At 40.9% G+C, this 47,966-nt stretch carries 59 protein-coding genes; 42 read left to right on the top strand and 17 right to left on the bottom strand.

Going from position 1 to position 47,966, the window contains the following annotated elements:
* Positions 1–138: 138 nt before the first annotated feature.
* Positions 139–1,437, bottom strand: a complete 1,299-nt coding sequence (gene hemL, locus A0J48_RS12640) for a glutamate-1-semialdehyde 2,1-aminomutase (protein ID WP_200323546.1) — start codon at positions 1,435–1,437, stop codon at positions 139–141.
* 273 nt (positions 1,438–1,710) lie between these two features.
* On the opposite strand from hemL, the gene hisIE reads away from it, so the two are divergent.
* Positions 1,711–2,382, top strand: a complete 672-nt coding sequence (hisIE, locus tag A0J48_RS12635; protein ID WP_200323545.1) for a bifunctional phosphoribosyl-AMP cyclohydrolase/phosphoribosyl-ATP diphosphatase HisIE — start codon at positions 1,711–1,713, stop codon at positions 2,380–2,382.
* Between the two features lie 81 nt (positions 2,383–2,463).
* Here hisIE and A0J48_RS12630 read toward each other — a convergent pair whose 3' ends face one another.
* Positions 2,464–4,227, bottom strand: coding sequence for an iron uptake porin (locus tag A0J48_RS12630; protein ID WP_200323544.1), 1,764 nt, complete (start codon positions 4,225–4,227; stop codon positions 2,464–2,466).
* 804 nt (positions 4,228–5,031) lie between these two features.
* Between A0J48_RS12630 and A0J48_RS12625 the strand changes: the two genes are divergently transcribed.
* Positions 5,032–5,229, top strand: a complete 198-nt coding sequence (locus A0J48_RS12625; protein ID WP_200323543.1) for a DUF2811 domain-containing protein — start codon at positions 5,032–5,034, stop codon at positions 5,227–5,229.
* A gap of 476 nt (positions 5,230–5,705) precedes the next feature.
* Here A0J48_RS12625 and A0J48_RS12620 read toward each other — a convergent pair whose 3' ends face one another.
* A complete protein-coding gene (locus A0J48_RS12620) occupies positions 5,706–6,422 on the bottom strand; it encodes a response regulator transcription factor (RefSeq protein ID WP_200323542.1) in 717 nt (238 codons plus the stop codon).
* Positions 6,423–7,506: 1,084 nt separating this feature from the next.
* On the opposite strand from A0J48_RS12620, the gene A0J48_RS12615 reads away from it, so the two are divergent.
* Positions 7,507–8,133, top strand: a complete 627-nt coding sequence (locus tag A0J48_RS12615) for a CPP1-like family protein (protein WP_200323541.1) — start codon at positions 7,507–7,509, stop codon at positions 8,131–8,133.
* A 527-nt stretch (positions 8,134–8,660) separates the two neighbouring features.
* Here A0J48_RS12615 and A0J48_RS12610 read toward each other — a convergent pair.
* The 3 genes from A0J48_RS12610 to gpmI all read right to left on the bottom strand — a co-directional run bounded on the left by A0J48_RS12610 (position 8,661) and on the right by gpmI (position 11,468).
* On the bottom strand, positions 8,661–9,455 hold the full coding sequence (locus tag A0J48_RS12610; protein ID WP_200323539.1) for a peptidase: 795 nt from the start codon (positions 9,453–9,455) through the stop codon (positions 8,661–8,663).
* Between the two features lie 6 nt (positions 9,456–9,461).
* Positions 9,462–9,695: a preprotein translocase subunit SecG gene (gene secG / locus A0J48_RS12605; protein ID WP_200323525.1), complete on the bottom strand. Its 234-nt coding sequence runs from the start codon at positions 9,693–9,695 to the stop codon at positions 9,462–9,464.
* A gap of 174 nt (positions 9,696–9,869) precedes the next feature.
* On the bottom strand, positions 9,870–11,468 hold the full coding sequence (gpmI, locus tag A0J48_RS12600; protein ID WP_200323523.1) for a 2,3-bisphosphoglycerate-independent phosphoglycerate mutase: 1,599 nt from the start codon (positions 11,466–11,468) through the stop codon (positions 9,870–9,872).
* A gap of 87 nt (positions 11,469–11,555) precedes the next feature.
* On the opposite strand from gpmI, the gene A0J48_RS27430 reads away from it, so the two are divergent.
* Both A0J48_RS27430 and A0J48_RS26955 read left to right on the top strand, forming a co-directional pair.
* Positions 11,556–11,678, top strand: coding sequence for a hypothetical protein (locus A0J48_RS27430; protein WP_267910303.1), 123 nt, complete (start codon positions 11,556–11,558; stop codon positions 11,676–11,678).
* Positions 11,679–11,771: 93 nt separating this feature from the next.
* Entirely contained in the window at positions 11,772–12,044 is a 273-nt protein-coding gene (locus A0J48_RS26955) for a type II toxin-antitoxin system RelE/ParE family toxin (RefSeq protein ID WP_234300881.1), read from the top strand.
* Here the strand turns inward: A0J48_RS26955 and A0J48_RS12590 are convergent.
* Both A0J48_RS12590 and A0J48_RS12585 read right to left on the bottom strand, forming a co-directional pair.
* A complete protein-coding gene (locus A0J48_RS12590) occupies positions 12,039–12,605 on the bottom strand; it encodes a Uma2 family endonuclease (RefSeq protein WP_200323521.1) in 567 nt (188 codons plus the stop codon). The two genes, A0J48_RS26955 and A0J48_RS12590, sit on opposite strands and share 6 nt — an antisense overlap.
* A 114-nt stretch (positions 12,606–12,719) precedes the next feature.
* Positions 12,720–14,414 carry an ABC-F family ATP-binding cassette domain-containing protein gene (locus tag A0J48_RS12585; protein ID WP_200323519.1) on the bottom strand — a complete coding sequence of 565 codons (1,695 nt, stop codon included), beginning with the start codon at positions 14,412–14,414 and terminating at the stop codon, positions 12,720–12,722.
* A gap of 956 nt (positions 14,415–15,370) precedes the next feature.
* On the opposite strand from A0J48_RS12585, the gene A0J48_RS12580 reads away from it, so the two are divergent.
* The 3 genes from A0J48_RS12580 (at position 15,371) to A0J48_RS12570 (ending at position 18,956) form a co-directional block, all read left to right on the top strand.
* The gene (locus tag A0J48_RS12580) at positions 15,371–17,566 is read left to right on the top strand and encodes a cation:proton antiporter (RefSeq protein WP_200323517.1); all 2,196 of its coding nucleotides are present in this window, start codon (positions 15,371–15,373) and stop codon (positions 17,564–17,566) included.
* 144 nt (positions 17,567–17,710) lie between these two features.
* A complete protein-coding gene (locus tag A0J48_RS12575) occupies positions 17,711–18,226 on the top strand; it encodes a hypothetical protein (protein ID WP_200323515.1) in 516 nt (171 codons plus the stop codon).
* A gap of 4 nt (positions 18,227–18,230) precedes the next feature.
* Positions 18,231–18,956 carry an AMIN domain-containing protein gene (locus A0J48_RS12570; protein WP_200323513.1) on the top strand — a complete coding sequence of 242 codons (726 nt, stop codon included), beginning with the start codon at positions 18,231–18,233 and terminating at the stop codon, positions 18,954–18,956.
* An 89-nt stretch (positions 18,957–19,045) separates the two neighbouring features.
* On the opposite strand, the gene A0J48_RS12565 is transcribed toward A0J48_RS12570, so the two are convergent.
* Positions 19,046–19,585 carry a DUF3172 domain-containing protein gene (locus A0J48_RS12565; RefSeq protein WP_200323512.1) on the bottom strand — a complete coding sequence of 180 codons (540 nt, stop codon included), beginning with the start codon at positions 19,583–19,585 and terminating at the stop codon, positions 19,046–19,048.
* Positions 19,586–19,734: 149 nt separating this feature from the next.
* Positions 19,735–20,211 carry an NAD(P)H-quinone oxidoreductase subunit N gene (gene ndhN / locus A0J48_RS12560; protein ID WP_200323511.1) on the bottom strand — a complete coding sequence of 159 codons (477 nt, stop codon included), beginning with the start codon at positions 20,209–20,211 and terminating at the stop codon, positions 19,735–19,737.
* Between the two features lie 852 nt (positions 20,212–21,063).
* Here ndhN and rplC point away from each other — a divergent pair.
* The 31 genes from rplC to prfA all read left to right on the top strand — a co-directional run bounded on the left by rplC (position 21,064) and on the right by prfA (position 39,101).
* Positions 21,064–21,702, top strand: coding sequence for a 50S ribosomal protein L3 (gene rplC, locus A0J48_RS12555; protein WP_200323510.1), 639 nt, complete (start codon positions 21,064–21,066; stop codon positions 21,700–21,702).
* A 59-nt stretch (positions 21,703–21,761) separates the two neighbouring features.
* Positions 21,762–22,394, top strand: coding sequence for a 50S ribosomal protein L4 (gene rplD / locus A0J48_RS12550; protein ID WP_200323509.1), 633 nt, complete (start codon positions 21,762–21,764; stop codon positions 22,392–22,394).
* Positions 22,387–22,701, top strand: coding sequence for a 50S ribosomal protein L23 (locus tag A0J48_RS12545; protein ID WP_200323508.1), 315 nt, complete (start codon positions 22,387–22,389; stop codon positions 22,699–22,701). Before rplD ends, A0J48_RS12545 begins: the two co-directional genes overlap by 8 nt.
* A gap of 123 nt (positions 22,702–22,824) precedes the next feature.
* Complete coding sequence (gene rplB, locus A0J48_RS12540) at positions 22,825–23,688, top strand: 50S ribosomal protein L2 (RefSeq protein ID WP_200323507.1); 864 nt, start codon at positions 22,825–22,827, stop codon at positions 23,686–23,688.
* A gap of 144 nt (positions 23,689–23,832) precedes the next feature.
* Complete coding sequence (gene rpsS / locus A0J48_RS12535; RefSeq protein WP_200323506.1) at positions 23,833–24,111, top strand: 30S ribosomal protein S19; 279 nt, start codon at positions 23,833–23,835, stop codon at positions 24,109–24,111.
* A gap of 80 nt (positions 24,112–24,191) precedes the next feature.
* Positions 24,192–24,551, top strand: coding sequence for a 50S ribosomal protein L22 (gene rplV, locus A0J48_RS12530; protein WP_200323505.1), 360 nt, complete (start codon positions 24,192–24,194; stop codon positions 24,549–24,551).
* A gap of 55 nt (positions 24,552–24,606) precedes the next feature.
* Positions 24,607–25,362 carry a 30S ribosomal protein S3 gene (rpsC, locus tag A0J48_RS12525; protein ID WP_200323503.1) on the top strand — a complete coding sequence of 252 codons (756 nt, stop codon included), beginning with the start codon at positions 24,607–24,609 and terminating at the stop codon, positions 25,360–25,362.
* Positions 25,363–25,454: 92 nt separating this feature from the next.
* Complete coding sequence (rplP, locus tag A0J48_RS12520) at positions 25,455–25,880, top strand: 50S ribosomal protein L16 (protein ID WP_200323501.1); 426 nt, start codon at positions 25,455–25,457, stop codon at positions 25,878–25,880.
* Between the two features lie 3 nt (positions 25,881–25,883).
* Positions 25,884–26,111: a 50S ribosomal protein L29 gene (gene rpmC / locus A0J48_RS12515; RefSeq protein WP_200323499.1), complete on the top strand. Its 228-nt coding sequence runs from the start codon at positions 25,884–25,886 to the stop codon at positions 26,109–26,111.
* Between the two features lie 6 nt (positions 26,112–26,117).
* Positions 26,118–26,369: a 30S ribosomal protein S17 gene (rpsQ, locus tag A0J48_RS12510; protein WP_200323497.1), complete on the top strand. Its 252-nt coding sequence runs from the start codon at positions 26,118–26,120 to the stop codon at positions 26,367–26,369.
* 45 nt (positions 26,370–26,414) lie between these two features.
* A complete protein-coding gene (rplN, locus tag A0J48_RS12505) occupies positions 26,415–26,783 on the top strand; it encodes a 50S ribosomal protein L14 (RefSeq protein ID WP_200323495.1) in 369 nt (122 codons plus the stop codon).
* Positions 26,783–27,130, top strand: coding sequence for a 50S ribosomal protein L24 (rplX, locus tag A0J48_RS12500; protein WP_234300880.1), 348 nt, complete (start codon positions 26,783–26,785; stop codon positions 27,128–27,130). The genes rplN and rplX overlap by 1 nt, the downstream gene beginning before the upstream one ends.
* Positions 27,131–27,254: 124 nt before the next feature.
* On the top strand, positions 27,255–27,803 hold the full coding sequence (rplE, locus tag A0J48_RS12495) for a 50S ribosomal protein L5 (protein ID WP_200323493.1): 549 nt from the start codon (positions 27,255–27,257) through the stop codon (positions 27,801–27,803).
* Between the two features lie 20 nt (positions 27,804–27,823).
* Positions 27,824–28,225 (top strand): 30S ribosomal protein S8, encoded by a 402-nt coding sequence (rpsH, locus tag A0J48_RS12490; RefSeq protein WP_200323491.1) that lies wholly within the window; start codon positions 27,824–27,826, stop codon positions 28,223–28,225.
* Between the two features lie 97 nt (positions 28,226–28,322).
* Positions 28,323–28,871, top strand: coding sequence for a 50S ribosomal protein L6 (gene rplF / locus A0J48_RS12485; RefSeq protein ID WP_200323489.1), 549 nt, complete (start codon positions 28,323–28,325; stop codon positions 28,869–28,871).
* Positions 28,872–28,873: 2 nt separating this feature from the next.
* The gene (rplR, locus tag A0J48_RS12480; RefSeq protein WP_200323487.1) at positions 28,874–29,236 is read left to right on the top strand and encodes a 50S ribosomal protein L18; all 363 of its coding nucleotides are present in this window, start codon (positions 28,874–28,876) and stop codon (positions 29,234–29,236) included.
* A gap of 98 nt (positions 29,237–29,334) precedes the next feature.
* On the top strand, positions 29,335–29,859 hold the full coding sequence (rpsE, locus tag A0J48_RS12475; protein ID WP_200323485.1) for a 30S ribosomal protein S5: 525 nt from the start codon (positions 29,335–29,337) through the stop codon (positions 29,857–29,859).
* A gap of 53 nt (positions 29,860–29,912) precedes the next feature.
* Positions 29,913–30,356 carry a 50S ribosomal protein L15 gene (rplO, locus tag A0J48_RS12470; RefSeq protein ID WP_200323483.1) on the top strand — a complete coding sequence of 148 codons (444 nt, stop codon included), beginning with the start codon at positions 29,913–29,915 and terminating at the stop codon, positions 30,354–30,356.
* A 115-nt stretch (positions 30,357–30,471) separates the two neighbouring features.
* Positions 30,472–31,785 (top strand): preprotein translocase subunit SecY, encoded by a 1,314-nt coding sequence (gene secY, locus A0J48_RS12465; protein WP_200323481.1) that lies wholly within the window; start codon positions 30,472–30,474, stop codon positions 31,783–31,785.
* Entirely contained in the window at positions 31,785–32,339 is a 555-nt protein-coding gene (locus tag A0J48_RS12460) for an adenylate kinase (protein WP_200323479.1), read from the top strand. Before secY ends, A0J48_RS12460 begins: the two co-directional genes overlap by 1 nt.
* Before the next feature lie 217 nt (positions 32,340–32,556).
* Positions 32,557–32,781 carry a translation initiation factor IF-1 gene (gene infA / locus A0J48_RS12455; RefSeq protein ID WP_006276978.1) on the top strand — a complete coding sequence of 75 codons (225 nt, stop codon included), beginning with the start codon at positions 32,557–32,559 and terminating at the stop codon, positions 32,779–32,781.
* Positions 32,782–32,897: 116 nt separating this feature from the next.
* Positions 32,898–33,011: a 50S ribosomal protein L36 gene (gene rpmJ, locus A0J48_RS12450; protein ID WP_013191489.1), complete on the top strand. Its 114-nt coding sequence runs from the start codon at positions 32,898–32,900 to the stop codon at positions 33,009–33,011.
* A 110-nt stretch (positions 33,012–33,121) separates the two neighbouring features.
* The gene (gene rpsM, locus A0J48_RS12445) at positions 33,122–33,502 is read left to right on the top strand and encodes a 30S ribosomal protein S13 (protein ID WP_200323477.1); all 381 of its coding nucleotides are present in this window, start codon (positions 33,122–33,124) and stop codon (positions 33,500–33,502) included.
* A 54-nt stretch (positions 33,503–33,556) separates the two neighbouring features.
* Positions 33,557–33,952: a 30S ribosomal protein S11 gene (gene rpsK, locus A0J48_RS12440; protein WP_096558115.1), complete on the top strand. Its 396-nt coding sequence runs from the start codon at positions 33,557–33,559 to the stop codon at positions 33,950–33,952.
* Positions 33,953–34,289: 337 nt separating this feature from the next.
* Entirely contained in the window at positions 34,290–35,234 is a 945-nt protein-coding gene (locus tag A0J48_RS12435) for a DNA-directed RNA polymerase subunit alpha (RefSeq protein WP_200323476.1), read from the top strand.
* 33 nt (positions 35,235–35,267) lie between these two features.
* Complete coding sequence (rplQ, locus tag A0J48_RS12430) at positions 35,268–35,618, top strand: 50S ribosomal protein L17 (RefSeq protein ID WP_200323475.1); 351 nt, start codon at positions 35,268–35,270, stop codon at positions 35,616–35,618.
* 107 nt (positions 35,619–35,725) lie between these two features.
* Positions 35,726–36,556: a tRNA pseudouridine(38-40) synthase TruA gene (gene truA / locus A0J48_RS12425; RefSeq protein ID WP_200323474.1), complete on the top strand. Its 831-nt coding sequence runs from the start codon at positions 35,726–35,728 to the stop codon at positions 36,554–36,556.
* Positions 36,557–36,685: 129 nt separating this feature from the next.
* Entirely contained in the window at positions 36,686–37,141 is a 456-nt protein-coding gene (gene rplM, locus A0J48_RS12420) for a 50S ribosomal protein L13 (protein ID WP_200323473.1), read from the top strand.
* Positions 37,141–37,557 (top strand): 30S ribosomal protein S9, encoded by a 417-nt coding sequence (rpsI, locus tag A0J48_RS12415; protein ID WP_200323472.1) that lies wholly within the window; start codon positions 37,141–37,143, stop codon positions 37,555–37,557. The genes rplM and rpsI overlap by 1 nt, the downstream gene beginning before the upstream one ends.
* Positions 37,558–37,675: 118 nt before the next feature.
* Positions 37,676–37,909 carry a 50S ribosomal protein L31 gene (rpmE, locus tag A0J48_RS12410; RefSeq protein ID WP_200323471.1) on the top strand — a complete coding sequence of 78 codons (234 nt, stop codon included), beginning with the start codon at positions 37,676–37,678 and terminating at the stop codon, positions 37,907–37,909.
* A gap of 97 nt (positions 37,910–38,006) precedes the next feature.
* Positions 38,007–39,101, top strand: coding sequence for a peptide chain release factor 1 (prfA, locus tag A0J48_RS12405; RefSeq protein WP_200323470.1), 1,095 nt, complete (start codon positions 38,007–38,009; stop codon positions 39,099–39,101).
* A gap of 355 nt (positions 39,102–39,456) precedes the next feature.
* Here the strand turns inward: prfA and A0J48_RS12400 are convergent, their stop codons facing one another.
* The gene (locus tag A0J48_RS12400; protein ID WP_200323468.1) at positions 39,457–39,600 is read right to left on the bottom strand and encodes a hypothetical protein; all 144 of its coding nucleotides are present in this window, start codon (positions 39,598–39,600) and stop codon (positions 39,457–39,459) included.
* Positions 39,601–39,880: 280 nt separating this feature from the next.
* Here A0J48_RS12400 and A0J48_RS12395 point away from each other — a divergent pair, with 280 nt between their 5' ends.
* The gene (locus A0J48_RS12395; protein WP_200323466.1) at positions 39,881–40,345 is read left to right on the top strand and encodes a hypothetical protein; all 465 of its coding nucleotides are present in this window, start codon (positions 39,881–39,883) and stop codon (positions 40,343–40,345) included.
* Here A0J48_RS12395 and A0J48_RS12390 read toward each other — a convergent pair.
* The 4 genes from A0J48_RS12390 to A0J48_RS12375 all read right to left on the bottom strand — a co-directional run bounded on the left by A0J48_RS12390 (position 40,342) and on the right by A0J48_RS12375 (position 44,701).
* Positions 40,342–40,740: a nuclear transport factor 2 family protein gene (locus A0J48_RS12390; RefSeq protein ID WP_200323465.1), complete on the bottom strand. Its 399-nt coding sequence runs from the start codon at positions 40,738–40,740 to the stop codon at positions 40,342–40,344. The genes A0J48_RS12395 and A0J48_RS12390 overlap by 4 nt on opposite strands.
* A 501-nt stretch (positions 40,741–41,241) precedes the next feature.
* Positions 41,242–42,636, bottom strand: coding sequence for a histidine--tRNA ligase (gene hisS, locus A0J48_RS12385; RefSeq protein WP_200323464.1), 1,395 nt, complete (start codon positions 42,634–42,636; stop codon positions 41,242–41,244).
* Between the two features lie 39 nt (positions 42,637–42,675).
* Entirely contained in the window at positions 42,676–43,122 is a 447-nt protein-coding gene (locus tag A0J48_RS12380) for a DUF3598 family protein (protein ID WP_200323463.1), read from the bottom strand.
* 157 nt (positions 43,123–43,279) lie between these two features.
* Complete coding sequence (locus tag A0J48_RS12375) at positions 43,280–44,701, bottom strand: aldehyde dehydrogenase family protein (RefSeq protein WP_200323462.1); 1,422 nt, start codon at positions 44,699–44,701, stop codon at positions 43,280–43,282.
* Positions 44,702–45,002: 301 nt separating this feature from the next.
* On the opposite strand from A0J48_RS12375, the gene A0J48_RS12370 reads away from it, so the two are divergent.
* Complete coding sequence (locus tag A0J48_RS12370) at positions 45,003–45,971, top strand: DUF1152 domain-containing protein (RefSeq protein ID WP_200323461.1); 969 nt, start codon at positions 45,003–45,005, stop codon at positions 45,969–45,971.
* Positions 45,972–45,983: 12 nt separating this feature from the next.
* Here A0J48_RS12370 and A0J48_RS12365 read toward each other — a convergent pair whose 3' ends face one another.
* On the bottom strand, positions 45,984–46,712 hold the full coding sequence (locus A0J48_RS12365; protein WP_200323460.1) for an NlpC/P60 family protein: 729 nt from the start codon (positions 46,710–46,712) through the stop codon (positions 45,984–45,986).
* Positions 46,713–46,764: 52 nt separating this feature from the next.
* On the opposite strand from A0J48_RS12365, the gene A0J48_RS12360 reads away from it, so the two are divergent.
* Positions 46,765–47,628, top strand: a complete 864-nt coding sequence (locus tag A0J48_RS12360; protein ID WP_200323458.1) for an isocitrate lyase/PEP mutase family protein — start codon at positions 46,765–46,767, stop codon at positions 47,626–47,628.
* A gap of 131 nt (positions 47,629–47,759) precedes the next feature.
* On the opposite strand, the gene A0J48_RS27425 is transcribed toward A0J48_RS12360, so the two are convergent.
* Positions 47,760–47,894, bottom strand: a complete 135-nt coding sequence (locus A0J48_RS27425; RefSeq protein WP_267910302.1) for a hypothetical protein — start codon at positions 47,892–47,894, stop codon at positions 47,760–47,762.
* Between the last annotated feature and the right edge of the window lie 72 nt (positions 47,895–47,966).

The following is a 47,966-nucleotide window of genomic DNA, read 5'->3' as shown; positions in this document are numbered from 1 at the left end:
CGATTTTTCCACTCCTAGTTTTAAAAACCTTGCACCTATTTTCTTTTTTATCAGCCTGAATCCCTTAATTTATCATGGTTTTGCATTTATATGGCTTACGCCACGCTCCGCTATCAGCATCCCCTAAGTAGGAAAAGGTTATAGATTAGACAGCACATCTTTTGCAGCGGCTAAAGTCTGTTCAATATCTTCATCTGTGTGAGCTAAAGAAGTAAAACCAGCCTCAAACTGAGAAGGTGCTAAGTAAATACCACGTTCTAACATCCCACGATGGAATCTGCCAAACTTAGCTGTATCAGACTTTTTCGCATCTTCATAGTTATGAACTGGCCCATTTGTAAAGAACAAACCAAACATGGCGCTGATACTACCACCACAAGCTGCATGACCTGTTTCTTTAGCAACTTTTAGTAACCCATCGGCCAGTTTTTTGGTAATCCGTTCTAGATAATCATAAGTACCGGGTTTTTGTAGTAATTCCAGTGTTTTGATTCCCGCAGTCATAGCTAGGGGATTACCAGAAAGAGTTCCAGCTTGATACACAGGGCCTGCGGGAGCAATCATTGACATGATATCGCGGCGACCACCATAAGCGCCTACGGGTAAACCACCACCGATGACTTTGCCCATTGTGGTTAAATCAGGAGTGATACCAAATTTTTCTTGAGCGCCACCGTAAGCAATACGGAAGCCAGTCATCACTTCATCAAATACTAATAAAGCTCCATGTTCCTGAGTAAGTTCCCGCAAACCTTCTAAGAAACCAGCATCGGGAGTAATAAAGCCAGCATTACCAACCACTGGTTCAAGAATTACACCAGCTATTTCGTCTCGGTTTTCTTCAAACAAAGCTTTGACAGCTTCTAGGTCATTAAAAGGTGCCGTTAAAGTGCTGCTAGTAGCGGCTTTGGGTACTCCTGGGGAGTCGGGTAAACCAAGGGTAGCTACACCAGAACCCGCTTTCACCAGGAACATATCAGCGTGACCGTGATAGCAGCCTTCAAACTTGATGATTTTCTCTCGGTTGGTGAAAGCTCGCATTAACCGGAGTACGGCCATACAAGCTTCAGTACCAGAATTGACAAATCTCACCATTTCGATGCTAGGAACAGCATCTATCACCATTTCTGCTAAGACATTTTCTAGTACAGAGGGAGCGCCAAAGCTAGTACCTTTTTCTAAAGCTTCATGAAGGGCAGTGATTACTTCTGGATGGGCATGACCGCAAATAGCAGGACCCCAAGTACCAACATAGTCAATGTATTTGTTGCCATCTACATCCCAAATATATGCTCCGTTAACGCGGTCAAATACGATAGGTTGTCCACCAACAGATTTAAAAGCGCGAACTGGAGAACTAACTCCTCCTGGCATCAGATTTTGAGCAGCAGCAAAGATTTCTTGTGATTTTGTGGTTTTAATTGTCGTGTTTACCAAGGTGATCTCCTATAAGTGGTGATTAAATTGAGCTTCTCTCTTAGGATAGGACTAAATAATGCTGAAAATTTCTATGCTCATAGAATTCGGTCAATCGGATACAAGGTGTAGGGTTCAGAGTGTAGGGAAGAAGATTTTATGCTGTAACTCCTGATGGGAGAGCGTGACATAATCCATAATTCTGAGATAAATTGCCCAAAATATGAACTCTGTTGTATTCGGAATGATATCTTGAATCCATTAATCATTCTTAACTAGAGCAAATTAGCTAATATGTCTTCTCCTGAACTGCAATACCTTCGGTCAGCTTCGCTAACGCTCCAATCTGCCATACCTGTTGACAAAATCCGTTACGATGACAAGGGTTTAGTTGCGGCTATTGTCCAAGATTATCTAGATGGTACCGTCTTGATGATGGCCTGGATGAATCAAGAGTCTTTACAAAAGACCCTGGAAACAGGAGAAACTTGGTTTTGGAGTCGTTCCCGTCAGGAGTTATGGCATAAAGGTGCTACATCTGGACATATCCAAAAGGTGCAGAATATCCGTTATGACTGTGATAGTGATGCTCTATTAGTCACTGTGGAGCAGTTGGGAGATATTGCTTGTCACACAGGAGAACGTAGTTGTTTTCACCAAGTTGAGGGGAAAATCGTCCCGCCACCAGCGGATATGTTATCCCAACTTTTCCAAGTGATATGCGATCGCCGTGATCATCCCAATGAAAATTCCTATACCTGTAAGTTGTTGGCTGGCGGTGATAATAAAATTTTGAAAAAGATAGGTGAGGAAAGCGCCGAGGTCGTGATGGCGTTTAAAGATAATGAAGCTGATGCGATCGCGGGTGAAGTTGCGGATCTGTTTTATCATACCCTGGTCGCCCTGGCTCATCATCAAGTTGATTTAAAAGCTGTTTATCGGAAATTACAAGAACGCCGGAAGTAGGTGGGGTGATATCAAGTCAAAAGTCAAAAGTCAAAAGTCAAAAGTCAAAATTAATAATTCCTGACTTCTGACTCCTGACTCCTAAAAAGTAAAAGTCGTCCTTAGTACCCCTACCAGTGTGGTGTCGTTGTTGCTATTCCCTTCAGGGTTAAACAGGACAAACGCACCAGGAGTAATGCTCACATTGTCATTGACACGAAAACGGTAATAACCTTCCAAATGGTAAGGAGTTGCTCTATCTACACCAGTAGCCGCAAGTTGGGCTGATCCACCAGCATCAGTACGATAAAGAGGTTGTCCAAAAAGTAACCCTGCCGAACTACCTTTTTGCAGCAGGTCATTAAAATGCAAGCCTACCATCCAACTGGTGAAAGTGGAAGAAGCATCTACACTATTGGAAGAGTCATCAACAAAGATAGCTGCACCATAACCAGATAAAGCAACTTTTGGAGAAAAGCGCCAGGTTAGGGTTCCACCAAAGGAATTGAGTTTTACAGGTGTTTCCAAATTCAGACCAGATGAAGAATCACCAGTTAAAGCATTAGTATCACTACTGGTTAAACCTGTACCTAAAATATTGATCTGGTGGTAACTATTGGCGTAGTTTAATCCCACATCTATAGATTTGGTGGGTTTAAATGTCAATTGGGCTGCAACTACGCTACTACCATTAAATACACCTGCACCTAAAGGTGTTCCAGGAAAACCTTGGTTTTCAGGTAAGTTAGCATTCACACTACCATACAAAGCTCGCAAATCTAAGCTGGGGGAAAAACTATAAATAAAACCCGCCGCTGAAGCTAAACCAGAACCGGAAGTACCACCAGAAACGCGCAGAACAGGATTTAAATTACCAAAACGGGAAATAGATTCTTGTCCTTCTCCATAGAAGGGTGTAATCGCAGGAAAAGCATCAGAAACTTCCGCCGCAGTCCCCGCAAACAAGGTTAATTTTTTGGCTACAGGGAAGATATACAGCAGTTTATAAAGCTCTAGTGAGTTTGCACCAACCCCACCTAAAGTTTTTACGTCAAGTCCAGGAAATTGGGGTTCAAAGCTAGTCCGCGCACTACTAGCACTTAATCCAGTTGTATCTGACAATCCCAGACTACCCTGGAGGCTACTACTACCACCCTGGAAATTATAAGCTTGTAACCCGGTGATCAGTAAGTCTTTACCTGTAAAACTGGTGGTGAGGTTTAAGCGAACTCGGTTAGTGAGAATGATATTAGGATTATCCTGATCAGGATCGCCGCCTGTGGCACCAATAGCCGCGATGATGGCTTCACCACTTAATTTGGTTGTGGTAGAAAATCTATTGGCTTCTAATTCTGCTGTACGTGCTTCTAATGCATCTACTCTACCTCTGAGGGTTGCCAGTTCGGCTGAAAATTCTTCTTGCAGTTTTTGTAGGGTAGCTAGGTCTTTTTTTGTTAATGAATCTCCTGTCGCGGTAGCAATTAATTCGTTAACTCTGTCTAAACAAGCATTTAAACCAGCAGCAAATTCATAGCGAGTCATGGCACGGTTGCCACGAAAAGTACCGTTGGGATAACCTGCAATACATCCATATCTCTCTACTAAAGATTGTAAAGCTTGAAAAGCCCAATCTTTTGGTTGTACGTCTGACAGTTGTGATACGGATGTTACTTGTTCTATCTCATCTGACGTTAAGGCTGGGGATGTTGATAAATCTGTACTTGGTTGTTTGTGAGTATCTGTTGGATTGATAGTAGCTGCTTTATTTAGCTCTGGGCTATCAACAGCCATTGCTTGTACAGGGTAAAATCCAGAGAGTAAGCAAATTAAACCTACTCCACCAGAATTTAGTATATTTACTTTCATGGTGACTGCTCACAGCTAAATTTTTATTGCATATTTCGTTTCCAGAGCTAGTATGGCTCTAGTTTTGCCACAATCAGAAATTAATGCTTAAAGTAAATCTTATGGCACAGTGGTAATTACAGGTTAAAAAGTTGTGATTAATATATTGAGGGGTGAGATTAAATACTACTTATATAAAAATTTGATACAAAGCAATTGTTAAGAATTTTTATACCTGTTTTTAAACATATAATATTAAGTTTTAGTAAATCCAAAGTGATATTAATACAACAAGGGCTAGTAACTGTTTTTGGATTCTAGCCTTCACTGAAAACTTTTCCTTTGAAAACCCAATTCTCATAACCTTTTAGAGCTTGATGTTGCACAACATTGTGAGCAAACCTTGATATTTTTGTAATTCTTATCATTAGCTGCTGTTATCCTCATTCATTCCACAGAGTTTCCACATAAAATTGACCAGTTTTCCACAGATGCGCTACGAATTCATAAACTCTTGGTGACTTACTGGGGATTTTATTGTTTTATGACAGTGAAACATCAGTGACTGAGATTTTATTGAATTTTGTAACAAAAATCTGGCTACAACCCTGATTGTTTCGTCAGTATTTATTCTTTAGCTACTAGTTTTTAACATTTCGCAGCATTGACAAACCCACCCCCTCTTAGCGCACAATGATTCGGCTTGGTTTTTTAGTCTATTCTCTCGTTAGTATCAAGTTTGTAGATTTACATCAGATGCAAGCGTGAATTATCAGGCTAAATACAAGCAAGATCTCCTGATGGACTTTATAGAAGGAAAATCTTATGAACACAAAAGTAAGTATCTTTACTGAGATTCCTGATACCCTCAACGAATCCCTAAAAAACTACCTAGAAACCCATCCTGATTGGGATCAAAACCGAGTATTGACTGCGGCGCTATCATTGTTTCTGCTTCAAAATGGAGATAGTGATCGCTGTGCTGCTCGGATCTATCTAGAAACTTTATTTCATCAGTGCTAAATAACACTACTTACAGTATCTATGTGCTGGCGGGGTTTCTACTGTGGTAGAAACTGCCATCAAGTAGCATTGATCCTCTTACTAAAGTGAAAGCTAACCATAAAGTCTCCACTGGGCAAGTCCATACTCTAAATAGGGCTTGCTGAATAAAGGTAAAACCTAGATGAATAAAGATTTTCAAGGGTTGAAAGTGGGAAAAAAGTACAAGGCTTTTACTGTCTAGGTTTTATCATCTGTTGATGTCCTAATCACCTTGCCCGTTGCTATATGTAAAGTTTTGTAACGGAAAAGGGTAAAGGTTTTTCCCTTTATCCCTTAACCGACAAGTATTAAGTTATCCCCGCTAAAAAATTGCCTAGGGGGGATCTCGATACAACAGTATACTCGTGTATTCATCCTCTAGGATCAAGTACCTAAAAGCAGGTAGACATATCATCTGAAATATTTGTTTGGCAGAAATTAAAAACACTTTTTGATTAGGATTTAACTTCTTGTTGAGGATGAGTAGGACATTCAAATTTATAACCTACACCACGTACAGTCTGGATTAACGCTGGCTGACCAGCATCAATCTCAATCTTCTTGCGAATTTGACCGATGTGAACATCAACAACCCTCTGGTCTCCTACATATTCATAGTCCCAGACTTCCTGGATCAACTCTGCTCGCCGCCACACTCGACCTGGGTGACTAGCTAAAAAATGCAACAAATCAAATTCTAGAGCTGTTAACGGTATTGGTTGGTTATCAAGCGACACTTCCCTCCGTACTGGGTCAATCATCAGTTTTTCAAAAATAAGGCGTTTTTGTTCTGCTGTCGTTACAACTCTCTGTCGCCTCAAAATTGCGGCTACTCTGACTTCTAACTCTCCCAGACCAAATGGTTTAGTGAGATAATCATCAGCACCTTTAGAAAAACCTCGAATTTTATCGGATTCATCTGTTCGGCTAGTCAACATAAGTACAAAAACACCATTACGACTTTGCATTTCTTGACATAGATTGAATCCGATAGCATCCGGCAAATTTATATCTAGAATTACCAAGTCAGGATTAAATTGCTCAAATAGAGCTAAAGCGGTTTTACCATCTTCCGCAGCTTCCACTTGATAGTTCTGTTTGATCAAAAAGCGTTGGATTAAATTCCGAACTGCGGGGTCGTCATCAACTACAAGAATCTTGGCAGGAGCCATGACCATCACTTTACACAAAAATTCATAGGATTAACAGGGTGATTGCGTAAAAACGCAATTCTCACATTGGCATTTATTAAGAATCTACAAGGGCCAGTTACAAGTATCCTGATTATTCAAATAAACTGTAATCAGAATAAAGAAAGATTTAGGCATCAATTTCCTGGTAATCAGGTCTGCACTTCAGTATATCTACTAAATGGTTGTTCTGACACTATCTGGCAACCTATTCCACTCATAATATTGTGTGAAGCCAAATATTGATAGTAGCCAGAGCCTTAACGAAGGCAGAGGGCAGGAGGCAGAGGGCAGGAGGCAGAGGGCAGAAGGCAGTTTTTGTAACGGGGATTTGTACACCGCGCCAAAAACTTTTCGCCTTAAACTGCGTTAACGTAGCGGGATGAAGTCCGGTTTTTGACCTGATTGTTTCGATAAATAAACCGGAATTACGCACGCAAGTTATCTGTGATAGCACAACGTGACGTAAGCCATGGACTGTGTGTAAGGGTATAGGGGTGTAGGGGTTTTCCTCTTCTCAACCTTGATTTTTCTATCACTTTACCCCTTTGTCCCAACCTTTAAGTTTTCGTTTTTTTGCGTAACTCCTAACACCTGTAAATCCCAAATTTTTTTTAGGTTTCAATGTCTTTTAAGCTGGTGATGAAATCCGTGTGGGGGATTTATCCCACAGCGACTGATGGTGTTATACTATTTGTAACAGGAAAGGTAATCAACCTGTATCAAAACCCAACTGCCTAAGGGCAATCTGTACCTTGACAATTGAATCTATGCGGTTCTACTGCATTGTTCTAGTTTCCTCCTAGCAGTAGGTAAAAGATTCATAGGAGCTAGACAACTCAGAATTTTGAAACAAAAACGTTTCAGTTAAACAGGAATTGCTCCAAATGCAACTACCGGAGGGCATCCGGAAAGTTAACGCTTGGGGAGAGTCCCACCTCTGGACTAGATAATGCAAGGATTCTAGTTCAAGTGGTCTCGTTGAACCAAGAATCCCCGTCTCTTGAGAGCAGGGAGTGTCAATCACAAAGACTACCGCTTAGTAAGGCTGAAGTTACAAACTGCCATGAGCGATCACAATCCCTACGATAAACTTGGGGTATCAGAAGATGCTAGCTTCGATGAAATTCAGGATGCTCGCAATCGCCTCTTAGAGCAACATGGTGGTGATGGCAAGGTTATGGAATTGATTGAAGCAGCTTATGATGCGATTCTAATGGAACGCTTACGGATGCGCCAAGAAGGAAAAATTAAAGTTCCTGAGCGTATTCGCTTTCCAGAAATGCGAGTTCAACCTCCTCAGCAAGAAAATCCTGCGGCTTATCAACATTCACCTGATTGGCTGCAAAGAATGTTAGATAAACCAAGTTTACCCGATGTACTATTGCCAGGAGCTTGGTATTTGGGTCTAAGTGCTATTACTCTATTTTACCCTGCTGCGGGCGATCAAATTTTACAGTTAGCATTGGTGATAGGCGTGGGAGTTAGTATTTATTTTCTGAATCGTAAGGAAAATAAATTTGGGCGATCTGTGTTGTTCACACTGACTGGTCTAATTATAGGTTTAATAGTCGGGGGATTAACAGCTACCTGGGTATTACAGCAAATGCCGTTTATTCATATCACATCAAATCAGTTTTCTACAGTTTTAACGTTTATCTTGATGTGGTTAATTAGCAGTTTTTTGTGTTAGAGCTAAGATTCTGAGGCTAAGTTTTTATTTAACCCAGAAAATGTCAGACAGAAGAAATTAAACATCATGACTAAGCTTTATAAAACAGGTAATGGTAAACTGATTCACACTAATGTGAATGGTAGTTTGAATATTTTAAGAAAAGTAGTCCCGACAGCGTTTAGTCTAGGGATAAGGGGCGTTGTAGTGCTTCCTATGCCTATGGCTCCTGCGTCGCCACGCAAGCTATCGGCACGGCTTCGCCGAACGGAGGAGCTTCGCTAACGCCCTGTCGGGGTTATTCCCAGTAAACAAATAGCATGAGATATTTGTCTATGCTTTTTGGAACTATAATGAGTAATTCTCCTGATACTGTGCATTCAAATCTCAAATCAAGTTTGTTTTGATAGAGTTGGAAAAATTTTTCATCTGTTAATTTGATGTTTAATTTTAAGTCAACAAGTCCCAACTTACATAACAGAGAATAGGTTGAATTTTAACAGATAATCTAGAGTTAAATATTATTTTTATCTACATATTCTCTCACTTCACTTTTTCACCTGGGATGACCCCAAACTTGTAGACTGTTCATAGACCTTCTTCAAAGTATTTACATCTCGTGTGGAAATAGAAGCAGGTTTGCGAACTTGGGAAAAATAAAGTGCATCTGTTGGTAGTGGACTGTGTCCCCAAATTCCTAAAGCATGACCGAGTTCATGACGTGCTGCTGCTTGCACATATTCCCCGGTTTGACTGGGACTTAACAGGATAGTAAAACGGTGAGATAAAACATTATTTTGATTGTATAACTCATAGGTTGTTAACGCAGAACGCGCACGAGGAATTTTACTAGCAGTTTCTATTTGTAAAGGTGGGGCTTTGCGGAAAATTCTAATATCAGCAACTGCCGAATTTTCTACTACTTCTAAAGGTAAATAAGTATTCCATTCTTGAACAGCTTGTAAAACACTATTAACCCATATTTGCGATTGTTTTTTATTTATTTCTGTGGGGGTTTCTATCTTTACTTTCACTGGAAAAAGCGACCAAATTAAATAACCAACTTTGGTAGATTGGATGTTATCAAAGTAATCACCACTATTGGTTTTATCTTGCCAATTTTTCAAGCTAGGTGGTAAAGGATAGGATTTTTGGGAAATAGGTAGAGAAATAGATAATTGAAAGTTTCTTTCCTGTTCCCTAAAAACAGCATTAACTGAAAAGTTAGTCAAAGTGACTAACAGTCCTGTACTCATAAATAAAGTCAGGACTGCTAGTAATTTCCACCCAATTAATCTGTTATTTCGAGTTTTGTATCTGGGCTTTTGGGATATTTTTCCCATTTTTACTTATTTGGGTAGCCAGTTAGCACTTAAAACTACTGTTAAACCGAGGAAAATTACTACTAACGCCCAAGTTACGCGATTTAGTGTATTTTCTGCGCTTTTGGTGCTACTAAATAGTTGAGCTTGTCCACCAATAGCACCAATACCATCACCTTTAGGGCTATGTAGTAAAACCAGTACAATTAAACCTAAAGCAGAAAAAGCCCAAATTCCTTGTACGATGCTAGTAACAGTCATACGCAATTAAAATTTCCGAAAGATGATATTGAATATTATTTAACCTAACACGGTTAATTAAAAATTTCTCTTCTTCCTCTCTTCCTTCGTGTCCTTCTTGCCTTCGTGGTTCATTCACTCTATCTCGAAGAAAACAGTTAACTATAGAAAGTTAACTGTTAACTCGAATATATTTTACAAACCTACTTGTGCAGGGGTACGAGTCAGTTGTAAATCATATTCTGCGGCTCTGAGGAGCGATCGCCCTGTCATTTCTGGAGGCTGAGGAAGTCGTAAAATATCCAGAATAGTGGGAGCAATGTCGGCTAACTTGCCATTATTTCGCAAATCCACATTTGTACCATATCCAGGTATTTTCACTTTTTCCCCTTCTACCAAGATGAAGGGAACAGGGTTAGTAGTATGGGCTGTCCAAGGATTACCGTCCTCATCTAGCATATACTCAGCATTACCGTGATCTGCTGTAATCAGCATTGTGCCGCCAATTTTGCCCACACTTTCTACAAGTCGGCCTAAACATCGATCAACGGTTTCAATAGCCGTGACTGTGGCTTCTACTTGTCCCGTATGCCCTACCATGTCAGGGTTAGCATAATTCATGACCACAAGGGAGTAGATGCCCTTTTCAATTGCAGCGATCGCCACATCTGTCACCGCTTTGGCTGACATTGCTGGTTCTTTGTCGTAGGTAGCGACCATTGGACTGCTGACAAGTTCCCGGTCTTCACCCTCACAAGGTTCTTCTAGTCCCCCATTAAAGAAATAGGTGACGTGAGCATATTTTTCAGTTTCCGCAGTCCGAAACTGTTTAAGACCATGATTAGCAATAACTTCACCCAGAATATTTGTCAAGTTCTGGGGAGTAAAGGCTACAGATACGGGTAACTCTGGGTCGTACTGAGTAAATGTCACAAAAGACAGAGGAGTAATTTGCCCTCTTGCAAAACCCTGAAAATCGGGACTAACAAAAGCTTGAGTTAATTGTCTGGCGCGGTCGGGGCGGAAATTGAAAAATATCACCCCATCTCCAGGTGCAACTGCGCCAGGAGCAATTCTAACAGGAAGAATAAACTCGTCGGTTACGCCTTCAGAATAGGATGCTTGCAACACTTCTAGCGCCGTAAGTCCATTACCAGCACCATCTTGTGTCATTACATCGTAGGCACGTTGGACTCGATCCCAACGGCGATCGCGGTCCATTGCATAATAACGACCGCTAACAGTCACTATCTGCCCTATTTCCTCGCGGTCTATATAATCTTGCAGTTGTTGGATGGCTTTAATGCCATCAGTTGGTGGTGTGTCACGCCCATCTGTAATAGCGTGAATACATACTTGTGAAAGCTGCTGTGACTTGGCTAAGTCAAGTAATCCAAACAGATGGGTAATATGTGAATGTACCCCTCCGTCAGAACAAAGCCCGACTAGATGTAACTTGCCATTTCGAGAGCGAACTTCCTGGCAAATTTTGACAAGTGCTGGGTTAGCGGCTAGAGAACCGTCTTCAACCGCATCCGAGATGCGTACCAGTTCTTGGGGAACCACACGCCCAGCGCCAATATTCAAATGACCAACTTCCGAGTTGCCCATTTGACCTTCTGGCAACCCTACGGCTTTTCCTGAAGTGCGGATGAGGGTGTGGGGATATGCTGTCCATAAACTGTCCATAATTGGCGTTTTAGCAGCAGCGATCGCGTTTCCGCGCTTGTCCTCACAGTAGCCCCATCCATCTAAAATGACTAGCACCACAGGAGCAACAGGTGCTTTGGTCATAGTAAAATTGCCCTTTACTTTTTGTAATAACCGAATGATACCACTACTAACCGCTAGTTGAAGAAAGAAGTTGAAGAAGAGAGGAGTATGGCTTCGCCACGCTATGCTTACGGCACACTACGTGAACGCTATCAGGAGTTCAGGGTAGAGAAATTGAGAAAATTGTTATTAATATTTAAGGAAGATATAGGAATCTGGCTTGATATCTGAAATTATCTATGTAGGCAGGCAAGAGGCACTCATGCAAGAGGCAAAAGGGTTTCAGAGAATTTAGGTATACGGAGTTTTTTTCAAAAATCAAATATGAGTCCTATAGCTGGTTTTTTTGTGTTTGGGTTTCCAAAAAACGAGCGTAGCAATATTGATCAGGATGAAAAAGAAGCCTTGAAAAAACTGTCATCAGAACTGCTGTCTTTAACAGCAGAGGCTATTGAAACAGCAAAATTGAAAGATGAATTAATAGAGGTAATCAGTAATCTTTCCCAACTTGCAATTAACTGCAAAACAAATATTTGCGTCCGGGGGTGTTGTAACCTAAATATAGAAAACAAATTGATCAAATTTTTAACTTTATAGATTCAATATTTGTTGTACTGTTAAATCCAATTCAGGAAAAGTCTTAGAAACAATTTTTTGATTATTTATAAATTCTACAACATCATAAAATCCTTCATCTAATAATAATATAGAAACTTTAGAATTAATCGGATCTACAATCCAATATTCTGGAATTTCTCGATTAGCATACTCTGTTCTTTTACGACGATAATCAGTATTTATAGAACCTTCGCTGACAATTTCTACTACTAATAATGGAGCAGTTTCTAAAACCGCAGGAGCATCAGGAGAATTTTGTCGCCATTCTTCACCGTTGATTATAGAAATATCTGGAATACGTGACTTGTTAAAAGTCGTTCTCACGCCTACTGTACCAGGAGTTACTAACCAGTCTAAACCCAAACGTTGAATTTCTAGGTAAAAAGCTATGTAAATAAAATTTACTATAGCTGCGTGTCCAAATACAGCAGGTGGCATTAACACTAACTCCCCATCAACTAATTCATATTTATTATCTGTACCATCATCGTAGGTTAGGTACTCCTCAAAAGTTATCTGCTTTACAGTTGTTTTAATCATAGATTTCTAGCTAGACTTGGGGTTCATAACTATTCTATCTAACGTAATTTGCCAGTTAGAAAACAGGTGACAGATAGCGGGAATTGTAATCAGTCACCTAGCTCCTAATTTTCTCTATTTTTTCTTTGCTGTCGCTTTAGCAGCTTTCGCGGCTTTCTTCGCGGCTTTCTCCGCTTCTATTGCTGCTAATTTTGCTTGTTCTTTCTCTTCCTCAATTTTATTCAGGTAGTAATGATAATCTCCCAAATAAACCCGAAATTCTCCATCCCGGATTTCTACAATTTTATTCGCAACTTGAGAGATAAAATAACGGTCGTGGGAAACTACAATTGCTGTACCATCGTAGTTTTGCAAAGCCTCTTCCATCATTTCCTTAGCAGGAATATCTAAGTGGTTAGTAGGCTCATCCAGAATGATTAAATTCGCTGGACGTAACAGCATTTTCGCTAATGCTAAACGAGCTTTTTCTCCTCCACTTAACGCCCCAACTTTTTTAAATACTGTGTCACCAGTAAATAAAAACCTTCCTAAAAGTGTGCGGACTTCTTCATTCTTCCAGTCAGGAACTTCATCATGAATAGTTTCCATGACTGTTTTATTCAAGTCTAATGCTTCTGCTTGGTTCTGTTCAAAGTAACCAGGGATAACATTATGATCTCCCAGTTTCACAGTTCCTTCTGTGGCTGGTTCTACACCCATAATCATTTTTAACAGTGTAGATTTTCCTGCACCGTTGGGACCTAAGAAAGCGATTCTATCTCCCCGTTCAATCAGCAAATTAGCACCTAAAAAGAGAATTTTATCTCCATAAACATGAGTTAAATCTTTGATTTCCACTACTTCCCGTCCGCTGCGAGGTGCGGGTGGAAAACGAAAATGCAGTGTTCTTACTCCTGCAATTGGTGCTTCAATCCGTTCTATTTTGTCTAGTTGTTTTTCTCGGCTTTTCGCTTGGGTACTGCGAGTTGCACTAGCGCGGAATTTATCTACAAACGCCTGTTGCTTTTCTAATTCTTTCTGTTGGCGTTCAAAAGCGTTAAGTTGTGCAGATTGATTTTCAGCTTTTTGTTGCAAGTAAGAAGAGTAATTACCAAGGTATGTACTAGAAACGCCACGTTCAGTTTCTACGATTTGTGTACAGAGACGGTCTAGAAATTCCCGGTCATGGGAAACTATCACCATTGGGGTAATTAATCCTCTCAGGTAATTTTCTAACCACTCAATGGTTTCTAAGTCTAAGTGGTTTGTCGGTTCGTCCAGCAGTAACAAATCTGGCTTTTGTAGCAGAATTTTACCTAAACTCATTCGCATCTGCCAACCACCGGAAAAGGCACTAACCAGGCGATCGCCATCTTCCACCTGAAACCCCATTTCTGGTAGAATTTTTCCAATTCGCGCATCTAAGCCATAACCATCCAAAGCTTCAAATTGGCGTTGCAAGCGATCTAACTTGTGAATCAGGTCATCTAATTCCTCTGGTGTAGCGGTTTCCATAGCACGCTGCACCTGAGCCAAGCCTAATTGCACTGCGTTGGCTTCTTTAAATACTGTCCAAAATTCTTCATTAACTGTACGAGTCGGGTCTACTTCAAACTCTTGGTTTAGATACGCTATGTGTAGACTCGCTGGACGAATAATTTCCCCAGCAGTTGGTTCAATTTCCCCGGAGATAATTTTCAGTTGGGTGGACTTTCCCGCACCGTTAACGCCAACTAAGCCAATGCGATCGCCTGGTTTGACTTCCCAGTTGATATCTTTCAGGACTTCGCCTGTAGGGTAAATTTTGCTGATATGTTCCAGTCTCAACATGAAGTATCTCTTTAGGTAGGGGGAATATGAGGGGTAAAGCTGAAATCGTCTTTAATCTTAACAAAATTTAACGACCAATTGATATCAATATCACTACTAAAAATAATATGTATATTTTTTTACTGGCAATAAGATAAATTAATTAAAAATACGGCTGATATGGGGATAATAAAAAAAATGGTATATCCTCCAGATCCTCAAACTTTGTTCTTAGTTTCGTCTAGTATGGCTGACAAACTATAACCTCAGAGATAAACCACAACTAAAGAGAAAATAAAAAATCAATCACAATCTTCACTGATGATTGAATATTATTCTCAATCTTATTCCCTTACCAGGATGTTTCTCTGCCCAATTTTGAGTTAGTTCTCAAGCAGATTGCAGATCAATAAAGTAAAGAATCTACATTCAAGGGAGTATCCCAAATGTGTAAGTTGATTTTTTTGAAATCTGGTAATTGCTCCCAGGCTTGATATGAATGTATCCCTTACGGAAGCCGGAGGTATTACCACGAAGAACGCAAAAGAAACGTTCGCGTAGCGTGCAGAAGGCATAGTTAAGATGGTTTAAGAGAGTTTTTAGTATTGCTGCATTTATTTTTGCTTTCATTGGGATACTGCTAAATTCAAAGCTGGACAACAAGCCAGTTTTACTCCTGACTCCTGTACGGGCGTTCGCGTAGCGTGCTGGAAGCATCAGCATTCGGGCGACCAATTATAAGTTTTTGTCCAAGGCTACTTTCCGAATGCTTCGCCCCTACGACTTCTGAATTCTGCTGTAATTTCTGTGATTATCTTGAACAAACTCATACATTCATAGTTAAATCCTAGGCTGACTTTGTAACAATAATTAACAAATTACAATCTACAAAATTTTATTATCTCCAAAAGGTTGACAATTTCCACTGTTGTAAAGAATTATCTTAGTGAAACCGGATAGTAAATAGTGAGGAAACTATGCATACAGTTATTCTCGTTCTGGTTGAAGTGTTAATTGTGATTGGACTATCACGACTGGTAGGACTAGCATTTAAATCAATTAAACAACCATTGGTCATTGGTGAAATTGTTGCTGGTATCATGTTGGGTCCATCATTATTTGGTTTGATTGCTCCCCATGCAGCAGCTACCCTGTTTCCACCAGAAACCATTCCTTTCCTGAATGTTTTATCTCAGGTAGGGCTAATATTTTTCATGTTTTTGATTGGTTTAGAACTAAATCCGAAATATCTAAGCAGTCAGTTAGAAGTGGCAATTCTGACTTCTCATGTCAGCATTTTAGTTCCTTTCTCTTTGGGCAGCATTCTATCAATAGTGCTTTATCCTCTCGTTTCTAGTGCTAGTGTATCTTTCACCGCCTTTGCCTTATTTTTAGGTGCGGCGATGTCAATTACAGCCTTTCCTGTGTTAGCGCGAATTATCACTGAAAATAATTTGCAAGGAACAAGGTTAGGGACATTAGCCTTAACTTGTGCTGCGGTGGATGATGTCACAGCTTGGTGTTTGTTAGCTCTAGCGATCGCCGTAGCTCGTCATGGTAGCATTGACCGCCAAGCTATCCTGACAATTATTGCCAGCCTTCTCTACATAGGCTTTATGTTCACCGTTGGGCGTTGGTTTCTTAAACGCCTAGTTACTCATTATCGCCGCGCTGGACGTTTGAGCCAATTTGTTCTGGCTTTAATTTACATGGGAGTTGTAGCTTCAGCCCTCATTACTGAACTAATTGGTATTCACCTAATTTTTGGGGCATTTTTATTAGGCGCAGCAATGCCTAAAAATGCCGAATTAGTCAGAGAATTAGCAGTAAAAACTGAAGATTTTGTCTTAATTTTTCTGCTGCCAGTGTTTTTTGCCTACAGTGGTTTAAGAACACAAATAGGCTTGCTAAATCGTCCTGAATTATGGGTTTTATGTGCGTTGGTTTTAGCCGTAGCTATTGTAGGTAAATACATTGGTACTTATGTAGCGGCTCGTGTCAGTGGCATTAATAAACGAGAAGCTTCTGCACTTGGTTGGTTAATGAATACTCGCGGTTTAACCGAATTAATTGTCTTAAATATTGGTTTAGAGTTGGGTGTAATTTCACCTTTGCTTTTCACCATGCTAGTCATTATGGCATTGGTGACAACATTTATGACATCACCATTACTAGAGTGGACATATCCAAAACGCTTGATCAAGTTAGATGTATTAGAACCAGAACCAGAACAGGAAACAGATACACAGGTGACAGAAAGTCTCGACTCTTTCGTTACCCCCTACCGAATTTTAGTACCCGTAGCTAACCCCAGTACCCAAAAAGGTTTGGTACAGTTAGCAGTAGCTATCGCTCTCAACTATCGACAACCTGCTGTTATCAATCCTCTCAGCCTGATTGAATTAGAAGAAGACTACGGTTTTGAAAGCACCCCAACCGAAGCTAACCGATTAATTGCCGAACGTCATCAACAGCTAGAAGAATTAATTAATACCTTAGAACCGGAAAATATCCGCTCCTACATACATCCCATCGTTCGTATATCCAGCAATGTTGCCAGAGAAACAGCACAAATAACCAAAATCGAACAGCCAGATTTAATTCTTGTGGGATGGCATCGTCCAGCCTTTAGTAACAATCGCTTAGGTGGAAGAGTTGGGCAAATTCTTACTACTGCCCCAGTAGATGTCGCAGTATTTGTGGATAAAGGCGGGGAACGTTTAGAAAGTTTACTAGTTCCTTATTCTGCAAATATCCATGATGATTTAGCCCTGATTGTCGCTCTGCGACTACTCATCAACCGTGATACTTGTATGTTGCAGATTTTACAAGTTTTAACAGGAAATCATACCCAAGATGAATTAAGTTATGAACTGCACAGATTGATTGAACAATTACCAACTAGTGTACGCGATCGCATAGAAATCAAAACCATACCCTTCCCAGAACCAATGGAAGCAGTAGTTACAGCTTCAGAAAATGTTGATTTAACCATTGCTGGTACTAGTCGCGCTTGGGGAATAGAAAGACAAACTCTAGGAAGATACACAGATGAACTAGCCATAAAATGCCGTTCCTCACTACTCATCACCCGTCGTTACAGTCAAGTAACTTCTCACCTTACTTCCTTGCTACCAGAAGTTAACCACCAAGAAATAATTCATCATTCGTAATTATTCTTAATTGCAAACAATAATTGATTGTAAAGCTGTAGCCAGAATAATTAGGACATTATTAATCCTTGAAACGTAGATATAACAAGGCTTTCCCTACTGCCTCCTGCCTTCTGCTTCCTGCTATAAGTGACAACTGACAAAATGATAAACCATTTTAACTTCAAATCTTTAGCCTTTTATGGAGTAGCGATCGCCTCCGTTCTCATCTTATTTAAAACCGTCACCGCCTACGGTGAAAATCATCTCCGCGCTACTACCCCTATTAACAACCGCTATCGTCTCAACCTAGCCACAAACTTGGCAAACTGCAAACAAACAAACACATTAGTTCTCAATATTCAACAGTCTGGTATTTACCTAAATGCCGCTTTATTCCCATTAACCACCACCAATACAGACACAGAACAACAGCTTCCGCTCTCAGGTATCTTGAAAAATCAACAACTGCAATTATCTGGAAATATTGACAGTTCCATCTTTTGTCAAACTCCTGCTTCCCAAACTAAACAAATTCAACCAATCACCATTCAAATGTCACAGATGAATACAGATAAAATTCCTGGACAAATAAAACTTGATCAAAATTCCACAATTTTAGAATTTACCACTCTACCTCAAACAGATCAAAAAGCCAATCCCAAATCTCAAAGCCATTAACATCATGAAAAATAAACTCAGAACCAGGAAATTTTCCCCTTCATATCTTCTTAGGATTAGCTTATTGAGCTTATGTGCAGGAATAACCTTAAATAATAGTATTAGTCTTGCTGTCACAACCGCAAAACTCAATAAGTGGCAGTTTAATCCTCAATCTCAACAACTAGAAATAACCCTTTCCGCAAGTACAAATCCTGAGTATTTCTACCTTGCAGAACCCCCGCGTTTAGTTGTAGATTTGCCTAATACCCAGTTAGGCAATGTAGATACCCATAAAAACTATTCTGGAAAAATCCAGAAAATTCGAGTTTCTCAATTTAGCCCGAACATTACACGCATTGTCATAGATTTAGAACCAGGTAGTTTTGTCGATACCAACCAGGTAAAACTTCAACCCATTTCCCCAAAAAACCCCACGCGCTGGGTATTAAGCCCCATTATCTCCCATAATAGCACTTCTGCCATCAATCAGCCATCCTCAAATCCTTTCCTGACTCTTCCACCACCAACCACCAATTTACCTATCAACCAAAAACCTTTTGTAATTGTACCGCCCCTCAATTCTCAAAACCCATCTTCACTATCCAACTTGATTATTCTCCCAGCTAATTCTCCCAATACTTCCGAGAATCGCAATCTCATTACAGCCCCTAATTCTCAGAACTATGTACAGCCAGTTCCTAATATTCCTATAATTGAATTTGGTCAGCCGCTACCCAACACTAAATAAAAACTCAAAAGTCAAAATAGGAAATAGGGAATGCGTGTATTTTCTTATGCTTCCTGACTCCTGACTCCTGACTCCTGAATTCTTTATTCTTAAAATCTTTCTGTATCCTGAGAAGGTCCGACTGCACCTGGTTGAGATAAAAAGAAGTTTTGTGCCGATTCATTCTGGTATATACACCTGATATCTGGCTTTTCACTATTTAAATCACCTGTAAAACCAAAGGTATTCAAACGATTTTTACATTCCCTGACCTGATCTGATGTCACCAGTTTTTTATTTTCTAAAATTGCCCAGTTATTTTGCCGGAGAACACATCCAGGACGAATATTCGGCTGGGCAACATAAACATTAAAAGGGTTAAGAGTCACAAATAGTCTGGCATCCATCACCATCGCACTAGCTCCATACTGCACACAAATTTCCGGGTTTGGTGCTTTAGTATCAATGAATTCACGGGAGGCCACATTTTGAGGACTTAATGTGCTTGTAGAACTAAACGCAATCCCAATCCCAATACCTAAAACCAGAACCCCCCCCAAAATTGCAATGGTTGTTAAATTCCATGCTGGGGATTGGAAAGCAGAGGGTTTAGAAGTAGTCGCTGATCTACCAGTTGATTTACGTCTCATTTTTGCTTGATCACCTTCATGCCAACTTGAGAGGGAGTATTTGGTTCTCTCCCTACTTCAGTATGACGAGTCTTGAAGAAAATTGTCTCTGATTTTTAAGAGTCAGCAATCAATTGCATAACAACTGACCACTGACTACTCACCATTAACTAACTTGCTAACAGAGTTTTTTCTAGCGGAGTCCAACGGAAATAGCGATCGCCACCCCGTTCAATCACCACTTTTACCCGTGGTTCTAGCTTGGGTAACTCAGCTAAATACTCGACTTCTTGATCAGAAAGGATATGTCCCTCAATAATCCACAGCAACAACCCCTTAGACTTAGGTGGTAACTGTTCCAGATGAGAACTGATCATTGGAGGTAGATAGTACACTTCACCCACTGCGGCACCGCTACCAGTGCTTTTTTTACCCAGATGGGGAGGTCTAACTCCATGAACTCTCGTCAGATAGGCTGCCACATCTCCTAATCCCCTTGCAGTAATATGCAGATTAATATAGCCCGCAGCTCTTAATCGACGGCGATATCGACCTTCATATCCCCCTTCCAGAGGAACATATACACCCAGAGCGCCAAATTTCTCCAAATCACGGATTAAACCATTGCCAGTGGTAATTAGTGCCATAGATTTCCGTCTTATCCCACTTAATATATCTCTATTATTTACCTTTTGATGGTAGATTAAGTTAGATTAAGTCATTGAATTTTAGCAATATCAGGCATCGAGCGTAGGCAAGTAATGTCCAGGTGACATTTATCCACAAAGGAAAATCTGCCCCATAGATTACTGGACAAAAACAAATCAATGATTTATAATATTAGATTGTGACCAAATAGCAAACTTAGTCAGTCATCTCAAATTTAGCGATTTCCACCGTTGTAAGCATCACCCGCTGATAGCTTAAATAATTCCTTCAAGAATAATCTGGTAGAAATGTACAAGAGGCTGTTAAACTAAAAGAGCTTTAAGGTCAAATCAAGAAGCTTAGGACTACTAACCCAAAGTCAAACATCAAGCTTCAGCCCATTTTCACTCCCGCAGCCCCTAAAAAGAAGGCAAATCCTCAAACAGTAGTTTAAGGTATTTACAGACGTAGAGCCTGAATAGCAATTTTCAGGAAACGGATACTGAGTGGAAATTCGCCACTTAAGTCCTACTACACTTCGGAGAGTGCCAGAGCAATCGCTTGGACGAAAGCATTGCTGCACAAAGCGCAAAGCAATAACGTCTTGATTGATTCCAGAAGTAACGCCTTTTCATCGGGAAGGTAATTATTACTGTTCTGGTGAACAAGCGAGTGAAAAATAAACGGATTCACCAAACAGGAGAGTCATAGTTTGTTGCGTCACAAAGAATTTGCACTGTCTAACGCCAGTCCAAATTTGGAAGGATAGTCCTTCTAAAATGACGTTGCTCGAACTTGTCTCTAACAAATCCGATTCCAAGGTCAGCAACTAGAAAGGAGAACCAGTTACTGTGTCTGTAGGTATTCTCGGCACCAAGCTGGGCATGACCCAAATATTTGACGATGCAGGAGTAGCCATTCCTGTCACCGTAATTCAAGCTGGGCCATGCACTGTTACACAAATTAAAACAAAACAGACCGACGGTTATTCTGCCATTCAAGTTGGTTATGGCGAAGTTAAACCCAAGGCATTGAACAAACCACTACTAGGTCACTTGGCAAAATCATCTGCCCCAGCATTGAGGCACTTGAATGAGTATCGCACCGATACTTCCAGTGATTATGCATTAGGTCAAGAAATTAAGGCAGATATTTTTAGTGCTGGTCAAATTGTAGATGTAATCGGTACAAGTATCGGTCGTGGTTTTGCAGGCAACCAGAAGCGTAACAACTTCGGTCGCGGTCCCATGTCACATGGTTCTAAAAACCACAGAGCGCCTGGTTCTATCGGTGCAGGTACAACCCCCGGTCGTGTTTATCCTGGAAAACGGATGGCAGGAAGATTGGGAGGTACTCGTGTCACAATTCGCAAACTGACCATAGTACGAGTAGATGCAGAACGCAACCTAATTCTGGTGAAGGGAGCTATTCCTGGCAAACCAGGCGCATTAGTGAACGTTGTACCCACAAATAAAGTTGGTAGTAAATAGTTTTAGTTGTTTAGCCGTCAGCATCAACTGACCACTGGCAACCGACAAAGGACACAAAGATGGTTGAGAGTGTAGTTAAAAATTGGCAAGGAGAACAAGTTGGTCAGACCAGCTTCGAGTTGCGAGTTGCCAAAGAAGAAACAGCGGCACACATAGTACACCGCGCCCTCGTCAGACAAATGACTAATTCTCGCCAAGGTACAGCCAGCACCAAAACCCGTTCTGAAGTACGTGGTGGCGGTCGCAAACCTTGGCGGCAAAAAGGCACAGGTCGCGCTCGTGCTGGTTCCATTCGTTCACTCTTATGGCGTGGTGGTGGTGTAATCTTTGGACCCAAACCCAGAGATTTCAACCTCAAGCTCAACCGGAAAGAGCGACGTTTGGCACTGCGGACAGCCTTCGTTAGTCGATTAGAAGATTTAATTGTTGTAGAAGAATTTAGCAGCGAACTACAACGCCCTAAAACCAAGGAATTGGTAGCAGCATTAGCCCGTTGGGGAGCAGCACCAGAACAAAAATCCTTGTTAATTTTGTCCGAAATAGCAGAAAACGTACAATTGTCAGCCCGCAACATAGAGAACTTAAAGCTCATTGCTGCTGACCAACTGAATGTTTACGATTTGCTACACGCTGACAAAATTGTAGTTACACCAGCAGCCTTAGAAAAAATTCAGGAGGTCTACAGTGCCTAACTTTGACCCCCGCAACCTTGCCGACTTAGTGCGTCGCCCCATTCTGACTGAAAAGGCGACCATCCTGATGGAGCAAAATAAATACACCTTTGAAGTAACTCCAAAATCGAGTAAGCCGGAAATTAAGGCGGCTATTGAAGACTTATTTCAAGTCAAAGTCGTCAAAGTCAACACCGCTTTACCACCACGCAAAAAGCGTCGGGTTGGTAAATTTATTGGATTTAAGCCCCAATACAAAAAAGCTATTGTCACCGTTGCACCAGGAGACGAAGAGAAAATTAGACAAGTTCTCTTCCCAGACGTTTAAGCATTTTAGATTTTAGATTTTAGATTGGGCTAATAAATAATCGCCAAACAAACAATTAAAAATCGAAATCAAAATCGAAAACTTCTAACTCCAAAATCCAAAATCCAAAATCCAAAATCGTTTATGGGTACTCGTTCTTATCGCCCTTATACCCCCAGTACTCGCCAAGTTACAATCTCCGACTTTGCGGAAATCACGAAAACTGAACCAGAAAAATCACTGACAGAATCAGTACATCGTGCCAAAGGTCGGAATAATCAAGGGCGGATAACCAGCCGTCGTCGGGGAGGCGGACACAAACAACTTTACCGGATTATCGACTTTAAGAGAGATAAGCGGGATATTGCAGGTACAGTCACAGCCATTGAATATGATCCCAACCGGAATGCGCGAATCGCTTTAGTTGTATACGAAGATGGCGAAAAACGCTATATTCTGCATCCCAATGGCTTAAAAGTAGGCACAACAATTATTGCTGGTGTTGATGCTCCTTTTGAAGATGGTAACGCCTTACCTCTGTCTAAGATTCCTTTGGGTACTAATGTTCACAACGTGGAAATGACACCAGGCAAAGGTGGTCAAATTGTCCGTGCGGCTGGGGCTACAGCCCAAGTTGTGGCTAAAGAAGGTAATTATGTCACCCTCAAGTTGCCTTCTGGTGAAGTTCGCATGGTGCGCCGCGAATGTTACGCCACTATCGGACAAGTAGGAAATACAGATGCCAGAAACCTAAGTGCTGGTAAAGCGGGACGGAATCGCTGGAAAGGTCGCCGTCCCAAGGTCAGAGGTAGTGTCATGAACCCAGTTGACCACCCACATGGTGGTGGTGAAGGTAGAGCGCCCATCGGTAGATCAGGTCCTGTGACACCTTGGGGTAAACCTGCTTTGGGTGCAAAGACACGCAAGCGCAAGAAAGCAAGCACTAAATTAATTGTCCGTCGCCGTCGTAAATCTTCTAAACGCGGTCGGGGTGGTCGTCAGTCTTAGAATTTTAGATTTTAAATTTTGGATTTTAGATTCGGTCTACTTGTAGGCATCTAAAAATTTAGAGGAGTCTGAGCAAGAAACCTCATGATCCAAAATCCGAAATTCTCAATCCAAAATCCAAAATCCAAAATCCAAAATTGAACTATGGGTCGTTCTCTAAAAAAAGGTCCTTTCGTTGCTGATCACTTACTCAGCAAAATCGAAAAACTGAACGCTAAAAACGAAAAACAAGTAATCAAAACTTGGTCAAGAGCTTCAACAATTTTACCAATGATGGTGGGTCATACCATAGCCGTTCACAATGGAAGACAGCACGTCCCCGTGTTTGTGAATGAACAAATGGTGGGACACAAGTTGGGAGAATTTGCCCCCACTCGCACCTACAGAGGTCATGGTAAAAGCGACAAAAAATCAGGCAGGTAATCTGTCATTAGTCAGTAGTCAGTAGTCAGCAGTAAACAACTGGCAACTAACAACTGACAACTGACAAAATGGAGACAATTATGGCAACTGATACTACAGAAGTTAAAGCGATCGCCCGTTATATACGCATTTCTCCCTATAAAGTGCGTCGCGTACTCGATCAAATTCGGGGACGGTCATATCGAGAAGCACTCATCATCCTAGAATTCATGCCCTATCGCGCCTGCGAACCAGTATTAAAGGTGTTAAGAAGCGCGGCTGCTAATGCAGAACATAACGAAGGGTTAGATCGAGCAGAACTAGTGATCACTCAGGCTTATGCCGATCAAGGACCAGTGCTGAAAAGGTTTCAACCTAGAGCGCAGGGTAGAGCTTACCAAATTCGCAAGCCAACGTGTCATATCACTGTCGCTGTTGGCGCTGGCGCTACTGCCAAATAACCAATAGACAGACACAACTAACTGCGTACAGTAAGAAATTTTAGAGGAAGCATTTGTGGGACAGAAAATTCATCCAGTCGGTTTTCGTCTGGGTATTACTCAAGAACATCAAGCCCGTTGGTTTGCCGTTCCTGATCGCTATCCAGAATTACTACAAGAAGACCACAAACTTCGTAAATACATAGATCAAAAACTGGGTAGATACGCTCAAAACAACGCTGGTATTTCCGAAGTACGTATTGAGCGTAAAGCTGACCAAATCGATCTAGAAGTAAGAACAGCTAGACCAGGTGTGGTGGTAGGTCGTGGTGGACAAGGAATAGAATCACTACGTACCGGACTACAAGAACTGTTGGGCAGCAACCGCCAAATCCGTATTAACGTAGTTGAAGTGCAACGAGTTGATGCAGATGCTTACTTGATTGCTGAATACATTGCTCAACAATTAGAACGCCGGGTTTCCTTCCGTCGAGTAGTTCGTCAAGCTATTCAACGCGCTCAACGAGCGGGTGTACAAGGAATCAAAGTTCAAGTCAGTGGTCGGCTCAACGGTGCAGAAATTGCCCGGACAGAGTGGACTCGTGAAGGCAGAGTACCCCTACACACATTACGGGCTGATATTGACTACTCTTACTGCACAGCACAGACTATTTACGGCATTCTGGGCATCAAAGTTTGGGTATTCAAGGGAGAAATTATCCCTGGACAAGAAGAAACTCCATCCCAACCAGCAACCCGTGAACGAGAACCCCGTCGTCGTCAACAACAACGCCGTCGCCAGCAATTTGAAGATCGCTCAAATGAAGGGTAATAGGTCATGGGTAATTAGGTAATAGGAAATAAAAAACTCATTACCAATTACCAATTACCAATTACCAATTACCAGTTACCAATTAGTAAGTCATGTTAAGTCCTAGAAGAACTAAATTCCGCAAACAACAACGCGGACGAATGGAGGGTTTAGCCCATCGTGGCAGTACCCTCAACTTTGGGGATTTTGCTCTCCAAGCTCAAGAACCCGCTTGGATCACTTCCCGACAAATAGAGGCTTCTCGTCGGGCTATGACTCGTTATATCCGCCGGGGCGGTAAAATCTGGATTCGCATTTTCCCTGATAAGCCTGTCACCATGCGTCCTGCAGAAACCCGGATGGGTTCTGGTAAAGGTAATCCAGAATTTTGGGTAGCTGTAGTTAAGCCAGGACGGATTTTGTTTGAAATCGCTGGTGTTTCTGAAGAGATAGCCCGTGAAGCCATGCGATTAGCTGCTTACAAGCTGCCAATTAAAACTAAGTTTATTGTCCGCTCTCAACCACAGGAGCAGGAGTAGATTATGGCTCTTCCCAAGATTTCAGAAGCTAGAGAATTAAGTGACGAGAAACTGGCTGAAGAAATTGTTGCTGTTAAAAGACAACTATTTCAGCTACGCTTGCAAAAAGCTACTAGACAACTAGAAAAACCACACCTGTTCAGACACGCCCGTCATCGTCTTGCCCAATTATTAACTGTAGAGGGAGAACGCAAACGGGTAGCAAGTCAATCGACTAAGGAAGAAAAGTAGGAGATTATGGCAGTCAAAGAACGAGTTGGCTTGGTAGTGAGCGATAAAATGCAAAAAACAGTCGTAGTGGCTGTAGAAAACCGTTCTCCTCACCCCAAGTACGGCAAAATTGTAGTTCAAACCCGGCGCTATAAAGCTCACGATGAAGAAAATAACTGCAAAGTTGGCGATCGTGTGCGGATTCAGGAAACTCGACCCCTGAGTAAAACTAAGCGTTGGCAAGTCACAGAAATCCTTAACGCTAAAGCTACAACATAATCAATAGTTGTTATCAAATTAACAACTCTCAACGGGAGACTAATTGTGATTCAACCCCAAACCTACCTAAATGTTGCCGATAATAGCGGAGCGCGTAAATTAATGTGCATCCGTGTATTAGGTGCAGGCAACCGTCGTTATGGCGGTGTAGGCGATAAAATCATCGCTGTTGTTAAAGACGCTCAACCCAACATGGCTGTAAAAAAGTCTGATGTTGTGGAAGCTGTAATTGTTCGTACTAAAAAGAGTATTAACAGAGACAGTGGCATGAGCATTAGATTTGATGATAACGCCGCAGTTATTATCAACAAAGATGGTAATCCTAGAGGCACACGGGTGTTCGGACCTGTAGCACGGGAATTACGCGATAAGAACTTTACCAAAATAGTTTCTCTCGCTCCGGAGGTGCTGTAATGGCAAAGCCACAACCCAAAGTTTTTCATAAAATGCACGTCAAAACTGGCGATACTGTACAAGTAATTGCGGGTAAAGATAAGGGTAAAGTTGGTGAAGTGATTAAAGCTCTACCTCAACTGAGTAAAGTCCTTATCAAAGGTGTGAATATTAAAACTAAGCACGTTAAACCTCAGCAAGAAGGGGAATCAGGGCGGATTGTTACCCAAGAATATCCCATACATAGCTCTAACGTGATGCTGTATTCCACGAAGCAAAATGTCGCCAGTCGCGTTTGCTACACTTTCACCGCCGAAGGTAAGAAAGTGAGAATGCTGAAAAAAACAGGTGAAATTTTAGACAAATAACCTGTGAACAGGGTGAGATTTTAGATTTGAATAGATTTAGATATTTTTAATTCAAAATCCAAAATCTAAAATCCAAAATCGCAAATTCCCTGACCAAGACCAGGGATCATCAAGACAAAAAACTATGGCGACAACCAGACTCAAAAATTTATACCAAGAGACAATTGTCCCCAAACTGACCCAACAGTTTCAGTACACCAACGTTCATCAAGTGCCAAAATTGGTGAAAATTACTGTTAACAGGGGTTTGGGAGAAGCTGCTTCTAATGCTAAAGCATTAGAAGCATCTTTAAACGAAATTGCACTGATCACAGGTCAAAAACCAGTGGTGACAAGGGCAAAAAAGGCGATCGCTGGTTTCAAAATTCGTCAAGGTATGCCTGTTGGCATCATGGTGACATTGAGAGGCGAACGGATGTATGCTTTCCTCGACCGACTAGTTAGCCTAGCACTGCCCAGAATTCGTGACTTTCGCGGCGTTAGCCCCAAAAGCTTTGATGGACGCGGTAACTACACTCTGGGTGTACGAGAACAGCTAATTTTTCCAGAAGTCGAGTACGACAGCATAGATCAAATACGTGGTCTTGATATTTCCATTATCACCACAGCAAAAAATGACGAAGAGGGTCGCGCCTTACTAAAAGAAATGGGAATGCCCTTTCGCGATCAATAAGTTCATCTAAAGAGGGAACGATGGCGGCTAACGACACAATTGCAGATATGCTGACGCGCATCCGCAATGCTAATATGGCAAGGCATCAAACTACACAAGTGCCAGCAACAAAAATGACTCGCAATATTGCCAAAGTCCTACAGGACGAAGGCTTTATTGCTGAATTTTCCGAAACAGGAGAAGGGATCAAACAAAATCTGGTGATTTCCTTGAAATACAAGGGTAAAAATCGTCAGCCCCTGATCACCGCATTGAAACGGGTGAGTAAACCAGGTTTGCGTGTTTACTCCAATCGCAAAGAATTACCAAGAGTGCTAGGTGGCATCGGTATTGCCATTATTTCTACATCCAGTGGAATTATGACTGACCGCGAAGCGCGTCGTCAGAATTTGGGTGGTGAAGTGCTTTGCTACGTTTGGTAGTCGTCAATAGTCAACGTCAGTTCAACCTAAAACTGACAACTGACAACTGACAACTGACAACTGACAACTGACAAAGGACAAAGGACAAAATTAAGTCATGTCTCGTATTGGTAAACGTCCAATTACTGTTCCTGCTAAGGTACAAGTAGCAATTGACGGCACTAAGGTAGTAGTGAAAGGACCAAAAGGAGAACTTTCTCGCAACTTACCTGCTCAAGTCATAGTTTCCCAAGAAGGGGAAACACTACTTGTCACCCGTCGTGATGATACTCGCACTTCCAGGCAAATGCATGGTTTGAGCCGCACCTTAGTGGCCAACATGGTGGAAGGAGTTTCCCAGGGTTTTCAACGTCGTTTGGAAATTCAAGGGGTTGGTTATCGCGCTCAAGTTCAAGGCCGTAACCTAGTTTTGAATATGGGTTATAGCCATCAAGTACAAATTGAACCGCCAGAAGGAATTCAGTTTGCAGTGGAAGGTACTACTAATGTCATAGTCAGTGGTTATGACAAGGAAATTGTAGGGAACACAGCAGCTAAAATTCGTGCCGTTCGTCCACCAGAACCCTACAAAGGTAAAGGTATTCGCTATGCCGGTGAAGTGGTCAGACGGAAAGCTGGTAAGACTGGAGGTAAAGGTAAGAAGTAAATATGAAACTTACTCGTAGAGAATCAAAACAGCGTCGCCATCGGCGCGTGCGCGGCAAAGTCAGTGGTTCTTCAGAACGTCCACGCCTAGCTGTGTTCCGTTCCAATGAGCATATTTATGCTCAGATTATTGATGATACCAAACATCAAACCCTTGTGGCAGCATCGACCGTAGAACCAGACTTAAAATCTAACTTGGCTTCTGGGGCTAACTGTGAGGCATCAGCGCAAGTTGGTAAGTTGATAGCAGTGCGTTCCTTAGAAAAAGGGATCACCAAAGTCGTTTTTGATCGTGGTGGCAACCTCTATCATGGACGCATCAAAGCACTAGCTGAAGCAGCACGCGAGGCTGGTTTAGATTTCTAAAGTCATCTGTCAGGGAACAGGAATCAGTTAACAGTGATGACTAGGAACTGACAACTAACAACTGACAACTGACAACTGACGTTGAGAGAACATAAATTATGGCAACGGGTCGTCGTAAAGCAAACCGAGCAAAAAAAGAAGAAACCAACTGGCAAGAGCGGGTAATCCAAATCCGTCGTGTTAGTAAAGTGGTTAAGGGTGGTAAAAAACTGAGCTTCCGGGCAATTGTGGTCGTTGGTAACGAACGCGGTCAAGTTGGTGTAGGAGTAGGTAAAGCCTCTGATGTAATTGGTGCTGTGAAAAAAGGTGTTGCCGATGGTAAAAAACACCTGATTGACATTCCAATTACCAAATCCAATTCCATACCTCACCCCATTGATGGCATTGGTGGTGGTGCGAAGGTGATTATGCGACCAGCTGCACCTGGTACAGGGGTAATTGCTGGTGGTGCAGTCCGCACTGTATTAGAGTTGGCAGGAGTTCGTAATGTTCTCGCCAAGCAACTCGGCTCTAACAATCCTTTGAATAACGCCAGAGCCGCAGTTAATGCTCTGTCTACACTACGTACATTTGCTGAAGTAGCTGAAGACCGAGGTATTGCGGTCGAGAAACTCTACATCTAAATTTTAGATGTCATAGTTTCTAGGAATTAGTGTAAAAAACTACTAATCACATCATGAGACTAAACGATGTTAAGCCTCAAAAAGGCTCGAAAAAACGCCGTCGCCGTGTAGGTAGAGGTATTTCTGCTGGTCAAGGCGCTAGTGCTGGTTTAGGGATGCGAGGACAAAAATCCCGTTCTGGTAGCGGTACTCGACCTGGGTTTGAAGGTGGTCAGCAACCATTGTACCGTCGAATACCTAAGTTGAAGGGTTTTCCTCTCGTTAATCGTAAAAATTACACTACGATTAATGTAGAGAAGTTAGCCTCCCTACCTGCTAACACAGAAGTAACTATAGCCTCTTTAAAAGAAGCAGGTATTCTTACTGCTGTTAAAGGTCCGTTGAAAATTTTGGGTAATGGGGAATTAAATGTTCCTCTCAAAGTGCAAGCCGCAGCTTTCACTGGACAAGCTCGTAGCAAAATTGAAGCGGCTGGTGGGAGTTGCGAAGTTCTATGAAGAATGAAGGATGAGGGATGAAGAATAAAAGATGAAAAGCTTAATACTTCTAATTTCCAACTTCAGACTTCATATTCTTCTCAATTGAGACTTCATACTTCAAAGGTAGAACTCTATGATCAGTCGAGACAAAGCTCCAACGGCTCAAGAAACTTTTATGCAGATGGCGCAAGCAGCTGGACTGAGAGGTAGGCTGCTTGTCACGGTCGGTATTTTAATTTTGGTTCGCCTGGGTATCTTTTTGCCAGTACCAGGAATTAACCGGGAAAGATTTGCTGAGGCTATATCGGGAAATAATTCCATATTCGGTTTATTGGATATATTTTCTGGACGAGGACTTTCTACTTTGGGTGTATTCGCCCTGGGGATTTTGCCATTCATCAATGCGTCCATTATCATCCAATTGCTCACTGCTGCCATTCCCTCTTTAGAAAATTTACAGAAAAACGAGGGTGAAGCAGGTCGGCGGAAGATTTCTCAGATTACCCGCTATGTGTCTTTGGGTTGGGCAATTATTCAAAGTGTGGCTTTTTCGTCCTTATTCCTCCAACAGTTTGCCTTGAATCCTGGACCTGTGTTCGTAGCAGAAACAGCGATCGCTCTTACCGCTGGTTCTATGTTCGTAATGTGGGCTTCAGAACTAATTACAGAGCGTGGTATTGGTAATGGTGCATCTTTGTTGATTTTTGTCAACATTGTGGCATCTCTACCAAAATCTTTAGGCAATACCATTGATTTGGTACAAGTTGGTGGCAGAGAAGTTGTTGGTCGTGTGATTGTCCTGTTACTAGTTTTCCTCATGACAATTGTGGGGATCGTGTTTGTACAGGAAGGAATGCGCCGCATCCCGATTATTTCCGCTCGTCGCCAAGTAGGACGTAGGGTATTAGCAGAACAACGTAGCTTTTTGCCTTTACGTTTGAATCAAGGTGGTGTGATGCCGATTATTTTTGCTGCGGCTATCCTCAGTTTGCCACTGCTAATTGCCAACTTCACTAAAAATACTGACTTGGCAAATATAGTTAACACTTACCTGAGTCCTAGCGGTTCTGGCTCTTGGGTATACGCACTGGTATACATGGTAAGCATCATTTTCTTCAGCTACTTCTATTCTTCTTTGATTCTCAACCCAGTAGATGTGGCGCAAAACTTGAAGAAAATGGGTTCTAGTATTCCTGGTATTCGCCCTGGTAAAGCTACTAGCGAGTACATTGAGCGTGTTAGCAACCGACTGACTTTTTTAGGCTCACTTTTCTTAGGTTTAGTAGCAATTATCCCTACAGCGATAGAAAGTACCTTAAATGTCCCCACTTTTAAAGGCTTAGGTGCTACCTCGTTATTAATTTTAGTTGGTGTGGCGATTGATACCGCAAGGCAAATTCAAACTTACGTTATCTCTCAACGCTATGAAGGAATGGTGAAACAATAGTGACGCGATTAATCTTCTTGGGACCACCGGGTGCTGGTAAAGGAACTCAGTCCAAAGTTTTGGCTGATTTTTTGAATATTCCCCATATTTCGACTGGTGACATTTTACGGCAAGCGATCACGGAGCAAACGCCTTTGGGCATCAAAGCACAAAGCTATATGGACAAAGGCGAGTTAGTTCCTGACCAGCTTGTAGAGGATTTGGTAAAGGAGCGTCTTAATCAACCAGATACTAAAAATGGTTGGATTTTAGATGGCTTTCCCCGAAAAGTGTCCCAAGCATCTTTTTTGGAGGAATTGTTGGCAGAAACTGGACAGGGCGGCGAAAGGGCTGTCAATTTGGATGCACCAGATCAAATTGTCATCACTCGCTTATTGGGACGAGGACGCAAAGACGATAGCGAAGAGGTGATTCGTCGTCGTTTAGAAGTTTACCGTGAGGAAACTGCTCCCTTGATCAATTATTACAGCGATCGCCAAAAACTCTTGACAGTTGACGGTAATCAGTCCCCAGAAGAAGTCACTACTGCATTAAAAAATGTCATAGCTGCTTAGTGCAAGGAGGAGTAAAGAGGCAAGAGACAGAGAAAATAGATAGTTAACATCAAAACTCAGCATCTCTTTCTGCTTTGCTCACCTTTGTTGGCAAAGGGTTAAAATCAATTTTAGCTAAGATATATTAATAGACTGTTGATATATTTCGCAAATTGTGTTTTCGCACCAAATGTATCTCTGGCAAGAAAACAGAAAGTTGTTGAGTTGAGGAAAAAACTTGTCTAAACAAGACTTGATTGAAATGGAAGGAACTGTCACCGAATCATTGCCCAATGCAATGTTTCGTGTTGATTTGGACAATGGTTTTAACGTTTTAGCACACATTTCCGGCAAGATTCGCCGTAATTACATCAAAATTTTACCTGGCGATCGCGTCAAAGTGGAGCTAACTCCATACGACCTGACAAAAGGCAGAATCACATACAGATTACGGAAGAAATAAATCTATGTCCAAAATCCTACCATAAAGCAGATTTTTTGGGGATTCCCCGTTTAATTAACTGAATTATTTTCTCTAGAAATGCTATAATTTACCATTTGGAGTCAAATAAAAAAGGCATGAAAGTTAGAGCTTCAGTCAAGAAAATTTGTGAAAAATGCAACGTGATCAAACGTCGTGGTCGCGTCATGGTAATTTGTGAAAACCCCAAGCACAAGCAACGCCAAGGATAAAACTCTAACTACCAGAGCTTAGTCCAGACAAATTCACAAGCCTAACTCAAGGACGCGACTAATCACGTCTTGGCAAAGGCAAGTACGAACAAAAGAGGGAGAGATTCATTGTGGCACGGATTTCGGGAGTAGACCTTCCCCGCGATAAGCGCGTCGAGATTGGTCTGACTTACATTTATGGAATTGGTTTATCAAGGTCGCAAGAAATCTTAGCGGCTACAGGTGTGAACCCAGACACCCGCGTGAAAGACTTAAGTGATGCTGATGTAGCTGCCTTGAGGGCAGAAATTGAAAGCAACTATCAAGTCGAAGGTGACTTGCGCCGTTTAGAGGCGATGAACATCAAGCGCCTAGTTGATATTGGTTGTTATCGAGGCCGTCGTCATCGCATGGGCTTACCCGTCAGAGGACAAAGAACCCGCACTAATGCCAGAACCCGACGTGGGAGAAGACAGACAGTGGCTGGTAAGAAGAAAGCCCCTGGCAAATAATGTTTTTTTGCTTGCTAATGTAAGCAGTTTTTACCTGAAATTCACTAAACAAATATGGCAAGACAACCAACAAAAAAAACCGGGAGCAAAAAGCAAAAGCGGAACGTACCCAACGGGATGGCCTATATCCAGTCTACTTTCAACAATAGCATTGTCACCATCACCGATCAAAATGGCGATGTGATATCTTGGGCTAGTGCAGGTTCTAGCGGATTTAAAGGCGCAAAAAAAGGGACACCCTTTGCAGCTCAAACAGCTGCGGAAAGTGCAGCCCGTAGAGCAATTGATCAAGGAATGCGCCAGATAGAAGTCATGGTCAGCGGACCTGGTGCAGGAAGAGAAACTGCTATTCGCGCTCTGCAAGGAGCAGGACTGGAAATTACCCTGATTCGGGATATAACTCCCATTCCTCATAACGGTTGCCGTCCGCCCAAGCGTCGTCGCGTTTAGACAAAACCTGTTGAGCGATAAAGACAGAAGGTTAAAGCTAAAGAAAAACACCTGCAACATAATTGAGGGCATACAAAGCCGCAAATTTTGCAGTAGTTGGTCAACTTAAGAACCCTGGCGTGATGAAGAAGCAAGTCAGCTCTTCCCATAGGGAGGGCTGCTAAACTTTGGAAAATTCCCAATATGATCAGTGTCTGTAGGCTGAAGTGTGGCATCTAAACTTTACCAAACAAATCTTGGCAGTTTGATCAACCTTAACAACAGATCAGGCAATAAAGTAAATTCGAGAGGCAAATTATTTGCCTACTAGCAGCACCTTAACAAGGGAGGCTACTCCGTGGCGCAGTTTCAAATTGAATGTGTAGAGTCTAATACTGAGGAAAGTCGGAGTCATTACAGTAAATTTGTTCTCGAACCTTTAGAACGCGGTCAAGGAACAACAGTAGGTAACGCGCTGCGGCGAGTTTTACTTTCTAATTTAGAGGGTACAGCAGTTACAGCAGTGCGTATTGCTGGAGTTACTCATGAGTTTGCCACAGTTCCAGGCGTGAGAGAGGATGTACTGGAAATCCTCATGCGAATGAAGGAAGTTATCCTCAAAAACTATTCCTCTCAACCTCAGATTGGTCGGTTACTTGTGAACGGACCGGTAACTGTCACTGCGGCGCATTTTGATTTGCCCAGTGAAGTAGAAGTCATCGACCCAACCCAGTATGTAGCTACCATAGCAGATGGTGGCAAACTGGAAATGGAATTTCGGATTGAAAGAGGTAAAGGGTATCGCACTGTAGAAAGGGGAAGGGAAGAAGCAACATCCTTAGACTTTTTGCAAATAGACTCCGTGTTTATGCCAGTGCGAAAAGTCAACTATAGCGTTGAAGAAGCCCGTGGTGATGGATCTCTTAAAGATAGACTGCTATTAGAAGTGTGGACTAATGGTAGTATTTCCCCCCAAGAAGCACTATCATCAGCGGCTGGGATTTTGGTAGATTTATTCAATCCGTTGAAAGATATCTCCCTGGAACCAACAGATACAGGTTCAGATATTCCTGACGATCCCACTGCTCAAATTCCCATCGAAGAATTGCAACTTTCTGTCCGAGCTTACAACTGTCTCAAACGAGCGCAGGTTAACTCCGTAGCAGATTTGTTGGATTACACCCAAGAAGACCTCTTAGAAATCAAAAACTTTGGTCAAAAGTCAGCGGAAGAAGTAGTGGAAGCTTTACAGCGGCGTTTAGGTATTACCCTACCGCAAGAAAGAGGTTCTGCTCCATCCTAAACCACAATCGTTCATAATTCATAGTCCATTATTATGCGTCACCGTTGTCGAGTTAAAAAACTCAGTAAACCAGCTGACCAGCGCCGCGCTCTGTTGCGATCGCTAACCACCGAGCTAATCCGTCATGGTCGAATTACTACCACTCTCATCCGTGCTAAAGTTGTACGCAGTGAAGTGGACAAAATGATTACCTTGGCTAAAAACGGCTCCTTAGCATCACGTCGAACAGCATTAGGTTATATCTACGACAAAGCCTTAGTTCATGCTCTATTTGAGCAAGCTCCCACGCGGTATGCTAACCGTCAAGGGGGTTATACTCGCATTCTCCATACCGTACCTCGTCGCGGTGATAATGCGGAAATGGCGATTATTGAATTAGTTTAAAGTCATAGGGAATAGGGAATAGGGAACAGGGAATAGGGGAAAAATAAATTAAAAATTAAACAACTCTTGCCTCTTGTCTCTTGCCTCTTGCCTCTGACAAAACCAGTATGTTAGAAAGCCGCCAGCCTATACCAACATACCGAGTAGCCTTGGTCATTCAGTACCGGGGAACTCATTTTCATGGCTGGCAAAGGCAATCACGCCAGCGAACTGTTCAAGAAGAGATAGAAACAGCTATAGCTACTGTTCTGGGGTATCATGTTACACTCCACGGTGCAGGGCGAACCGACGCTGGAGTTCATGCGGCTGCTCAAGTAGCCCATTTTGATGCCACAGGTTTTATTCCCGCGCACAAATGGGCAACAGTTCTGAACAGCTATCTACCCCCAGATATATTAATCAGAGCTTCAGCAGGTGTAGATGAACGTTGGCACGCTCGCTTTAGTGCAGTTTCTCGACGCTATCGCTACACAATATACACTGAAGCTCTACCGAACTTGTTCGTGACTCCCTTCAGTTGGCATTATTATTATGCTCCCTTGGATGAAAATCTCATGCAAGCAGCGTTAACGCCTCTGCTGGGAAAACATCATTTAGCTGCTTTTCATCGTGCAGGATCAGCGCGATCGCATTCCTGGGTAGAAGTACAAGCAGCCGAGTGTCATCGTAATAATCCATTTATCCATATTGAAATTCAGGCAGATGGATTTTTGTATGGGATGGTGCGGCTTTTGGTAGGGATGCTGGTACAGGTTGGATCTGGACAAATGACACTCGATCATTTCACTGAAATCTGGACCCAAGAACGTCGGGAAAAAGTGAAATATGCCGCACCACCCCAAGGCTTATGCTTGTTACGAGTAGAGTATCCAGATTTTCCTTTTGCCAAAGAAATTTGGTACGACACCCAACCATATTTAATGTTTAGTCATTGGTGACAGGGAATAGGGAACAGGGAATAAGGAATAGGAAAAACATCAATTAAAAAATTCTTGCCTCTTGCCTCTTGCCTCTTGCCTTTTGCCTTCTTCCACTGACAACTGACAACTGACATAGGACAAATAAAAATGAGTAGTAAAACTTACCTTCCTCCTCAAGCATCCCTTGAGCGTGAGTGGTACGTAGTAGATGCCACCGATAAACGTCTAGGCCGCCTGGCCAGTGAAATTGCTATGGTTTTGAGAGGTAAAAGAAAAGCTGAATACACACCTCACTTAGACACAGGTGATTTCGTTGTTGTTATTAACGCAGAAAAAGTAGCAGTTACAGGCAAAAAACGTACCCAAAAAGTTTACCGTCGTCATTCTGGCCGTCCTGGCGGAATGAAAACAGAAACCTTTGCTAAATTGCAACAGCGCCTACCAGAAAGGATTTTAGAACACGCTGTTAAAGGTATGCTGCCCAAGAACAGCTTAGGTAAACAATTATTTACCAAATTGAAAGTTTACGCTGGGCCTACTCATCCCCACGAAGCTCAAAAACCCAAAGAACTGATCATTAATACAATTCCTGGAGAAAACTAATGCAAGCAGTAGAAACTAATAGCGGCCGCGCCGTTTATTGGGGTACTGGCCGCCGGAAATCAGCAGTAGCACGGGTAAGGCTAGTTCCTGGCGAAGGTAAATTTGTAGTTAATGGCAAAGATGGAGAATTATACTTCCAATTCAATGCTAATTACCTCGGAGCTATCAAAGCGCCTTTAGAAACTTTGGGACTAGAAAGCGAATATGATATTTTGGTCAAAGCTGAAGGTGGCGGTTTGACAGGACAAGCAGATTCAATTCGCTTGGGTGTTGCTCGCGCTTTGTGTCAGTTAGATCCTGATAACCGTTCACCTTTGAAAATTGAAGGTTATTTAACTCGTGATCCACGAGCTAAAGAAAGGAAAAAATACGGTTTACACAAAGCTCGCAAAGCACCTCAATACTCCAAACGGTAATCAATTTTGGATTTTAGATTTTGGATTTTGGATTGCTCCAAAATTCTAAAATCTGAAGTTATACGAGCCTGACACGGCTAAAAGTTATAATTGATATAGATTCACCACAAAAGGAACAATGGCTAAATCTGATATTCATCCCCAGTGGTATCCAGAAGCAAAAGTCTACTGCAACGGTCAAGTTGTGATGACTGTGGGTTCTACTAAACCCGAACTGCACGTAGATGTTTGGTCTGGAAACCACCCCTATTACACTGGTACTCAGAAAATTATTGATGCTGAGGGTCGAGTTGAGCGTTTCCTCCGCAAATATGGTATGTCCAACGAGCAAGGCGGCAAAAATAAAAAGTAGCTGGTTGGCTGTAGCTGTTAACGACGACCCTGCATTGATGTGGGGTCGCTTGTCATTTTATGCTCGAGCCAACTTGTTATTTTAAGGATTTGCACTCATGGCTGAAACATACCTGCTGGAGAAACTGAAATCTGTTGAACAAACTTTTCATGAATTGACTCGTCGTCTGGCTGACCCGGATACTGCTAAAAACCCTGATGAGTATCAAAAAATTGCTAAGTCTCGTTCGTCTTTGGAAGAGGTAGTTAATACCTACGAAACTTGGAAAACTGCTCAAGAAGAATTAGCCGGGGCGCGTCAGGTACTTAAAGAAGCGAATGGTGATCCAGAGTTGCAAGAAATGGCAGCTTTGGAAGTCAATGAACTAGAAGAAAAGCTGGAATATTTAGAAGGTCGCTTGAAAGTATTGCTACTACCTCGTGACCCCAATGATGATAAAAACATCATGTTGGAAATTCGTGCTGGTACTGGTGGCGATGAAGCGAGTATTTGGGCTGGAGATTTGCTGCGAATGTATTCTCGCTATGCTGATACCCAGGGTTGGAGAGTGAAGCTAGTCAGCGAGTCTTTAGGTGAGATGGGCGGCTTCAAAGAGGTAATTCTGGAAATTCAAGGTGATAGCGTTTACAGTAAGCTAAAGTTTGAAGCAGGAGTACATCGTGTGCAGCGCGTTCCAGCTACGGAAGCTGGAGGCAGGGTACATACTTCTACCGCTACTATCGCCATTATGCCAGAAGTGGATGATGTAGAAATTCATATTGACCCGAAAGATATTGAAATGACTACTGCCCGTTCTGGTGGTGCTGGTGGGCAAAACGTCAACAAGGTAGAAACTGCTGCTGATTTGTACCACAAACCCACAGGAATCAGAATTTTTTGTACAGAAGAACGTAGCCAGTTACAAAACAAAGAACGGGCTATGCAAATTTTGCGAGCTAAACTCTATGAAATGAAGTTACGCGAACAACAAGAGGCTGTAACTTCGATGAGGCGATCGCAAGTCGGTACAGGTTCTCGTTCTGAAAAAATTCGCACCTACAATTATAAAGATAGCCGAGTTACTGACCACCGCTTAGGTCAAAACTTTACCCTTAATCCTGTTTTGGAAGGCGATTTAGAAACCTTGGTTCAATCTTGTATTTCTCAAGATCAGCAAGAGCGTTTGGCAGAATTAGCTGCCTCCACCAACTAATATTAATTTGATTTGTAAACATATCAACTCTCAAATCCCTGACTAATTATAAAAGTCGGGGATTTTGCTTTTCACCTATCATTTATGACTGCTATAGCAGAAGGCAAGAGGCAAGAGTGAAACATCATCCTAGCTACAGCTATATATATAGCAGGAGTCAGAATTCAGGAGTAAAACCCTCTGGTCGTGGGAGTTTCATTATCAATTGATGTCCTAACTACCCTGTCCACAGCTATATGTAATAAATTACTAAAAATATGTTTACAAGTACAGAAATTAAGAGATGATTTAACGAAGGCAGGGGACATGAGGCAGTAGGCTTGAGTCCGTTTTTGTAATGAGGATTTATACCCGATTATTTCGATAAAACCGACATTCCGCACCCCCCAGTGTCACAATCGGTAATTTCGGATTTTTGAATACCTTTGATAATAATTTTGATACAAAATCGTTGAAATCTTAGGTGGCGATCGCCAATCTCAAATCGCCAAACGACCATTTTTCGTTGTGTGACAGTTTAGGGTGCGGAAGGTGGGATAAAAAATTACGGCTCTCCTAGAGTGGTTATGGTAATTTAATAAAAAATGACGGCTAAAAACCTTATTACACAAGGATTACATCAATCAAACCAATAGATTTAATAAAAATTGATTTTGATTTTATTGAATCTCTTGATACATAATGAATTTAACCAAGTATTAAGTGTTAAATGGTCATATCTAGTCTAGGAGAGCCAAAATTACTAGCACTATAAAAATAATCTGAGGCAAATTGTACCCATGAATAAATCATTAAATGAATCCCTATCTCAGCAAGTTGCCGAAAATATCAAAAGTAAGGCTAAACAGCCTTTTGAAAATGCTTATAAGGCAGTATTAGCAACTGAAGGTGCAAGATATGTTCAAGGTTTTTTAGTTTTTGCTGGTAAGCCATATAAACCAATTGAACACGCTTGGATTGAGTTAGAAGATGTGATTATTGATCCAACATTTCCCCATTTTCAGAAAACTGCTCAAGAACTTTGGTACTTTCCGGCTCAAAGTTTGACTGTCAAAAAGCTGAAAGCCATCATTGAAGAATCAAAAGAAGATTACCCAGAAGATGATCCTTTACCAATTTATGGTGAAGTACCTTATGAATATTATGGTGATTTAATGTTAGGTGGGCAGGAATATTTAGCAGCCTATCAATCGGCTGAGGTGAAATGTCGAGAAATTAATGAATTAGATGCTGAAAAAAACTAATAAGATTTACCATCACTGCCAAAGTATTCCCGATAGCTGCAAATTTTATCACCGCTCACGTCAAAAGCCACTGCAACACGATTTTTGTAAGGTTGTCCAAATAGACTGCCTTCATCTCGAAATTCAAAGATAACAGTTTTTTCGTTGCTGGTAATGCTATCTAAAGAAGTTAGCTTAATTCCCGGGTTAAAAGCTTCGGAAACGTATTCAAAAAAATCTTTTGCTCTTTCTTTTCCTGTATTTAATCCATGAAATTTTCCCATCGGAAACCAAAAGGTAAAATCGTCTGTGAGCATATCTAGAAAACTTTGCCAATCACCAGTTTCTAGACCATTTATAAAATACTCAAATGCTTGTTGAGCAATTTTTAAAGTTTTTTCTGATTCTGTTTGCATCTAATCTACTTGTTGGTTATAAATTGACAGGTAACTCCAGTTAAAAGGCTTTTACTGTCTAGGTTTTATCATACAGCCGTTTCCGAAGATATGAGGTACACAGTTAGCGGTCAGGATACCCGCACCACAAGAGTTTTATAATTCATCTCTGTACCTCATAACACTGCTAAGTGCTGTATGTTGATATTCAAGCATTAGAATCACGCCATCGACATTACATTATCATTAACGGCGACTGGGAACAACGCTGGCAAAAGGCTTGTATGGCAGTAGAATAAGTTGTTGACACAATAAAAGAAGCGATCGCAGTTCCGTTGTAGTTGTGCGATCGCCCTAATTAATTGATACCTAGCCAAAGGAATCAATTTTAAAGATTATATTTCTGATCCTGGTAATATCGGGTGCAGTGTGATCCCCATCAGGTGTCTCACCCCGCATACCAAAAATAGCTTACAGCTACTACATTAACGTCACAGATTTCTTACTGTCACCTGTCACCTGTCACCTACTCAACAATCTTTTTTTGACTTCCTCTGCTAAATCTACCAAAGCCACTTCTATTTGTTCACCTGATTTCAAATCTTTTAATGATGATTTTTGCGCTGTGGCTTCATCCGCACCAATAATTACACAAAATTGAATTCCTTGTTTATCTGCTGCTTGAAATTGTTTACCCAAAGGACGTTTTTCAAAATTAGTCACCACATTAATTCCGGCTTGTCTTAATTGCTGTGATACCTTTAAATAAACAGGCATTAAATCTTCCTGCATATTCACCACCATTACCTGTGCTGGTGTTGCAGATAAAGTATTTAAAATACCAGCTTTCAACAAGCGACTAATTAACCGCGTTAAACCAATAGAAATGCCCACTCCCGGCATTTTTTCCCCTAAAAACATTCCCACTAATTCTTCATACCTGCCACCAGAACAGATACTACCCAAGGCTTCATGTCCAATTAAAGTAGTTTCATAAACTGTGCCAGTATAATAATTTAAACCACGGGCAATAGATAAATCAATACAGAAACGGTTGTCTGCAACTCCTAAATTTCTTACTCCTGTAATTACGGTTTCTAATTCACTAACTCCCAAATTAAATTGCTCTGATTCTGTAAAACTTTGCATTAAATGTTTAAGTTTATCCAAAACATCTTCAACACTACCATCAATTTTAATAAACTCAATTATCTTCTCTGTTTGTTCAGAAGATATACCTGCTTTTTCTAACTCTTGCTTAACTTTTGATTCACCAACTTTTTCCAAATTATCAATAATGCCAATACAAGTTTTAATTTGAGTTTCAGCAACTCCCACAGACTGAAAGAAACCTGTCAGAATTTTGCGGTTATTGATGCGAATGACAAAATCACCGATATTAATTGCCTCAAATATTTCAGTGATAATTGCTGGCATTTGGGCATCATATAATAAGCTCAGTTTACCACGAGCCACTACATCAATATCACATTGCCTAAATTGCCGAAAACGTCCGTCTTTTGCCCGTTCTCCCCGAAATACCATATCCATTTGATAGCGAGCAAAAGGAAAAGTTAACTCATTTAAGTGACGAGCAATATAAGCTGCAAAAGGAACAGTTTGATCAAATTTTAAAGCCCTAGCTTCCGAACCAGTTTCCCCAGATTTGTCCTTTTCTGCTTGGCGATTTGGTGGTAAAATCGGGTCAATACCATATATTATATTATCGCCTTGATTTCCCTTCGCTTGCAAAACTTCTAACCGTTCTACTGCTGGGGTTTCAATTGGTGTAAAGCCATAGCTTTCAAATACACGCCGGATAATATCTAATAAATGTACTTCTAGACGCTTTTCACTAGGCAGAAATTCGGGAAACCCGCTAGGAGTTGAAAAATTTATTTTGTCGCTTTTTGCCATGTCTATAATTTGTCAAGTTGGAACTTAATCACAGAATTACTATTGTACCCTTTCTTCCTGAATGAAAGTGCGTTGGTGAATTTTATCATTTTTAAACCAGTGCCAAGTGCGAGCGCGATAGTTATTATCAGGACTAATTTGAATCATTTCATACAAATACATATCTGGGAACTGTTTATAACCAAACCAAAAAATAACTGTTGCATCATCTACTTCCCAGGCTTTACCTTGAATGCGTTCAGTATCAAACCAGAGTTTTTTATCTTGATAAGTTCCTGGAAAATGATGTTCTTCTTGTTTACCATCAGCCCAAGTATAACGATTGATTTGATAGTAAGAATATTCAGTATTTTCAGGAAATTGGCAACTTAAATGAGATTGATGTTGATCGAGAATTTTACCATTAATATCAATTAAGGTATAATTTCCCACCCAATCACCTGCGTGACGGTCTAAAACAGGCATTTCTAAACGAATGTTAGACATAATTGGTTGCGTAAATTGATAATTGATAATTGTTTCATTCCAGGTTGAAAACCTCTTCTTTCTCGGAAAAAAAGAAAAATTTTCTATTTCCCCATCCTCTCACTTCCAGGTAAGGAGAGGTAATTGTCAATTGTCCATTCCTGAACTGTCACCTTTCCTATTCTCCATCATTAAACCACCAAGGATCTTTAGTAGAATTAGTTTTAATCAAAAAAGCTTTTTTCCGCAAAAAGCGTTTCAACCCTGCGGCACCCATGCGCGAACCTCCTAAACCAGAAAATTTAAAAGAGTTTTTCTCTCCTTCATGCATCATAGCCGTTAAACCTGCATCATTAATACTAATAGCACCTACATCTAATTGCATCCCAATTTCAAACGCTAGTTCTGCTGATTCTGCAAATATAGCCGCACTCAATCCATAAATAGAATCATTTGCTAAATCTATTGCTTCTTCTACTGTAGAAAAAGGCATAATTGGCATAATTGGTCCAAATGTTTCTTCCGTCATCACTTTCATAGAATTGTCAATTTCGGTGAGAACTGTAGGCCGACACCACCAACCACCACCTAATTTTTCCACCTTACCACCACAATGAATTACTGCACCTTTTGATATTGCATCTTGCAGATGTTCGTTAATAATTGCCGCTTGATTTTCAGAAATAATAGGGCCTATTTCTCCACTTTCAACTGTAGGATAAGCTAGTTGTAAACGATGGGCTTTAGCTACTAATTGATGATAAAATTCAGAAAATATAGATTCAGCTACATAAATTCGCTCAATTGATAAACATGATTGTCCAGAATTAAAAACAGCACCCCATAAAATGGCTGAAGTTGCTAAATCTAAATCCGCTGATTCTAAAACAATAGCTGGGTCTTTTCCACCCAATTCTAAAAAAGCAGGAATAAAGTTTTTGGCTGCTGTTTCTGCAACTACACGCCCAGTTTCTACACTACCTGTAAAGCATACTATATCAACTTCTTCTATTAAACTTGCTCCTGTTTGTCCTGCTCCCTCAACGAAATTTAAGACATCCCGTAATTGAGGAATAGTATTCAATGTCATCATCAAAGGTGCAACAAACCGAGGAGTGATTTCACTGGGTTTAACAATCACAGCACAACCAGCTAATAAAGCCGGAATCGTATCAATTGTAGACAATAACAGGGGAAAGTTCCAAGGACTAATAACAGCGACTAAGGGGTAAGGAACAGCAGTTTGTTGTAAAGCAATAAAGGGAATAGATGTATTTTTAGCAGTTTCTTGTAGTAACTGAGGGGCTAAATTACACCATTTATCAATACTATTTAAAAAAGAATCTATTTCTAATATTGATGCTGATAATCTGCCTGTATCATTTACTAACGCATCTGTTAGCTGTTTACGTTCAGATAATATAGCTTGCTTCCACTGTTTGAGTGCCTCAATTCTACCTTCAATACCTATTTCCTGCCAATGAATTTGTCCTCTCCGTAAACGGTGACATTGCTGAGACAGCAACTTTGGAGGAGGAGGGATAATGACATAATCAAATTTACCTGTGCGGGGGTTACGAACTTCTATTGGTTTTGTCATTGGGAACAGGGAATAGGGAACAAGGAATAGAAATTTTCAAATTATCTCTTATTTGGTGAGGCGTGGAATGGTTTATGCTTATATTTGTTTTTGAATTTGTATGAAATGTTTGTAGCCTATGTTGCCTTTTCGCATAATATTATTTATGTAAAAGTTTGACTAGTAGTACATTTGGGCATAGATAGTCATAAATTTTCAAGCCTTGATACAACATATACAGCCTATATCAGCAGTCATACTAATGCACAAAAATATTGACATAGATCAATGATCAATTTTTTCTAGAGGTTTAGCAATACCTATGCACTTAAATTTACCTATTCTTAACAAACTCTCCAGTTGCCAAAACTTACTCATTGCTGGAATGGGAGGAGGCTTTGATATTTTCTGTGGTTTACCCATTTACTTTGAGTTGCAACGCTTAGGGCTAAAAGTGCATCTTGCTAATCTTAGTTTTTCTAACATTGTTTTTTCCAAAGCTGCCAATCTGCAACAAACAATACTATTAACGGAAACATTGGCAGGTATCACTGCTGAGACAGAAGAGTTACCTGTCTACTTTCCTGAACTTTATTTAGCACAGTGGTTAAAAAAAGAATTTAACACAGCAACTACAATTTGGTGTTTCAAAAAAACTGGTGTTTTACCTTTAGTAAGTAACTACAACCAACTAATTGAACACTTATCTATTGATGGTATTTTATTGATTGATGGAGGAGTTGATAGTTTAGCGCGAGGTGATGAAGCCGATATGGGAACTGTAACAGAAGATGCTGTTTCCATTGCAGCAGTGAGCAAACTAACTCAAGTTCCCTTGCGGTTAATAGGATGCTTAGGTATGGGTGCAGAACGAAATATTACTCACCTTCATATATTAGAAAATATAGCCAGTTTAGCTAATTCAGGTGGTTTTTTGGGTTCTTGTTCCCTACTGAAACAAATGCAATGTTATCAAGACTATGAAAAAGCTTTGTTATATGTGCAGAGTCAACCAAATCAAGAACCTAGTATTATTAACTCATCTATTATTTCCTCAGTACAAGGACATTTTGGAGATTATCACCTGACATCAAGAACTAAAGGTAGTAAATTATGGATTTCACCCTTAATGTCGATATACTGGTTTTTTGAATTATCCGCAATTGTAGAACAACATTTGTTTTTGTCTCAACTGTTTTTAACTGAAACACTAGCAGATGTTCTTCAGGAAATGCTAAAAATTATGCAAAACCGACCTCGAAGAATCGCTGATAAAACTCCTTTACCTTAAATTTCACTTAGATTAATTAAAATTAAATTGTTGCCACTGCACTATATAAATAGGAACATTAAACCACATATTATTCTTTTCGGGAACTTTCACTTTAATGACTTTTAAATATTGAGGATCAGCTTCAATCCAAATTTTATTTCCTATATATCCTAATGTATGTTGACCATCTTGAGTAACAGCAATATCTCCTGGTTGAATTTTGCTATGGTCTAATTCATTAATACTATTAGCCTTCATAACTACTTTTGTTTTATTTCGATATTCTTCTGCTAAAGCTTGAGCAGAAGCATCAAACCACCATATAGAAATGCCTTCTCTAATGAGTTGAGAATTAAGAGAAAGCAAACCATATTTTAAATTTGCACCTACTAATCCCTGTCGCACTAAACCTGAGCAATCAATCCCAATTTTATTTTCACCACCCCAAATATACTTAGTTCCTATAAAACTATTCATTTCTTGAACGTAATATTTTCTAAGAATATTTGGTTCAAATTTATGTCCTGGTAAAATAGCAATTACAATACTAATAATACAAATACAAATACTTATAAACCTGATAATTTGATGATGCCAAAATAAAACTAATGCTCCAACTACAATCCAGGCTATTAAACACACTGTAGCTAAACGAAAAATCCCATAACTAACAGGAGCTAAAAGCAAGACGACCAAAAAGAACCAAGACAAACTCCAAATATAAAGTAAATAACGGCGTTGCTTTATTGGAAGTAGCATTTTTATTGCTCCATTAGGTACTATTTAAAATAGTAACTTTATTATTGTTGTTATGTCTGCTCCCCAAAAATTGCGGGAATTACTCGCACGTCCTGAAATTATCGTTATTCCCGGCGTTTATGACTGTCTGAGTGCAAAACTGGTAGAAAAGGCAGGATTTGAAGTTGCTGCTACCAGTGGCTTTGGTATTGCTGCTTCTACCCTGGGTTTACCTGATTATGGTTTTCTTACCGCCACGGAAATGCTCTATAGCGTAGGACGTATTGCTCAATCAATAAGTATACCCTTAATTGCAGATTGTGATACAGGTTACGGTAACGCTCTGAATGTAATGCGGACTGTTAAAGATGCGGTACAGTTAGGGTTAGCTGGAGTCATTTTAGAAGACCAAGAATGGCCAAAAAAATGCGGTCATTTTGAGGGAAAACGAGTTATATCTATGGCTGAACACGCTGGTAAAATACGTGCTGCTGTAGAAGCCCGTGGTGATAGCGGTTTGGTTATTATAGCCCGTACTGATGCCCGCGCACCTTTGGGTTTAGAGGCAGCTATTGAACGTGGTCAAGCTTACATCAATGCTGGTGCAGATATGTTATTTGTAGAAGCACCACAGTCAGTAACAGAATTACAAACCATAGCCGCAGCTTTCCCCAATATACCGTTAGTAGCTAATATTGTTGAAGGTGGAAAAACTCCCCAAATTTCCCCAGCAGAATTACAAAATTTGGGTTTTAAAATTGTCTTCTTTCCCCTAACTGCACTCATGGCTGTAACTGAGGTAATGAGTGCTTGTTTTCAACACCTTAAAGCCCAGGGAACTACTGCTAATTTTCCAGGTTTGGTTAGTTTCAACGATTTTCAAGAAATCATGGGTGTTGCTCAATATCTGCAAATGGAACAGCAGTATCAGAGTTAAACTACTTACAGTTTTTTCTTTGTCAGTGTTATAGTAGATGGAAGTAGGATAATTAACTCTTAATAGAGGTAATTTACTCAACCTAAAACTATGTCCAAAATGTCTAATAAACAACAAACAGTAGCTACAAATTACCCTTGGTAACGTTTAAGCGAACCATCAGCATAAAGTTCTAAGGGTACTAGCTCAGTTTTACCATTAATTTTTACTTGAGAGTAAACAACTTTGAGCAATGGCGCATGATTTTCGTTGTAGCGTAAACACATAAAACATCCTCTCTTTCTCAATTATAAACTTTGCTCTGTGGGTACAAATTTTATACATATAAAATTAGAAAT

Origin of the sequence: Sphaerospermopsis aphanizomenoides BCCUSP55 (assembly GCF_001586785.1) — a bacterium.
Classification (GTDB): Bacteria; Cyanobacteriota; Cyanobacteriia; order Cyanobacteriales; family Nostocaceae; genus Sphaerospermopsis_A; species Sphaerospermopsis_A aphanizomenoides_A.
Note: the sequence above shows the minus strand (reverse complement) of the source record. Positions and strands in the feature narration are given on the sequence as shown.

Coding starts and splice junctions, on each gene's coding strand:
- hisIE (WP_200323545.1), top strand. CDS start 1,711: ATGTCTTCTCCTGAACTGCAATACCTTCGGTCAGCTTCGCTAACGCTC.
- A0J48_RS12630 (WP_200323544.1), bottom strand. CDS start 4,227: ATGAAAGTAAATATACTAAATTCTGGTGGAGTAGGTTTAATTTGCTTA.
- A0J48_RS12625 (WP_200323543.1), top strand. CDS start 5,032: ATGAACACAAAAGTAAGTATCTTTACTGAGATTCCTGATACCCTCAAC.
- A0J48_RS12620 (WP_200323542.1), bottom strand. CDS start 6,422: ATGGCTCCTGCCAAGATTCTTGTAGTTGATGACGACCCCGCAGTTCGG.
- A0J48_RS12615 (WP_200323541.1), top strand. CDS start 7,507: ATGAGCGATCACAATCCCTACGATAAACTTGGGGTATCAGAAGATGCT.
- A0J48_RS12610 (WP_200323539.1), bottom strand. CDS start 9,455: ATGGGAAAAATATCCCAAAAGCCCAGATACAAAACTCGAAATAACAGA.
- secG (WP_200323525.1), bottom strand. CDS start 9,695: ATGACTGTTACTAGCATCGTACAAGGAATTTGGGCTTTTTCTGCTTTA.
- gpmI (WP_200323523.1), bottom strand. CDS start 11,468: ATGACCAAAGCACCTGTTGCTCCTGTGGTGCTAGTCATTTTAGATGGA.
- A0J48_RS27430 (WP_267910303.1), top strand. CDS start 11,556: ATGGCTTCGCCACGCTATGCTTACGGCACACTACGTGAACGCTATCAG.
- A0J48_RS26955 (WP_234300881.1), top strand. CDS start 11,772: ATGAGTCCTATAGCTGGTTTTTTTGTGTTTGGGTTTCCAAAAAACGAG.
- A0J48_RS12590 (WP_200323521.1), bottom strand. CDS start 12,605: ATGATTAAAACAACTGTAAAGCAGATAACTTTTGAGGAGTACCTAACC.
- A0J48_RS12585 (WP_200323519.1), bottom strand. CDS start 14,414: ATGTTGAGACTGGAACATATCAGCAAAATTTACCCTACAGGCGAAGTC.
- A0J48_RS12580 (WP_200323517.1), top strand. CDS start 15,371: ATGCATACAGTTATTCTCGTTCTGGTTGAAGTGTTAATTGTGATTGGA.
- A0J48_RS12575 (WP_200323515.1), top strand. CDS start 17,711: ATGATAAACCATTTTAACTTCAAATCTTTAGCCTTTTATGGAGTAGCG.
- A0J48_RS12570 (WP_200323513.1), top strand. CDS start 18,231: ATGAAAAATAAACTCAGAACCAGGAAATTTTCCCCTTCATATCTTCTT.
- A0J48_RS12565 (WP_200323512.1), bottom strand. CDS start 19,585: ATGAGACGTAAATCAACTGGTAGATCAGCGACTACTTCTAAACCCTCT.
- ndhN (WP_200323511.1), bottom strand. CDS start 20,211: ATGGCACTAATTACCACTGGCAATGGTTTAATCCGTGATTTGGAGAAA.
- rplD (WP_200323509.1), top strand. CDS start 21,762: ATGGTTGAGAGTGTAGTTAAAAATTGGCAAGGAGAACAAGTTGGTCAG.
- rplB (WP_200323507.1), top strand. CDS start 22,825: ATGGGTACTCGTTCTTATCGCCCTTATACCCCCAGTACTCGCCAAGTT.
- rpsS (WP_200323506.1), top strand. CDS start 23,833: ATGGGTCGTTCTCTAAAAAAAGGTCCTTTCGTTGCTGATCACTTACTC.
- rplV (WP_200323505.1), top strand. CDS start 24,192: ATGGCAACTGATACTACAGAAGTTAAAGCGATCGCCCGTTATATACGC.
- rplP (WP_200323501.1), top strand. CDS start 25,455: ATGTTAAGTCCTAGAAGAACTAAATTCCGCAAACAACAACGCGGACGA.
- rpmC (WP_200323499.1), top strand. CDS start 25,884: ATGGCTCTTCCCAAGATTTCAGAAGCTAGAGAATTAAGTGACGAGAAA.
- rpsQ (WP_200323497.1), top strand. CDS start 26,118: ATGGCAGTCAAAGAACGAGTTGGCTTGGTAGTGAGCGATAAAATGCAA.
- rplX (WP_234300880.1), top strand. CDS start 26,783: ATGGCAAAGCCACAACCCAAAGTTTTTCATAAAATGCACGTCAAAACT.
- rplE (WP_200323493.1), top strand. CDS start 27,255: ATGGCGACAACCAGACTCAAAAATTTATACCAAGAGACAATTGTCCCC.
- rpsH (WP_200323491.1), top strand. CDS start 27,824: ATGGCGGCTAACGACACAATTGCAGATATGCTGACGCGCATCCGCAAT.
- rplF (WP_200323489.1), top strand. CDS start 28,323: ATGTCTCGTATTGGTAAACGTCCAATTACTGTTCCTGCTAAGGTACAA.
- rplR (WP_200323487.1), top strand. CDS start 28,874: ATGAAACTTACTCGTAGAGAATCAAAACAGCGTCGCCATCGGCGCGTG.
- rpsE (WP_200323485.1), top strand. CDS start 29,335: ATGGCAACGGGTCGTCGTAAAGCAAACCGAGCAAAAAAAGAAGAAACC.
- rplO (WP_200323483.1), top strand. CDS start 29,913: ATGAGACTAAACGATGTTAAGCCTCAAAAAGGCTCGAAAAAACGCCGT.
- secY (WP_200323481.1), top strand. CDS start 30,472: ATGATCAGTCGAGACAAAGCTCCAACGGCTCAAGAAACTTTTATGCAG.
- rpmJ (WP_013191489.1), top strand. CDS start 32,898: ATGAAAGTTAGAGCTTCAGTCAAGAAAATTTGTGAAAAATGCAACGTG.
- rpsK (WP_096558115.1), top strand. CDS start 33,557: ATGGCAAGACAACCAACAAAAAAAACCGGGAGCAAAAAGCAAAAGCGG.
- rplQ (WP_200323475.1), top strand. CDS start 35,268: ATGCGTCACCGTTGTCGAGTTAAAAAACTCAGTAAACCAGCTGACCAG.
- truA (WP_200323474.1), top strand. CDS start 35,726: ATGTTAGAAAGCCGCCAGCCTATACCAACATACCGAGTAGCCTTGGTC.
- rplM (WP_200323473.1), top strand. CDS start 36,686: ATGAGTAGTAAAACTTACCTTCCTCCTCAAGCATCCCTTGAGCGTGAG.
- rpsI (WP_200323472.1), top strand. CDS start 37,141: ATGCAAGCAGTAGAAACTAATAGCGGCCGCGCCGTTTATTGGGGTACT.
- rpmE (WP_200323471.1), top strand. CDS start 37,676: ATGGCTAAATCTGATATTCATCCCCAGTGGTATCCAGAAGCAAAAGTC.
- prfA (WP_200323470.1), top strand. CDS start 38,007: ATGGCTGAAACATACCTGCTGGAGAAACTGAAATCTGTTGAACAAACT.
- A0J48_RS12400 (WP_200323468.1), bottom strand. CDS start 39,600: ATGGTCGTTTGGCGATTTGAGATTGGCGATCGCCACCTAAGATTTCAA.
- A0J48_RS12395 (WP_200323466.1), top strand. CDS start 39,881: ATGAATAAATCATTAAATGAATCCCTATCTCAGCAAGTTGCCGAAAAT.
- A0J48_RS12390 (WP_200323465.1), bottom strand. CDS start 40,740: ATGCAAACAGAATCAGAAAAAACTTTAAAAATTGCTCAACAAGCATTT.
- hisS (WP_200323464.1), bottom strand. CDS start 42,636: ATGGCAAAAAGCGACAAAATAAATTTTTCAACTCCTAGCGGGTTTCCC.
- A0J48_RS12380 (WP_200323463.1), bottom strand. CDS start 43,122: ATGTCTAACATTCGTTTAGAAATGCCTGTTTTAGACCGTCACGCAGGT.
- A0J48_RS12375 (WP_200323462.1), bottom strand. CDS start 44,701: ATGACAAAACCAATAGAAGTTCGTAACCCCCGCACAGGTAAATTTGAT.
- A0J48_RS12370 (WP_200323461.1), top strand. CDS start 45,003: ATGCACTTAAATTTACCTATTCTTAACAAACTCTCCAGTTGCCAAAAC.
- A0J48_RS12365 (WP_200323460.1), bottom strand. CDS start 46,712: ATGCTACTTCCAATAAAGCAACGCCGTTATTTACTTTATATTTGGAGT.
- A0J48_RS12360 (WP_200323458.1), top strand. CDS start 46,765: ATGTCTGCTCCCCAAAAATTGCGGGAATTACTCGCACGTCCTGAAATT.
- A0J48_RS27425 (WP_267910302.1), bottom strand. CDS start 47,894: ATGTGTTTACGCTACAACGAAAATCATGCGCCATTGCTCAAAGTTGTT.